The organism is Phenylobacterium sp. (assembly GCF_016793225.1).
In the GTDB taxonomy this organism is placed as follows: Bacteria; Pseudomonadota; Alphaproteobacteria; order Caulobacterales; family Caulobacteraceae; genus Phenylobacterium.
Map to the genome: position 1 here is coordinate 1 of NZ_JAEUMN010000103.1, position 53,887 is coordinate 53,887.

48 protein-coding genes are annotated in these 53,887 nt (G+C 71.8%); 27 read left to right on the forward strand and 21 right to left on the reverse strand.

Annotated features, from left to right (window positions below):
• Positions 1-102: 102 nt before the first annotated feature.
• Both JNK30_RS11970 and JNK30_RS11975 read right to left on the reverse strand, forming a co-directional pair.
• Complete coding sequence (locus JNK30_RS11970) at positions 103-909, reverse strand: 6-phosphogluconolactonase (RefSeq protein WP_293482467.1); 807 nt, start codon at positions 907-909, stop codon at positions 103-105.
• Positions 906-3,338 carry a GH116 family glycosyl hydrolase gene (locus tag JNK30_RS11975; protein WP_293482468.1) on the reverse strand — a complete coding sequence of 811 codons (2,433 nt, stop codon included), beginning with the start codon at positions 3,336-3,338 and terminating at the stop codon, positions 906-908. The genes JNK30_RS11970 and JNK30_RS11975 overlap by 4 nt, the downstream gene beginning before the upstream one ends.
• Positions 3,339-3,414: 76 nt before the next feature.
• Between JNK30_RS11975 and JNK30_RS11980 the strand changes: the two genes are divergently transcribed.
• The 3 genes from JNK30_RS11980 to JNK30_RS11990 are packed head-to-tail and all read left to right on the forward strand — an operon-like array spanning position 3,415 to position 6,408.
• Entirely contained in the window at positions 3,415-4,173 is a 759-nt protein-coding gene (locus tag JNK30_RS11980; RefSeq protein ID WP_293482469.1) for a phytanoyl-CoA dioxygenase family protein, read from the forward strand.
• Between the two features lie 4 nt (positions 4,174-4,177).
• The gene (locus tag JNK30_RS11985) at positions 4,178-4,951 is read left to right on the forward strand and encodes a PIG-L family deacetylase (protein WP_293482470.1); all 774 of its coding nucleotides are present in this window, start codon (positions 4,178-4,180) and stop codon (positions 4,949-4,951) included.
• On the forward strand, positions 4,948-6,408 hold the full coding sequence (locus JNK30_RS11990) for an MFS transporter (protein WP_293482471.1): 1,461 nt from the start codon (positions 4,948-4,950) through the stop codon (positions 6,406-6,408). The genes JNK30_RS11985 and JNK30_RS11990 overlap by 4 nt, the downstream gene beginning before the upstream one ends.
• Positions 6,409-6,423: 15 nt before the next feature.
• Here JNK30_RS11990 and JNK30_RS11995 read toward each other — a convergent pair whose 3' ends face one another.
• The 13 genes from JNK30_RS11995 to JNK30_RS12055 all read right to left on the reverse strand — a co-directional run bounded on the left by JNK30_RS11995 (position 6,424) and on the right by JNK30_RS12055 (position 20,944).
• A complete protein-coding gene (locus JNK30_RS11995) occupies positions 6,424-7,617 on the reverse strand; it encodes a beta-ketoacyl synthase N-terminal-like domain-containing protein (RefSeq protein WP_293482472.1) in 1,194 nt (397 codons plus the stop codon).
• Positions 7,614-9,035 carry an amidase gene (locus JNK30_RS12000; protein ID WP_293482473.1) on the reverse strand — a complete coding sequence of 474 codons (1,422 nt, stop codon included), beginning with the start codon at positions 9,033-9,035 and terminating at the stop codon, positions 7,614-7,616. The genes JNK30_RS11995 and JNK30_RS12000 overlap by 4 nt, the downstream gene beginning before the upstream one ends.
• Positions 9,032-10,423 carry an MFS transporter gene (locus JNK30_RS12005; protein ID WP_293482474.1) on the reverse strand — a complete coding sequence of 464 codons (1,392 nt, stop codon included), beginning with the start codon at positions 10,421-10,423 and terminating at the stop codon, positions 9,032-9,034. The genes JNK30_RS12000 and JNK30_RS12005 overlap by 4 nt, the downstream gene beginning before the upstream one ends.
• On the reverse strand, positions 10,413-11,231 hold the full coding sequence (locus JNK30_RS12010; RefSeq protein ID WP_293482475.1) for an enoyl-CoA hydratase-related protein: 819 nt from the start codon (positions 11,229-11,231) through the stop codon (positions 10,413-10,415). The genes JNK30_RS12005 and JNK30_RS12010 overlap by 11 nt, the downstream gene beginning before the upstream one ends.
• Complete coding sequence (locus JNK30_RS12015) at positions 11,228-12,388, reverse strand: acyl-CoA dehydrogenase family protein (RefSeq protein WP_293482476.1); 1,161 nt, start codon at positions 12,386-12,388, stop codon at positions 11,228-11,230. Before JNK30_RS12015 ends, JNK30_RS12010 begins: the two co-directional genes overlap by 4 nt.
• Positions 12,385-13,527 carry an acyl-CoA dehydrogenase family protein gene (locus tag JNK30_RS12020; protein WP_293482477.1) on the reverse strand — a complete coding sequence of 381 codons (1,143 nt, stop codon included), beginning with the start codon at positions 13,525-13,527 and terminating at the stop codon, positions 12,385-12,387. The genes JNK30_RS12015 and JNK30_RS12020 overlap by 4 nt, the downstream gene beginning before the upstream one ends.
• Before the next feature lie 62 nt (positions 13,528-13,589).
• Positions 13,590-15,842: a TonB-dependent receptor gene (locus JNK30_RS12025; protein WP_293482478.1), complete on the reverse strand. Its 2,253-nt coding sequence runs from the start codon at positions 15,840-15,842 to the stop codon at positions 13,590-13,592.
• A gap of 96 nt (positions 15,843-15,938) precedes the next feature.
• Positions 15,939-16,823 carry an enoyl-CoA hydratase gene (locus tag JNK30_RS12030; protein ID WP_293482479.1) on the reverse strand — a complete coding sequence of 295 codons (885 nt, stop codon included), beginning with the start codon at positions 16,821-16,823 and terminating at the stop codon, positions 15,939-15,941.
• Positions 16,824-16,840: 17 nt separating this feature from the next.
• A complete protein-coding gene (locus JNK30_RS12035) occupies positions 16,841-17,263 on the reverse strand; it encodes a hypothetical protein (protein ID WP_293482480.1) in 423 nt (140 codons plus the stop codon).
• 7 nt (positions 17,264-17,270) lie between these two features.
• Positions 17,271-18,170, reverse strand: a complete 900-nt coding sequence (locus JNK30_RS12040) for a phytanoyl-CoA dioxygenase family protein (protein ID WP_293482481.1) — start codon at positions 18,168-18,170, stop codon at positions 17,271-17,273.
• Positions 18,171-18,250: 80 nt separating this feature from the next.
• Entirely contained in the window at positions 18,251-18,694 is a 444-nt protein-coding gene (locus JNK30_RS12045; RefSeq protein ID WP_293482482.1) for a nuclear transport factor 2 family protein, read from the reverse strand.
• A 1-nt stretch (position 18,695) separates the two neighbouring features.
• A complete protein-coding gene (locus tag JNK30_RS12050) occupies positions 18,696-20,321 on the reverse strand; it encodes a fatty acid--CoA ligase (RefSeq protein WP_293482483.1) in 1,626 nt (541 codons plus the stop codon).
• Between the two features lie 20 nt (positions 20,322-20,341).
• Positions 20,342-20,944 carry a sigma-70 family RNA polymerase sigma factor gene (locus JNK30_RS12055; protein WP_293482484.1) on the reverse strand — a complete coding sequence of 201 codons (603 nt, stop codon included), beginning with the start codon at positions 20,942-20,944 and terminating at the stop codon, positions 20,342-20,344.
• Between the two features lie 152 nt (positions 20,945-21,096).
• Here JNK30_RS12055 and JNK30_RS12060 point away from each other — a divergent pair, with 152 nt between their 5' ends.
• From JNK30_RS12060 to JNK30_RS12075, 4 genes are all read left to right on the forward strand, one after another.
• Positions 21,097-21,732 carry a TetR/AcrR family transcriptional regulator gene (locus JNK30_RS12060; protein ID WP_293482485.1) on the forward strand — a complete coding sequence of 212 codons (636 nt, stop codon included), beginning with the start codon at positions 21,097-21,099 and terminating at the stop codon, positions 21,730-21,732.
• A complete protein-coding gene (locus JNK30_RS12065; RefSeq protein WP_293482486.1) occupies positions 21,729-22,763 on the forward strand; it encodes a phosphotransferase in 1,035 nt (344 codons plus the stop codon). The genes JNK30_RS12060 and JNK30_RS12065 overlap by 4 nt, the downstream gene beginning before the upstream one ends.
• Positions 22,760-24,058 (forward strand): aspartate aminotransferase family protein, encoded by a 1,299-nt coding sequence (locus JNK30_RS12070; protein ID WP_293482487.1) that lies wholly within the window; start codon positions 22,760-22,762, stop codon positions 24,056-24,058. Before JNK30_RS12065 ends, JNK30_RS12070 begins: the two co-directional genes overlap by 4 nt.
• A gap of 71 nt (positions 24,059-24,129) precedes the next feature.
• Positions 24,130-24,342 (forward strand): dodecin, encoded by a 213-nt coding sequence (locus tag JNK30_RS12075; RefSeq protein WP_293482488.1) that lies wholly within the window; start codon positions 24,130-24,132, stop codon positions 24,340-24,342.
• 9 nt (positions 24,343-24,351) lie between these two features.
• Here the strand turns inward: JNK30_RS12075 and JNK30_RS12080 are convergent, their stop codons facing one another.
• From JNK30_RS12080 to JNK30_RS12090, 3 genes are read right to left on the reverse strand one after another with little or no spacing between them, the layout of a single operon-like run.
• Positions 24,352-26,634: a penicillin acylase family protein gene (locus JNK30_RS12080; RefSeq protein WP_293482489.1), complete on the reverse strand. Its 2,283-nt coding sequence runs from the start codon at positions 26,632-26,634 to the stop codon at positions 24,352-24,354.
• Between the two features lie 56 nt (positions 26,635-26,690).
• Entirely contained in the window at positions 26,691-27,704 is a 1,014-nt protein-coding gene (locus JNK30_RS12085; protein WP_293482490.1) for an alpha/beta hydrolase, read from the reverse strand.
• Complete coding sequence (locus tag JNK30_RS12090) at positions 27,701-27,925, reverse strand: hypothetical protein (RefSeq protein WP_293482491.1); 225 nt, start codon at positions 27,923-27,925, stop codon at positions 27,701-27,703. Before JNK30_RS12090 ends, JNK30_RS12085 begins: the two co-directional genes overlap by 4 nt.
• Positions 27,926-27,983: 58 nt before the next feature.
• On the opposite strand from JNK30_RS12090, the gene JNK30_RS12095 reads away from it, so the two are divergent.
• The 5 genes from JNK30_RS12095 (at position 27,984) to JNK30_RS12115 (ending at position 32,543) form a co-directional block, all read left to right on the forward strand.
• Positions 27,984-29,510 carry a UbiD family decarboxylase gene (locus tag JNK30_RS12095; protein WP_293482492.1) on the forward strand — a complete coding sequence of 509 codons (1,527 nt, stop codon included), beginning with the start codon at positions 27,984-27,986 and terminating at the stop codon, positions 29,508-29,510.
• Positions 29,511-29,523: 13 nt separating this feature from the next.
• The gene (locus tag JNK30_RS12100) at positions 29,524-29,925 is read left to right on the forward strand and encodes an MAPEG family protein (protein ID WP_293482493.1); all 402 of its coding nucleotides are present in this window, start codon (positions 29,524-29,526) and stop codon (positions 29,923-29,925) included.
• Positions 29,926-30,162: 237 nt separating this feature from the next.
• Positions 30,163-31,494 carry a metallopeptidase TldD-related protein gene (locus tag JNK30_RS12105; protein ID WP_293482494.1) on the forward strand — a complete coding sequence of 444 codons (1,332 nt, stop codon included), beginning with the start codon at positions 30,163-30,165 and terminating at the stop codon, positions 31,492-31,494.
• Entirely contained in the window at positions 31,491-32,282 is a 792-nt protein-coding gene (locus JNK30_RS12110; RefSeq protein ID WP_293482495.1) for a 3'(2'),5'-bisphosphate nucleotidase CysQ, read from the forward strand. Before JNK30_RS12105 ends, JNK30_RS12110 begins: the two co-directional genes overlap by 4 nt.
• Positions 32,283-32,303: 21 nt before the next feature.
• The gene (locus JNK30_RS12115; protein ID WP_293482496.1) at positions 32,304-32,543 is read left to right on the forward strand and encodes a DUF4170 domain-containing protein; all 240 of its coding nucleotides are present in this window, start codon (positions 32,304-32,306) and stop codon (positions 32,541-32,543) included.
• A gap of 159 nt (positions 32,544-32,702) precedes the next feature.
• On the opposite strand, the gene JNK30_RS12120 is transcribed toward JNK30_RS12115, so the two are convergent.
• On the reverse strand, positions 32,703-33,380 hold the full coding sequence (locus tag JNK30_RS12120; protein ID WP_293482497.1) for a sulfur transferase domain-containing protein: 678 nt from the start codon (positions 33,378-33,380) through the stop codon (positions 32,703-32,705).
• An 89-nt stretch (positions 33,381-33,469) separates the two neighbouring features.
• Here JNK30_RS12120 and JNK30_RS12125 point away from each other — a divergent pair, with 89 nt between their 5' ends.
• The 6 genes from JNK30_RS12125 to lpxK all read left to right on the forward strand — a co-directional run bounded on the left by JNK30_RS12125 (position 33,470) and on the right by lpxK (position 40,098).
• Positions 33,470-34,072, forward strand: a complete 603-nt coding sequence (locus JNK30_RS12125; protein WP_293482498.1) for a hypothetical protein — start codon at positions 33,470-33,472, stop codon at positions 34,070-34,072.
• A gap of 242 nt (positions 34,073-34,314) precedes the next feature.
• On the forward strand, positions 34,315-36,090 hold the full coding sequence (locus JNK30_RS12130; protein WP_293482499.1) for an ABC transporter ATP-binding protein: 1,776 nt from the start codon (positions 34,315-34,317) through the stop codon (positions 36,088-36,090).
• Positions 36,087-36,788 carry a DUF374 domain-containing protein gene (locus tag JNK30_RS12135; RefSeq protein ID WP_293482500.1) on the forward strand — a complete coding sequence of 234 codons (702 nt, stop codon included), beginning with the start codon at positions 36,087-36,089 and terminating at the stop codon, positions 36,786-36,788. Before JNK30_RS12130 ends, JNK30_RS12135 begins: the two co-directional genes overlap by 4 nt.
• A 54-nt stretch (positions 36,789-36,842) precedes the next feature.
• Positions 36,843-37,856, forward strand: coding sequence for a cation diffusion facilitator family transporter (locus JNK30_RS12140; protein ID WP_293482501.1), 1,014 nt, complete (start codon positions 36,843-36,845; stop codon positions 37,854-37,856).
• Positions 37,853-39,106, forward strand: coding sequence for a glycosyltransferase N-terminal domain-containing protein (locus JNK30_RS12145; RefSeq protein WP_293482502.1), 1,254 nt, complete (start codon positions 37,853-37,855; stop codon positions 39,104-39,106). Before JNK30_RS12140 ends, JNK30_RS12145 begins: the two co-directional genes overlap by 4 nt.
• On the forward strand, positions 39,103-40,098 hold the full coding sequence (lpxK, locus tag JNK30_RS12150; protein ID WP_293482503.1) for a tetraacyldisaccharide 4'-kinase: 996 nt from the start codon (positions 39,103-39,105) through the stop codon (positions 40,096-40,098). The genes JNK30_RS12145 and lpxK overlap by 4 nt, the downstream gene beginning before the upstream one ends.
• A 31-nt stretch (positions 40,099-40,129) precedes the next feature.
• Here the strand turns inward: lpxK and JNK30_RS12155 are convergent, their stop codons facing one another.
• The gene (locus JNK30_RS12155; protein ID WP_293482504.1) at positions 40,130-41,206 is read right to left on the reverse strand and encodes a phosphotransferase family protein; all 1,077 of its coding nucleotides are present in this window, start codon (positions 41,204-41,206) and stop codon (positions 40,130-40,132) included.
• A 100-nt stretch (positions 41,207-41,306) separates the two neighbouring features.
• Between JNK30_RS12155 and JNK30_RS12160 the strand changes: the two genes are divergently transcribed.
• Positions 41,307-41,741, forward strand: a complete 435-nt coding sequence (locus tag JNK30_RS12160; RefSeq protein ID WP_293482513.1) for an SRPBCC domain-containing protein — start codon at positions 41,307-41,309, stop codon at positions 41,739-41,741.
• Positions 41,742-41,767: 26 nt separating this feature from the next.
• Here JNK30_RS12160 and purD read toward each other — a convergent pair whose 3' ends face one another.
• Entirely contained in the window at positions 41,768-43,036 is a 1,269-nt protein-coding gene (gene purD / locus JNK30_RS12165) for a phosphoribosylamine--glycine ligase (protein WP_293482505.1), read from the reverse strand.
• A 243-nt stretch (positions 43,037-43,279) separates the two neighbouring features.
• On the opposite strand from purD, the gene JNK30_RS12170 reads away from it, so the two are divergent.
• The 8 genes from JNK30_RS12170 to JNK30_RS12205 form a co-directional block, all read left to right on the forward strand.
• A complete protein-coding gene (locus tag JNK30_RS12170; RefSeq protein WP_293482506.1) occupies positions 43,280-46,714 on the forward strand; it encodes a response regulator in 3,435 nt (1,144 codons plus the stop codon).
• On the forward strand, positions 46,711-47,550 hold the full coding sequence (locus JNK30_RS12175; RefSeq protein ID WP_293482507.1) for a CheR family methyltransferase: 840 nt from the start codon (positions 46,711-46,713) through the stop codon (positions 47,548-47,550). The genes JNK30_RS12170 and JNK30_RS12175 overlap by 4 nt, the downstream gene beginning before the upstream one ends.
• The gene (locus JNK30_RS12180; RefSeq protein ID WP_293482508.1) at positions 47,547-48,122 is read left to right on the forward strand and encodes a chemotaxis protein CheB; all 576 of its coding nucleotides are present in this window, start codon (positions 47,547-47,549) and stop codon (positions 48,120-48,122) included. Before JNK30_RS12175 ends, JNK30_RS12180 begins: the two co-directional genes overlap by 4 nt.
• The gene (locus tag JNK30_RS12185; protein WP_293482509.1) at positions 48,119-49,261 is read left to right on the forward strand and encodes a hybrid sensor histidine kinase/response regulator; all 1,143 of its coding nucleotides are present in this window, start codon (positions 48,119-48,121) and stop codon (positions 49,259-49,261) included. The genes JNK30_RS12180 and JNK30_RS12185 overlap by 4 nt, the downstream gene beginning before the upstream one ends.
• A 260-nt stretch (positions 49,262-49,521) precedes the next feature.
• On the forward strand, positions 49,522-50,172 hold the full coding sequence (locus JNK30_RS12190) for a sensor histidine kinase (RefSeq protein ID WP_293482510.1): 651 nt from the start codon (positions 49,522-49,524) through the stop codon (positions 50,170-50,172).
• 7 nt (positions 50,173-50,179) lie between these two features.
• Positions 50,180-50,455: a SemiSWEET family sugar transporter gene (locus JNK30_RS12195; RefSeq protein ID WP_293482514.1), complete on the forward strand. Its 276-nt coding sequence runs from the start codon at positions 50,180-50,182 to the stop codon at positions 50,453-50,455.
• Positions 50,456-50,544: 89 nt separating this feature from the next.
• Positions 50,545-52,830 (forward strand): tetratricopeptide repeat protein, encoded by a 2,286-nt coding sequence (locus JNK30_RS12200; RefSeq protein WP_293482511.1) that lies wholly within the window; start codon positions 50,545-50,547, stop codon positions 52,828-52,830.
• Positions 52,831-52,834: 4 nt separating this feature from the next.
• Positions 52,835-53,887 (forward strand): tetratricopeptide repeat protein (locus JNK30_RS12205; RefSeq protein ID WP_293482512.1); only part of this gene is annotated, 1,053 nt, incomplete at its 3' end.

Genomic DNA, 53,887 nt, shown 5'->3' on the forward strand with positions numbered 1-53,887 from the left:
ATCCCGAGCCGCATGCCCAGGCCGATGACCGCGATCCGATGTCGTTTGCGTTGCTGCATGGGAACTCCAGAAGCGTCGGGCAGGCCCGGGTCCAACGGACACTTAGTGGTCACTAGGTGTTTTGACAACCGGCTTTGAGCCAGGGGCCGACGCCGCTTCCGCCGCCGCGGCGTCCGCCAGGATTCGGGGGTTTCGGCAGGCGTAGACGACGCTCGCGGGCCACGACGGGCTGAACCGGTCCAGGCTGCGCAGGCGCCGCAGCGCCGGCCCCTTGTGCGCGCCGTGCAGCATCATCGCCGCCGCCCGCGAGTGGCGCGCGATCGTGCCCAGGCCGATGCTCACGCCGTGGGTCGGGACCTGCTCGAGGGACCGGAAGTCCGGGAAGGTCGCGAGGTTGTCCTGCCGCGTCTCCTGCGCCAGGGCGACGATCCGCGTGGTGCTGTCCAGGGGCGTGCCCGGCGGATTGAACGCCACGTGCCCGTCCGTCGCGCCGGAGGCCAGCAGGAAGAGGTCGATCCCGCCCAGGTCCCCGATCAGCGCGTCGTAGGCGGCGGGCGCGTCGGGCTCCGGCACATGGAGGTTCTCCGGCGGCAGTCCCGGCAGCGACGCCACGAGGTGGCGCATGGCGAAGCCCGCGCAGCTGTGGTGGGCGGACGTCGGCGCGCGCCGCCAGGCCTCGCCGTCCCGGACGAGGAACTCGTCCATCAGGATCAGGTGCAGCCGGCCGAGGTCCAGGCCGCGCGCCCCGCGCGCCAGCGCCGCGTACACCGGCAGCGGCGTGCGGCCGGCCGGGCAGCCCAGGACGTAGGTCCGCCCCGCCGCCTCGGCGTCGCGCAGCCCGGCGAGGATCTCGCGCGCCAGGCTCTCGCCCATCGCGTCGGCGGTCGGAAAGGTCTCGATGGCGATCATGACGCGCGGGCGAAGGGCCGGTAGTCGAGGGTGTCGACCTCGATCCGGCCGCTCCGGACCTGGACGAAGGGCTCGCCGTCGCGCACGCCGACCAGCCCGTAGCCGGTCTCGGTGGCGAGCAGGGCCGAGACGTCGCCCGGGACGGCCGGCGCCAGGGTCAGCTGCCGGCGGCGCGCGTCGTAGTCCTGGCCGGTCATCGCCTGCAGCAGCGACCACGAAGACATGGCGCGCCCGTACCAGTGCCCCCACTCGAACTCGCTGAACGGGTTGCGGACCCGGCCGTCGTATCGGGAGCGGGCCGCCCGCACGATCTCGAGCCCCGCATCGACCTCCCCGCACAGGATCAGGTGGGCGGCGACCTGGTACTCGATGCCCGTCCACGCCTCGTCGCTGTAGACGAACGGGAAGTGCGGGGCCGCGCCGTGGGGCCAGCTGCAGAGCAGCAGGGCCGCCTCGTCGCCCAGCGCGTAGGCCGGCCGCTGCGGGTTGGCGTGATCGCGGAGCGAGGGGCGGAAGTTGTAGCGGTGCACGGCGCGAAGGTGCGAAGCGACCTTCCCGCCGTCGAGGCCGGTCGCCAGGCCCGACACCCGCGCCATCCACTCGCCCACGACCCCGTCCGAGAGGCAGCCCCCGGCGTACTGGTACTTCGGCCCCTCGCGCTCGATGCTGGCGCGGGTCTCGGCCGAGATCCGCCCCTCGAGGGCCCGCTCGTCCCACCGGACCTGCTGGATGAAGTACTCGCCGTTGAAGAGGTCGCCTTCCAGCCGCGCGGTCGCCTTTTCGGAGAGCGCCCGGTAGCGATCCGCCGGCGCGCCCACCGCTTCGGCAATCTCCGCCGCGGCCCGGAGGGCGGCGAGGTAGATGGTCCCGGCCATCCCGTCGGGGCCCCAGAACTCGATGTCGTAGGTGTTGTGGTGCGGCTCGGTGAGCCAGCCTTCCTCACCCGGGTCCCAGGTGCGGATCGCGTAGTCGAGGCTGGCCGCGACGCGCGGCCAGAGACGCGTCAGCCACGCGTCGTCGCCGCTGATGCGCCAGTCGCGATAGGCCTTCACGATCCCGCCCAGCTGCCCGTCGGCCGCCGGCCGCGCGCGCCGCGGGTTGGGCCGGATCGGAAGCTGCGCGCGGAAGTTCTGATGGCCCGTCTCGTCCTGGTTCACGAAGAACTCGGTCTCGCGCAGCGTCCGCTCCAACGCCGGAAACAGGTGCGCCATCGACTGGGCGTAGTTGAACACGTGGGTGCACGAACCCTCGAAGCTGCCCTCGTTGTCGGCGCAGCCCTCCCACATGAAGATCCGGCCATCGGCCTGGCGCTCCACGGTGGGCGACTTCAGGATTGTGAGGTTGGCGCTGACGGCCTCGAGCACCTCCGGCGGCAGGACCTGGTCGGTGAGGCACGTCGCGAACGCCTCGGACTCCCGTCGCAGCCGGTCGTAGTTGTCGGCCCAGAACGCCGCCAGCGCCTCGCGGCTCTGGAAGCGGCCGGCGTACCAGGGGACGTGCGTCTCGGTCCCGTCGTGACGGCCTTCCGGGTCGAACGGTCCGCCGCCGCGCCGCAGCGACGTCCTGGGGACGTACCACGAGAGCCGGACGCCGACGCGCCGGCGCTCGCCCGGCGCCAGCACGAACGGGACATAGAGGCTGCCGCCGTCGCTGGGCGCGCCCTCCTCGTGCGCCCCCGCGGGCGGAATCCGACCTTCGGCGACGCCGCGCCAGAGGTCGGTCACCGGGTCCCACCAGCCGCCGCGGAACCAGCGCGCGCTGGCCACGGTCCCGGGCGCGTCGCAGGCGATGGTGAAGGCGCCCTCGTCCTCGGGCCGATCGTCGCCGGCGGACTGCCAGAGCGTGACCGCTTGGCCCGAGGCGGCGACGCCGGCGGGCGCCGTCGCGCCGGCCACGCGCATGAAGTTGCGAGCATGGAACGAGAGGATCACCTCGGCCGGCTCCGGCGAGCGGTTCTCGATCTCGTACTCCAGCCCGGCCACCGGCAGGCTGGAGGCGTCGGCGTCGCCCGGCACGAACGGGCTCCAGCCGACGACCCGGCAGGCCAGCGGCCCCTCGCCGGGATCCAGGGTCAGCGTGGCGAACGGGAAGCGCGCCTGGAACGCGGCGCCCGGGAAGCGCGGGAGGCCGAACGTCTTGCCCTGCTGGCCCCGTCCGGTGCCCGTCGAGTCGGGCCAGGGGAAGGTGACCTTCCATCCCGGCGTCGGGCCCTCGAGCACGCGCGCGCCCTGCCCCGCGGCCGTCGACCACCGCACCGCCGCGAACACGAAGGGCTCGTTCAGGAGCGCGGGCGCGTTGCGGACGGACACCGCCGTCAGCGCCCCCGCGCCCGACAGGCAGACCATGCCCGCGCCGAGTCCCCCCAGCGGAAAGGCCACCCGCTCGGCCGTCGGTCCGGCGTAGGCCAGCGGGGCGCAGTCCTCTCTCACATCCGTGTCCTTGACCAATTACTTAGTGACCACTAACTTTCTGCCAGCCCTTCGGTCAAGCGTCGAGACCACCCCCATGCCGTTCCCCGCCCCGACCCAGAGAGATCTGGATTTCTTCGCCGAGCATGGCTGGCTGGTGGTGGAGGACGCCATCCCGAAGGCCGACCTCGACCTCCTCGAAACCAAGTGCGAGAGCCTGCTGACCGACAAGGAGCGCCTGGCCTTCGACTGGGCGTGGGACGAAAGCGAGGATCGCGAGAACCGCTCGTTCCGTATCGTGCAGTCCTGGCCGTCGCTGGTCTGGAAGGAGATCGCCGACCAGCCCTACCGCAAGTGGCTCGTCGAGTTCGGTTCGGCGCTGATGGGGAAGCCCATGGCCTTCTGGTACGACCAGTACCTGGCCAAGCCGGCCGGCAAGAGCGTGCCCACCGAGTGGCACCAGGACGAGGGCTACTGGGGCCGCGCCCTCGAGGACAAGGGGGTCACCTGCTGGATCCCGCTGCAGGACGTCGACGCCACCAACGGCTGCATGCACTTCATCGACCGCGGCCACCGGGACGGCATCCTCGAGCATCGGCGCGTGGAGGGCATGGCCAGCGACCTTCTGATGTGCTCGCCGGACGAAAGCCGCACGGTGGTCTGCCCGATCCGCCGTGGCTCCGTGACCTTCCACCACTCCAAGACACCGCACATGACCACGGCCAACGTCTCGCGCGGCTGGCGCAAGGCGGTCGCCAACCACCTGTCGGCGGTGGGCGTCGAGGGCGAAGGCGACCACTACCCCTGGCGCGTTCACGTCAATCAAGGTCTCGACCTTCCCAAGCGGGACGGGTGACCGGATGGCCCGCATCCTGGCGGTCCACGCCCACCCTGACGACATCGAGATGCTGGCGGCGGGCGCCCTGGCCCTGCTCGCCCGCAGCGGACATCACGTCACCCTCGTGACCGCCACCGCCGGCGACTGCGGGTCCGCCGAGCACGAGCCGCAGGAGACGGCCCGCATCCGCATGGCCGAGGCCGCCGAGGCGGCGGCCCTGATCGGCGCGGACTACCGCTGCCTCGGCCTCCCCGACCTGGGGGTCTTCAGCGACGATCCCACCCGGCGGCGCGTCACCGAACTGCTCCGCGAGGTCCGGCCCGACGTCGTGATCGCGTCCTCGCCGGTGGACTACCACCCGGATCACGAGGCCATCGGCCTGCTGGTCCGGGACGCCTGTTTCGCCGCCCCGGTCCCCAACTACCGCACCGGCGACGCCGCGCCGCTCGAGGGCATTCCGCACCTCTACCTCTGCGACCCGATCGGCGGCCACGACCGCACGGGCGGGCGGGTCGATCCCGAGTTCGGGGCCGATGTCGCCGCGGCGTTCGAGACCAAGCGCGCCATGCTGGCCTGCCACCGGAGCCAGGCGGCCTGGGTCGCCAAGCAGCACGGCATCGACGACCACGGGGCCTCCATGGAGGCCTGGACCCGCCGGCAGGGCCGGCTCTTCGGCGTCGAGCTGGCCGAAGGGTTCCGGCAGTACCGCCACCAGCCCTACCCGACCACGCCGCGCCTGCAGGAACTGCTCGGCGGCGCCCTCCTCGCGGCCCGGCCCGCGGGCGGCGCCGCGTGACGGCCCAGTCCCAGGCCGGGGGCGCGCCGCCGCTCAGCCTCGGCGTGCGGCTCGGGTACGGCTTCGGGTCGCTGGCGTACGGCGTCTCGGCGACGGTGCTGTCGGGCGGCGTGCTGCAGCTCTACTTCAACCAGGTGATCGGGCTCGAGGCGGCGTGGGTCGGCATGGCGCTCGCCCTGACCATCCTCGTCGACAGCGTCATCGACCCGATGATCGGCCGCTTCTCGGACAACCTGCGCACGCCGCTGGGCCGCCGGCACCTGCTCATGTACGCCTCGGCCCTCCCGGCGGCGGTGGGGATCATCGCCATGTGGCACGCCCCCGAGGGCCTGGGGACCGTCGGCCTCCTGGCCTTCATGGTCGGCATGCTGCTGTTCGTGCGGATCGCGGTGTCGTTCTACGAGATCCCCTCGCTGGCGCTGGCGCCGGAACTGGCCCCCGCCTACGACGAACGCACCGCCCTGATCGCGTGGCGCTATCTCTTCATCTACGGCGGCGCCGCCGCGATGAGCGCGATCCTCTACCAGGTCTTCCTGCGCGAGGACGCCGCCAATCCCCTGGGCGTGCTGAACCGCGAGCGGTACGCCGAATTCGGGCTCTTCGCGGCGGCCGTGATGTTCTTCGTGATCATCGTCGCCACCCTCAGCACGCACGGCCGCATCCGCCACCTGCACGTGCCCCCCGTGCGCAAGGTCACGATCCGCGAGACCGCCGGCGAGATGCTCTTCATCGTCCGGCAGCGCCCGATGCAGTTCCTGATGGGCACGACGCTGCTCAACGGCTTCGGCGGGGGCGTGCAGTTCGGCCTGCAGGCCTATTTCTCGCTGCACTTCTGGCTGCTGAAGCCGCAGCAGATGGCCTATGTGCTGTTCGTCTCCCCGTTCGCGGCCATCGCCATGCTGTGGGCCGCGCCGCGCATTTCCGCCCGCATCGGCAAGACGCCGTTCCTGATGTGCTGCTACGTCGGCTGGGCGATCAGCTTCAGCCTCCCCTTCGTGGCGCGGAGCCTGGGGATGACGCCGCCCAACGGTTCGACCGCCCTGGTGGTCATGCTGGTCGCCGCCGCGTTCTTCGCGACCGCCTTCTCGATCGGCTTTCTGGTGATGTTCAATTCGCTGCTGGCGGACGCCGCCGACGACGTGGCCGTGAAGTCGGGCCTGCGATCGGAGGGCGTGCTCTACGGCGCGTTCGGCCTGCTCGACAAATGGGGCGCGGCCCTGGGCGCGGTGGTCGCCGGCGCGCTCCTGAGCTGGGTCGCCTTCCCGGCGAAGGCGCTGCCGGGAACGGTGGACATGGGGATCATGAACCAGCTGGTCCTGATCGCCGTGCCGCTGATCGTGGGCGGCAACATCGTGGCGATGTTCATCGTCTCCCGCTTCCCCATCAACCGCGCCGCCCACGAGGCCAATCTCGCGGCCTTGCGCAGCCGCGAGCAGGTCTCCGCGGGCGGATCGTAGGGGGCGGCGGCCAGGCTAGGCCGGGACGCCGCCCTCGTAGAGGGTGACGACGCAGGCGCCGCCCAGGCCCAGGTTGTGCTGCAGCGCGAGCCGCGCGCCCTCCACCTGCCGCGCGCCGGCGCGACCGCGCAGCTGCTGGACCAGCTCGTAGCACTGCGCCAGGCCCGTCGCGCCGAGCGGGTGGCCCTTGGCGAGGAGCCCGCCCGACGGGTTGACCACGTGGCGACCGCCGTAGGTGTTGCCGCCGTCGGCGATCAGGCGCTCGGCGCCGCCGGCGGGCGCCAGCCCCAGGGCCTCGTAGCTGAGCACCTCGTTGACGGTGAAGCAGTCGTGCAGCTCCACCACCGGGATGTCGGCGGGCTCCACCCCGGCCGCGGCGTAGACGGCGTCCGCGGCCCGGCGGGTCAGCCCCATCCCCACCGCCGCCGTCATGTCGCCGGCGAAGCTGTCGGCCCGATCCGTGGTCATCGCCTGGGCCCGCAGGCGGACGGCGTCGGAAAGACCATGCCGCCGGACGAAGGCGTCCGACACCACGACGGCCGCCGCCGCCCCGCAAGTGGGCGGGCAGCACTGCAGCCGCGTGAGCACCGGCTCGAACATCATGGGGCTCGCCATCACCGCCTCGACGGTGAGCGGATCGCGGAACACCGCATTGGGGTTGTTCGCGGCGTGGGCGCGCGCCTTGACGGCGACGCGGGCGAAGGTCTCGGGGGCGACGCCGTACGCGTCGGCGTAGTCCCGCCCGGCGCCGCCGAAGAGCCGCAGCGCGAGCGGCGCGTCGCTGGCCCCGTGACGGCGGTCGGCCACCTCCAGGAACGGTTCGAGCGGGCTCGGGCGATCCGCGAAGGTCTCGGCGATGGCGCCGGCCGGCATCTGCTCGAAGCCGAGCGCCAGGGCGCAGTCGACCTCGCCGCTCTCCACCGCCTGGCGCGCCAGGAACAGCGCCGTGGACCCCGTGGAGCAGTTGTTGTTGACGTTGACCACCGGGACGCCCGTGAGGCCGACCTCGTAGGCGGCGCGCTGGCCGCTGGTGGAGTCGCCGTAGACGTAGCCGGCGAAGACCTGCTGCACGCGATCGTACGCCAGCCCGCAGTCGGCCAGGGCGCCGCGGGCCGCCTCGGCCGCCAGCTCCGTATAGGGCCGGGCCTGGCGCGGGGTGGCGAAGGGGGTCATGCCCACGCCGGCGATGCGGACGGAGGGACGCGTCATAGGGCGGGAACCTTGTGGAACCAGGGCTGGGCGCGCTCGAGCTGGCCGGCCAGGCGGAACAGCAGCGCCTCCGCGCCGCCGCGCGCCACGAACTGCACGCCGATCGGCAGGCCGTCGTCCGTCCAGGCGAGCGGCACGCTCATCGCCGGCTGGCCGCCGACGTTGAACGGCTGGGTGTTGGGGATGAAGCTGTAGAGCCGCTCGGCGTAGTCGGAGAGATCGGCCGCGTTCATGTCGATGCTGCCCTTCGGCTGCGGCGGCTTGCCGTTGGTGGCCAGGAGCAGGATGTCGTAGCGCTCGAAGAAGGCCGCGAGCCGGCGGCTGAGGGCGTGCAGGTGCTGGATGGCCTGGGCCACCTGGACGCCGCTGAAGCCCAGGCCGGTCTGGTAGATCTGCCAGGTCAGGGTCTCGACCTCGTCCTCGCGGATCGGCGCGCCGCGGCGGGCCGCCTCGTTCTCGAGATTGGCCGCGGTGGCCGAACTGACGGCGGTGTTGGCGTGCAGGGCCATCTGCTGGAAATCGACGTCGGGCCTGGCTTCCTCCACGTGGTGGCCCAGCGCCTCGCAGAGCCGGGCGGCGTCGCGCACGGCCTTCACGTTCTCCGGGAACAGCTCGCCCCAGATCAGGGCGTCGGTGGTGAAGCCGATCTGCAGGCGGCCGGGGTCGCGCCGCACCTCGGACGCGAACGGACGCGCCGGCGGCTCCAGCCAGTAGGGGTCCCCGGGCTGCGGCTGGCAGGCGATGTCCAGCAGGGTCGCGCTGTCGCGCACGGAGCGGGTCAGGGCGTGCTGTACCGACAGGCCGCCCCACCCCTCGCCCGCCGGCGAGAGCGAGACCCGGCCGCGCGACGGCTTGAGGCCGAACAGGCCGCAGCAGGAGGCGGGCGTGCGGATCGAGCCGCCGCCGTCGCTGCCGTGCGCGGCGGGCACGATGCCGGCGGCCACCGCCGCGGACGCCCCGCCCGAGGAGCCGCCGGGCGTGACGGCCTCGTTCCAGGGGTTCAGCGTGGCGCCGTTCGCCACCGGCTCGGTCACCGTGGCGATCCCGAATTCCGGCGTGTTGGTCTTGCCGAACAGGACCAGACCGGCCCTGCGGTACGCGGCCACGATCGCGCTGTCGTTCTCGACCACCAGGTCCCTGAAGAGGCGCGATCCGGCGCCCGTGGGCTTGCCGGCCATGTGCACCGAGATGTCCTTGATCGGATAGGGCACGCCCTTCAGCGGACCGTCCGGCAGGCCGGCCTTGATGGCCGCGCGCGCCTCGGCCTCGTAGGTGGCGATCACGGCGTTCAGGCGGCCGTTGACCGCGTCCATGCGCGCGAGGACCGCGTCCAGCAGCTCGTCCGGGCTCACGTCGCGGCGCGCGACCCGCTCGGCGAGCCCCACGGCGTCATGGCCGCGGAAGTCTTCGAAGTTCATGACGCCTCCAAGGGGGGTGCGGAAACGGTTTGCGCCGGCGGGGACGGGCGCGCGGCGCGCCGGTCCAGCCGGCGGCGCACGATGCCGTGGCGCCGCGCATCGAGCGGGAAGGTCAGGAACATCCAGGCCCCGAACAGGAAGAACGGGATGGGCGCCAGACAGTAGACGTACCGCAGGGCCTGCAGCGCCTCGGGCGCGTTCGGGCCGCGGGGATGGAAGCCGGCCGCCTCCAGCAGGGGCAGCGCCGCGCCGACCGCGATGGCGGGCGAGATCTGCGAGAAGAACGCCCAGAAGCCGAAGAACAGGCCGCCGCGCGACTCGCCGGTCTTCAGCGTGTCGTAGTCGATGACGTCGCCCATGATGCCCAGCGGCAGGGTGAGGAACGCGGCGCTGGTGATCCCCAGCACGGCCATCAGCGCCACGAACAGCCAGCCGTCGCCGGGCCTGAGCTGGGTGGCGAGCAGGCCGCTGAGCGAGATGGCGACCAGCAGCGACAGGCCCGCGGCGCGGTGCTTGCCGATGCGCCGGCTGACCGCCACCCAGAACGGCACGCCCGCCAGCACCGCGCCGAACGACGCCAGCAGGGTCGGCCCGATCACCTCGGGCTGCTTGAGGTAGTGCGAGATGAAGAAGACCAGGGTGGCGTTGGTGATGCCCGCGCCGATGTTGAGCACCACATAGCCCGCGCACAGCAGGCAGAAGGGCCGGTTACGCAGCAGGCTCCTCAGCGCCGGAAGCCACGGGGACGGCGTCTCGGGCGGCGCGAGCCGCTCGGGCACGAAGCGCAGCGCGGCCCAGGCGGTCAGGGGGGTCAGGATGACCACCGTCCAGCCCATCACCGCCATGGTGTAGCGGTCGATGCCGTGGCCCTGCAGCGCGGTGATGGCGGGGACGGACGAGGCGACGACGATGCCCAGCACATTGGCGCTCTCGCGGAAGCCGGCGACCTTCGAGCGGCCGTGGTAGCTCTGGACGATCTCGGCGCCCCAGGCGGCGTGGGACAGCCCCAGCATCGAGGCGCCGAAGTAGATCACCGCGGTGGCCATCAGCAGCCACCAGCCGCCGATCTGGGCGGGCGGCATGAACACCAGGACCGCGCCCACCATGCAGATCGGCGCGCCCAGGGCGATCCAGGGCTTGCGGCGGCCGTACCTCGACCGGGTCCCGTCCGAGAGCCGGCCGAGGAACGGGTCCACGACCATGTCGAACAGCCGCGAGACCAGCAGGAACCCGCCGACCACGCTCAGGCTGAGGCCCAGCTCCTGGGCGTAGAACGCCGGCAGCAGGGCGGTCAGCGGCACGAACAGGAACGACATCGGGACCGCCGGGAGGGCGTAGACGGCCAGCCGCCAGAACGGAAGGTCGCGGTCCGCGCCGTCAGCGGCCATGGAACACCGGCGCGCGGCGCTCCTGGAAGGCGCGGACGCCTTCGAGGCCGTCGCGGCTCGAGAAGGCCTCGACGATGCCGACCGCTTCCCGGCGCAGGTGGGCGGCGTACTCCGGCCGGATCGACTCGCGCAGCAGGCGGCGCGCCGCGGCGTAGGCGGCCGTCGGTCCCGCGGCGAGTTCGCGGGCCAGTTCGCCGGCGCGGGCGCCCACGGCGCTGTCGGGGACGACCTCGGTGACCAGTCCCTGGTCCCGCGCCTCCGCGGCGGTCAGCGTCGGGTTCAGGTAGGTCAGCTCCAGCGCCCGCCGCAGGCCCACCAGCCGCGGGAGCGCCCAGCTCGTGCCGCCGTCGGGCGTCAGGCCCGAACGCGTGTAGGCCATCACGAACCGCGCGTTCTCGCCGGCGATGACGAGGTCCGCGGCCATGGCGAGGCCCAGCCCGGCCCCGGCGGCCGCGCCGTGCACCGCGGCCACCACGGGCGCGTGGAAGGCGAAGAGCCGCTCCAGCCCGGCGTGCAGGTCGGCGATCAGGCCTTCCACATAGCGCGCGGCGCCCAGCCCCTGCTCGGCGAAGCTGGTCAGGTCGCCTCCGGCGCAGAACATCCGGCCTTCGCCCTGCAGCAAGAGGGCGCGCACGCTCTCGTCGCCGTCGAGCGCCTCCAGGGTCTCGCGGAACGCGGCGGCGAGCGGCGCGTCGATGGTGTTGGCCGCGTCCGGCCGGTTGAGCGTGAGGACGGCGACCGCCCCGTCGCGGGTCAGGCGGACGGGCGGCCCGCCCGGATCGGCCTGGGCGTCGAGACTGTGGGTCATAGGGCCCTGCCGATGATGTCCTTCATGATCTCGTTCGCGCCGCCGTAGATCTTGGCGACCCGGCTATCGAGCCACATGCGGGCGATGGGGTACTCGAGCATGTAGCCGTAGCCGCCGTGCAGCTGCACGCAGGCGTCGACGATCCGGTTCTGCTGCTCGGTGGACCACCACTTCAGCATCGCCGCTTCCGAGGCGTCGAGGCGGCCGGCCATGAACTTCGTCACGCACCGCTCCAGGAAGGTGCGGCAGACCACCGCCTCGGTGCGGGCCTCCGCCAGCCGGAAGCGGCTGTTCTGGAAATCGATGATCCGCTGGCCGAAGGCCTTGCGTTCGCGGGTGTAGGCGACCGTGTGGTCGATCGCGGTCTCCATGAAGGCCTGCGCGACCACGCCGGTCATCAGCCGCTCCTCGACCAGCCGCTCGCCCAGCTGGGCGAAGCCGCGTCCCTCCTCGCCGCCCAGCAGGGCCGAGGCGGGCAGGCGGACCTCGTCGAAGAAGATCTCGGCCGTGTCGGCGGAGAACTGGCCCATCTTGTCCAGCGGCGCGCCGCGGCTGAAGCCCGCCAGCCCGTCCGTCTCCACGAGGAACAGGCTGATCCCCGCCTCGGCCTGGGCGGCCAGCACGATGAGGTCCGCCGTGGCGCCGTGGCTGATGAAGGTCTTCTGGCCCGAGATCACGTAGTCGTCGCCGTCGCGCCGCGCGCGGGTCTTCATGCCGCGCAGGTCGCTGCCGGCGGAGGGCTCGGTCATGGCGATGGCGCCCAGCCACTCGCCGGTGGCCATCCTCGGCAGCGCGCGGGCCTTCTGCGCCTCCGAGCCGTACGCCACCAGGTAAGGCGCCACCACGTCGTTGTGCAGCGAGATCATGGGCGCCACGACGCCCGCCTTCACCTGTTCCTCGGTGAGCACGATGGCGTGCAGCAGGTCGCCGCCGGCGCCGCCGTACGCCGGGTCGATGCGCGGGCAAAGCAGCCCGAGCTCGCCCGCGCGCCGCCAGATCGCGCGCGGGACCATGCCGGCCTCGTCCCACGCCTCGCGGTGCGGCGCGCACTCGGTCTCGAAGAAGCGCCGCGCGGTCTGGCGCAGCATCTCGTGGTCGTCCCGGAAAGGCAGCGACGTCGCGGGCGACAGGCCTGGCGCGGAGGGGTGCGTGTTCATAGCGCCCGCCCGATCAGGTCCTTCATGATCTCGTTCGTGCCGCCCGCGATGCGGCCGAGGCGCACGTCGGCCCAGCGGCGCGCGATCGGCGTGTCGCGCATGTAGCCGTAGCCGCCGAACAGCTGCAGGCACTCGTCGATCACCTCGCAGCACCGCTCGGTCGTCCACCACTTGGCCATGGCGCCGGCCTGGGCGTCGAAGCGGTTCTCCACGAAGAGGTCGATGCAGCGCTCGAGGTAGGCCCGCGCCACGGTCGCCACCGTCTTGCACTCGGCCAGCTTGTGACGGACCGCCTGGTGGTCGGCCAGCTTCCGGCCGAACGTCTCGCGGCTGCGGGCGTAGGCGACCGTCTCGTCGACGGCGCATTCCATCTGCACCACCGCCGACATGGCCATGATCAGCCGTTCCTCGGGGAGCCGCTGCATGAGCTGGTAGAAGCCCCGCCCCTCGACGCCGCCCAGCAGGTTCTCGACCGGCACGCGCACGCCCTCGAAGAAGAGCTCGGAGGTGTCCTGCACCTTGTTGCCCACCTTCTTGAGGTTGCGGCCGAGGGTGAAGCCCTCCGCGCCGGGCGTGTCGAGCAGCAGCAGGCTCACGCCGCGCGCGCCGGCGTCGGGATCGGTCTTGGCGGCCACCACGATCAGCTCGGCGTTCTGGGCGTTGCTGATGAAGGTCTTCTGGCCGTCGAGGACGTAGTGGTCGCCCTCGCGCCGCGCCCGGGTGCGGATCCCCTGCAGGTCCGAGCCGGCCCCGGGCTCGGTCATGGCGATGGCCGAGACGATCTCGCCCGACGCCATCTTCGGCAGGTAGCGCCGCTTCTGGTCCTCGGTGCCGTAGAGCTCGATGTAGGGCGCGATGATGTCGGAGTGCAGGTAGAAGGCCAGCTCGTTGAAGGCGGCCCGCGTCTGCTCCTCCATGATGACGAAGCCGTGCCACAGGTCGCCGCCGGCGCCGCCGTACTCCGGCGAGACCTTCGGGCACAGGAGGCCTGCCTCGCCGGCCTTGGTCCAGAACTCGCGCGGCGGCTTGCAGGCCTTCTGCCAGGCGACCCGGTTGGGAACGCACTCGCGGTCCAGGAACCGGCGCACGTCGGCGCGGAAGATCTCGTGCTCGGGCGTGTAGTACGGGGACTCGATCATGCGGCCTTGGAACTCTCCGGTCCGGGGCCGCCGCGCTGCGGCCCCGGCGACAGGTTTCGCGCTCAGAACGTCTTGCGCAACTCGACGCCGTAGGTGCGGCCGAAGCCCGGCGCGCGGGTCGTGATCTGCGCCCGCGGGAAGGGGAACAGCGAGCCCGAGCCCAGCACCTTGTCGTTGTTGATGTTCTTGCCCCAGAGGTAGGCGCCCCAGCCGCCGTCCTGCGACTGCACGCCCAGGCGGCCGTTGATGGTGGTCAGCGCCTCGATGTTCAGCCGCGTGGTGGCGTTGGGCAGCAGGTAGCTGCTGCTGCGGTGGTTCAGGTCGCCGCGCACGAACAGCTCCAGACCGTCGGCGATCGGGTAGGTGTACTGCGCCCCCAGGCTGCCCGTGTACTTGGGCGTGAGCTGGAAGCGCTCGCCCTCCAGCGCCGGGCTGGTGGGGAAGCTGTCGTACTTGGCCTTCAGGTAGGCCGCGTTGGCGTCCAGCAGCAGGTTGCGCGTGGGGCGCGCGGTCAGCTCGATCTCGAGCCCGCGGCTGGAGGCGGTGGCGGCGTTGCGGATCAGGAACGACAGGCCCGTGAAGATCTGCTCCTGCTTGTCGTTCCACTTCAGATAGAAGGCGGCGAGGTTCAGGCTCAGGCGGCGGTCGAAGAAGTAGGCCTTGTACCCGGCCTCGTAGTTGTTGACCGTCTCGGGATCGAAGCCCAGCGGGTCGGCCGCGTTGAACGGCGGCGAGATGACGTCGGTCTGGAAGCCGCCCGCCTTGAAGCCGCGGCTGTACTTCAGATAGGCCGTCTGCTCGTCGGTGAAGTCGTACGAGACGCTGACGTCGCCGGTCCAGCGGCTGTCCTTGTAGGTGTCGCGCACGGCCGGGATGCGAACCGCGAAGTTCGAGATCAGCAGGCCGTTGGGCAGGTTGAGGAACGTCTGGGTCGGGACCTGGCTGTAGAAGAAGTCCTTCTTCTCGTGGGTCCAGCGGATGCCGCCGGCCAGGCGCACCTTCGGCGCGATCTGCCACGTGCCCGAGGCGAAGGCCGCGTAGCTCTTGGCGTCGATGGTCGAGAAGGTCTGCGCCCGCTCCCCGCCGAAGCCCGGGATCATGCCGCCGGTCAGCAGCACGGGCATCTGGGCGCCCAGGTGGATCTTGCGGATGTTGGTGGTGTTCTCGTCGTAGTAGTAGGCGCCCAGGATCCACGAGAACGGGCCCTCGCCGGTCGAGGTCAGCCGGAACTCCTGGCTGAAGTTCTCGCCCTTCTCGTCGCGGCCCACGTCGAAGGCGTCCAGGGGCAGGCCGTCGCTGTCGTCGACGAAGGTGGCGATGTAGCTGCGCCAGGCGGTGATCGAGGTGAACTCGGCGCCGCTGAAGCTGTAGTCCAGCCGGCCCATGTAGCCCCAGAGCTCGCGGTGCGCGTCCTCGGGGTTGTTCAGCTGGACGACATTGTCTTCCGCGTCCTGCCGCGGGATCGCCGCCAGGACCGCCGGGGTCGGCGCCGGGAAGTTGGCCGGGCCGGTCTCCAGCGCGCTGGTGCCGCTCTCCGTGAAGTAGTCGGCCGAGAACCGCAGGCGCAGCTGCTCGCTGGGCCGCGACGCCAGCACCAGGCGCAAGCCGTCCGAGTTGATGTCGTTCAGCTTCTCGCCCGTGACGGTGTTGCGCATGTAGCCGTCGCGCTGGCGGTGGGTGGCCGACAGGCGGACCATCAGCAGGTCCGGCACGATCGCCCCGGCCACGGTCGCGCGGCCCTGGATGAAGTCGTAGTTGCCGTAGCTGACGTCGCCGAAGGCGGTGAAGGTGTTGGACGGCTCGGCCGTGACGATGTTGATCGCCCCGCCGATGGTGTTCTTTCCGTAGAGCGTCCCCTGCGGCCCGCGCAGCACCTCGACCCGCTGGACGTCGTTGAGGATGGTGTTGAAGGTCGGATCGCGGCCCTGGTAGACCTCGTCCACGTAGACGCCCACGGCGGGCGGGAATCCGGCGTTGATGTTGCTCTGCGAGCTCACGCCGCGGATCTGGATCACCGGCGAGTTGGTGCCCGGCGTCATGGTGACGTTCGGCGCCTTGATGGCGATGTCCGTCACGAAGCCGGCGGTGATGTTCTGGATCTCGGCCGCGCCGACGGCGGTGACCGCCACCGGGACCTTGATGTTCTCCTCGACCCGCCTCTGGGCGGTCACCACCACGGTCTCGACCGTGGCGGCCTCGGTCTCACCCGCCGTCTGTGCGAGCGCAGGCCCGCCCATGACGAGCGCCAGCGCCGCGCCCGACAGCAGCGCCCCGCGCTGGGTTCCGCGCGCGAAACTCCCGTTCCGATCCGACATCTCCGTCGCCCCCTCGTTGGGACGGCCTTTGCGGCTCGTCCAACCTCAAGGACACGGCGTTCGGCGGAACCCGCCATTCCGCGTGGAGGGCGCGGTTCAGGCCTTGGCGGGGGTGGGCGCGCGGAAGGGCTCCTCGCCCTCGGCGTAGCTCTTCTTCACGCCCGCGTGGATGCCGCCGGGATAGACGGGCAGCCCGTAGACCTCCATGCAGTGGCTGTGCTGCAGCTGGTGCAGCGCGAAGGCGGTCTGCATCGCGGAGTGCCGGCCCTGGGCGTCCTGGGCCGAGTTCACGGCGAGCTTCGCCATGCGGGTCGCGAAGCTGGGCTGGCGGGCGATCTTGCGGGCGAGCTCCAGCGTCGCCTCGGGCAGGTCCGCGCGCGGCACGACCCGGTTCACCATCCCCAGCTGCCGGGCTTCCTCGGCGCCGATGGGATCGCCGGTGAGCAGCATTTCCTTGGCCTTGCGGGCGTTCATCTCCCACGGGTGGGCGAACCACTCCACGCCGGCGATGCCCATGGCGACGGTCACCTCGATGAACTGGGCGTCGTCGCTGGCCACGATCAGGTCGCAGGGCCAGCACAGCAGGAGGCCGCCCGACACGCACTTGCCCTGGACGGCGGCGATGGTGACCTTCGGGATGTTGCGCCACCGCTCGGACAGTCCGGTGTACAGCTCCTCCTCGCGCGACATGCGGCCCTCGGCGCCGGGGCGCCGGTGCTGCTGGTAGGGCGTGACGGGCGCGTAGCGCTCCTGGTTGTCGTGGTGGTTGGTCTCGCGGATGTCGTGGCCCGACGAGAAGTGCTTGCCGTTGGCGGCCAGGATGATCACCCGCACGTCGTCGTCGCGGGCGGCCTGGTCGAACGCGGCGTTCAGTTCGTAGAGGAACTGGCTGTCCTGGGCGTTGGCGGCCTCGGGCCGGTTCATGACGATGCGCGCGATACCCGGCTCGGGCGTCTCGTAGATCATGTAGTCCCAGCTCACGGGTTCCTCCTGCCGCCTCACGCGGTCATTTCGGCCAGTTCATTGTGCATGCCGTAGAAGGCCGGGGGAACCTTCGAGCGGTCGCCCTCGTGCTTCACCTTGCCGAGGCGCGCGCCCTCGGCCTGCTGGCGCTGGTACTCGTCGGTCGTGCCCGGCTCGAGCTTCATCCGCGCGAACGGCAGGATGAAGTGGTAGTCGGCCACCGTCTTGATGTCGGCGTCGTCGATCTCGCCGTCCGCGAAGACCGTGACCTTGCCGCCCTCGATCCGGCAGTGCCAGGCGATGCGCCCGTCGCCGCCGGCGTCCAGGTGCGGGGGCACGCCGGTGAACACCTCGCAGATGCTGAGCGTCGTGTCCGGCCCGGCGAGGGCCGTGTAGCGGTCCAGCATCGACCGCAGCGCGGCCAGCCACTCGCGGCTGGCGAATTCGACCTTGCTCATGGCGTCCTCAACCGTACTGGCTCTGATAGGCGGCCCGGACCAGGGCCATGTTCTCGAGCTTGGGGCCCTCGGCGCGGTAGCCCTGCCAGGCGTTGCGGCCGAGCAGGCGCGCGAGCTCGGGACCGTGCGGCGCGATCAGCGCGTCCGGCATGTCGTCGTAGCTCTCGGCCGGGTTCATGTAGTTGCGGCAGAAGGCCGTGGCGATGTGCGCGCGCACCCCGTCGCTCGTCTTGGGGTAGGTGCAGTGCCAGGTGTTGCCGGTGAAGACCGCGAGCGACCCGGGCTTGGCCATGACCGGCGTCACCATGGAGTCGTCCATGCCGCCGCCGATGAACTTCGGCTGCTCGAACTCGGTGGGATGGCGGCAGTTGCGATGGCTGCCCGGGACCATGCCCAGGGTGCCGTTCTCGGGGGTGTAGTCGGTGAGGATCCAGCTCACGTTGCAGACCGCGCCATAGGCCGGCAGCGGGGTCGGCACGCCCACGGAGTCGGTGTGCATGTGGGTCGAGCGCGCGGACCCCTCCTTCACGAACGCCACCATGCTGAACAGCCGGTAGCTCAGGCCCATCATGTAGCTGCCCATGGTGCGCACCGCGGGGTTCATCAGCGCCTCGACGAAGACCGGGTCGCGCTCCAGCAGGTGGAACAGCTGCCGCCCGTAGGCCGGCTTCTCGGCGTCCGAGTGCTTGTTGAGCTCGACCGCGAGGTCGTCCTCCTGCCGGGCGATCTCCATCACCTTGTCGAGCAGGCGCTGGGCGAAGCCGGCCGGGGCGCCCGTCTTCTCGGGCTCGATGACCGTGAAGCCGAAGGTCTCCAGCTCGGCGATGTTGGTCTCCAGCCCCAGCTCGCGGGCCTTGCGGTAGACACCGGCCATGCCGGCCATCGACTTCCAGTCCTGGATTTCCATCGCAGCTCACCTCCCGGAGGCGGGGTGCGCGCCTCCCTCATTGCAAGGACACGCCCGGCGGGCGGACCCGCCAGGCCGGCTCAGCTCGGCGGCGACGGCCGGAACACGCGGGTCAGGACGCGCGACTGGAAGCGCCAGCCCTCGTCCGTGCGCCGGAACACGTCGGCATACTCGCCCACCGTCGCCGGCAGCGCCACGGGACGGATCCCGGCCGCGTCGGGCTCGGCGGCGCTGTTGTAGACGGTGAGGTAGCAGGAGCCGGTGGCGCGGTCGGCGTCGACCACGTGCACCACCGGGTTGGTCATCACGTGGCGCATGGCGATCCCCTGGTCGGCCAGCGCCTGCATCGAGGCCCGGATGGCCGCGTGTCCCACGAAGGCGGGCGCCTCGGGGACCGCCACGGAACCGTCGGCCGCGAAGAGCTGGGTGAAGGCCTCCACCTCCCCGCGGTCGGCGTGGACGCCATAGAGCATCTGCAGCTTCTGGCAGGCGTGCTCGATCAGCATCCGTTCGAGCTCGGTCACCTCAGTTCACCCGCCGTTCGTGACCGGCCCAGTAGGGCTCGCGCAGGTCGCGCTTCAGCACCTTGCCCGAGGCGTTGCGCGGCAGGGCGTCGACGAAGTCGACCGACTTGGGGACCTTGTAGCCGGCGATCCGCTCGCGGGCCCAGCCCACGATGCTGTCGGGATCCGCGGCCTGCCCCGGCTTGAGCGCCACCACCGCCTTCACCGCCTCGCCCCACTTGGCGTCGGGCACGCCGATCACCGCCACCTCGGCCACGGCGGGATGGCCGTAGATCGCGTTCTCCACCTCGGCCGGATAGACGTTCTCCCCGCCGGACACGATCATGTCCTTCACGCGGTCCCGGATGAAGAGATAGCCGTCCTCGTCCAGGTAGCCGGCGTCGCCGCTGCGCACCCAGCCGCCCTCGCGGATCACCCGCGCCGTCTCGTCCGGCTGCTTCCAGTAGCCGCGCATGGTGGTGGGCGCGCGGATGCAGATCTCGCCCACCTCGCCGGTCGGGCGCTCGGCGTCGCTCTCGGGGTCCAGGATGCGGATCTCGGCGCCCGGGATCGGCTTGCCGGCCGAGCGCATGCGCGGGTTCCCGGCCACGTGGTCCGCGGCCGGCAGGTAGGTGACCGCGCCGCACGTCTCGGTCATGCCGTAGAGCTGGACGAACCCGCACCCGAAGGCGTCCACCGCCTTCTGGAGGAGGTCCAGCGGGATCGGCGAGGCCCCGTAGAGGAAGTCGGTCATCGAGGCGAAGTCCGCCCGGCTGACGCCCGGATAATCCAGCATCATCTGGATGGTGGTCGGCACCAGCACCGTCTTCGAGACCCGGAAGTTGCGGATCGCCTGGATCACGGCGGCGTTCTCGAACTCGCGCAGCACCACGGTGAAGGCCCCGGCGTAGACGCCCACGACGCCCCAGCCCGTGCCGCTGATGTGGAAGACCGGCATGGCCACCAGGCTCACGTCGTCGGAGTTCCACCTGTTCCACGACATGTCCGGCCCGAAGGCGCCGGGGTTCTCGCCGGCGTAGGCGTTGAACGCGAAGAAGACCCGGTGCGCCAGCTGCACGCCCTTCGGCCGCCCGGTGGTGCCGGAGGTGTAGAGCTGGATCGCCACGTCGTCGGGATCGACCTTCACCGCCTGGTCCCCGGCGCCCTGGTGGTCGCGCCATCCGGCATAGCTCTCGTGGCCCGGCGCCCCGCCGTCCATGGCGATGATCTTGCGGATGGCGGGGACCTCCGCCGCGGCGTGCCGCCCCAGCGCCAGGCAATGGTCGTCCACGAACAGCAGCTCGGCCTCGGCGTCGCGGACGATGTAGACCACCTCGGGCGCCGCGAGCCGCCAGTTCACCGGCGCCAGCACCGCGCCGATGCGGGCGGCGCCGAACAGGAGCTCGAAATAGGCCGCCGAGTTCTTGCCCAGGTAGGCGATGCGCGAGCCGTGCCGGACGCCCTCGGCGAGAAGGCCGTTGGCCACCTGGCTCGTCCGGCGGTCGAACTGGGCGTAGGTGAGGGTCTCCCCCTCGAAGTGGAAGGCCGGCGCGGCGCCGCGCGTGCGGCCATGGAAGCGCGGCGCGTCCGCAAGCGTGCGGATCTCGGGGAAATAGGCGATGGGCGGCGCGTCGAGAGCGTCAGACATGGCCATTCCTCCTGTGCGCGTCAGGCCGCGAGCGCCTGGCCGGCGCCCGATGTCCAACCCGCCAACGCCTCGGCGCAGATGCGCTTGCCGCGCACCAGGTGCTTCTCCAGCGTGCTCACCGAGATGCCGAGGCTATCCGACATCTGCTTGTACGACAGCTCCTGCAGCGTCCGGAGCTCGATGACCTCGCGGCAGCGGGGCGGCAGGCTCGCCAGGGCGCTCGCGTAGGCGCGGTCCCGCTCGCGCGAGATCAGGTCCTCCTCCGCCGACGGGGTCGGCGCCGGCGGCAGCGCGGCCTCGCGCGGGATCGGCAGGGCGCGGTCGATCACGCCCGAGCGGCGGCTGCGGACGCGGTTCAGCGCGAGCCGGTAGGCGGTCTTGAACAGCACCGCGCGCGGATGGTCGTAGGCCGAAAGGTCGCCACACCGATGCAGGCGCAGGAACGCCTCCTGCGCGACGTCCTCGGCGTCCGCCGGCGCCTTGAGCAGGCGCGTGAGGTATCGCCGCAGGCCCTCGGCCTCGCTTCGGTAGAGCTGGCTCAGCAACGCGTCCGGGCTCGCATCTCCGCGCGCTGCCGACGCCACGCCCACGCCCCCCGCCACGCAGCTCGCGACCGTCTCCACGAACGCCTCCCCGCCTCCGGCTGCGGCGTCGTTCGACTCGCGGGTCGAACTGACAACCGATCGGTCGATATGTCATCTCTCTAGTCGAATGACTGTCAATGGGTATTATCGGCTAGAGGGGCGTTCGGGTTTGCGCCGGAATGGGAGTTGGGATGCCGAAGGCGACGCCGAAGCGGCCATGGGGCGAGGCCATCCAGGACCGTGGCGAGCAGTTCGAACTGAAGCGACAGGTGGTGCTGCGCACCGCGGCGCGGATCTATACGCAGCGGGGATTCCACGAGACGACGCTGGCCGACATCGCCGACGAGCTGAACATCTCCAAGCCGACGCTCTACTACTACTTCCGCAGCAAGGACGAGATCCTCTTCGAGTGTCATCGCCTGGGGATCGAGGCGATCACCGACGGCGAGACGCCGATGCCGCCGCCGGGCTCCGGCACGGCCCGCGAGCGGCTGCACGAGTTCCTGCGCCGCTACGTGCGGATGGTCGTCGACGACTTCGGCACCTGCCTGGTGATGACGGGGACGAATGCGCTCGGGCCCGAGAACCGCGCCGAGGTGGTGGGCGGGCGACGCCAGATCGACGGCATGCTGCGCGAGATCCTGGAAGAGGGCGCGCGGGACGGGACGCTCGTCTGCGACGACGTCAAGCTGACCTCGATGTTCGTCTTCGGGGCCATGAACTGGATTCCCCACTGGTACCACCGGGACGGGCCGGTCAGCGTCGAGGCGCTGAGCGAGCGGCTGATCGCGTTCGTCGATCGTGCGGTGCCGCCGGCGCGTTCATGACCGCCAGCGCGCTCGAAAGCCCGCCCGCCAGCCTCTCGACCGCCGCCGCCGAAGCGCTGGCGCTCGACGTCTACGGACTGGCCGCGCAGGCGCGGCCGCTCGTCAGCGAGCGCGACCAGAACTTCCACCTGCGGGCCCGCGACGGCGCCGAGTACGTGCTGAAGATCACCAACGCCGCCGAGGACCCCGCCGTCTCCGAGATGCAGACCCTGGCGCTGCGGCACGTGGCGGCGGCCGACCCCGGCGCCGCCGTGCAGCGGGTGGTCCCGACCGCCTCGGGCGCGCTCAGCGCCGTGCTGCCCGGGCCGGCGGGCGACCAGATCGTCCGGCTGCTGACGTTCCTGCCGGGCGTCATGCTGCACCGCGCGGCGTCGACGCCGGCGCAGCGCCGCTCCCTGGGGGCGGCCCACGCGCGCCTGACGCTCGCCCTCCAGGGCTTTTCCCATCCGGCCCAGGACCACGTGCTCCTGTGGGACCTGAAGCAGGCCCCGTCGCTGCGGCGCCTGCTCCCGTTCGTGGGCGACGCGGGTCGGCGCGCCCTGGCCGAGGCGGCCCTGGATCGCTTCGAGGCTCGCGTCGCGCCCATTCTGCCCGGCCTGCCGGCGCAGGTCGTCCACAACGACCTGAACCCCCACAATGTCGTGGTCGATCCCGACGACACCGACCGCGTCTGCGGGATCCTCGACTTCGGCGACATGGTCGCCACGCCCCGGGTGTGCGACACGGCGATCGCCGCGAGCTACCAGCTGGCGCACGGCCTCGAGGCGCTGTGCGACTACGTGGCCGCCTACCACGCCGCCCTGCCGCTGGCGCCCGCCGAGCTCGAGACGCTGTACGATCTCGTGGCGATGCGGATGGCCACTTCCGTGCTGATCTCGGAGTGGCGCGCCGGACGCTACCCCGAGAACGCCGAGTACATCCTGCGCAACCATCCGGCCGCGGTGACCGGCCTCGAGCGGCTGGCGCACGCCGGCCGCGCCGCGTTCGACGCGGCGGTCCGCGCGGCCTGCGCAACGGAGCTCCGCCGATGACCATGATCAACGCCTACGCGGGCGCCGCCGAGAGCCTCTCGCCAGAGGCGCAGGCGCTGATCGCCCGGCGCGAACGGGTCCTGGGGCCCGCCTACCGCCTGTTCTACGAAGAGCCGCTGCACCTCGTGCGCGGCGAGGGCGTGTGGCTCTACGACGCCGAGGGCGCGGCCTATCTCGACGCCTACAACAACGTCGCCTCGGTGGGGCACTGCCACCTGCGGGTGGTGGACGCGATGGCGCGGCAGGCGGCCGTGCTGAACACCCACACGCGCTACCTGACCGACGGCGTCGTCGCCTATGCCGAACGGCTGGCGGCCCTGTTCCCCGCCCCGCTCAGCCAGGTGATGTTCACCTGCACGGGCAGCGAGGCGAACGACCTGGCGCTGCGCATCGCGCGGGCGCGGACGGGCGGGACCGGCGTGGTGGTGACCGAGCTCGCCTACCACGGCGTCACCCAGGCGGTGGCCGAGCTCTCCCCGTCGCTCGGCGCCTACGTGGCGCTGGGGCCGAACGTGCGCACCGTGCCCGCGCCGCGGGGCGGGGACGCCGGCGTGGCCGAGCGCTTCGCGCGTGACGTGCGCGCCGCCTTCGAGGACCTGCGGGCGGCCGGGCATGCGCCCTCGGCCCTGCTGGTCGACACCATCTTCTCCAGCGACGGCGTCTACGACGGCCCGGCCGGATTCCTGGCTGCGGCGGCCGCCGCCGCGCGCGAGGCCGGGGCGATCTTCATCGCCGACGAGGTGCAGCCCGGCTTCGGCCGCACGGGCGAGGCCTTCTGGGGCTTCCAGCGGCACGGCGTGGTGCCCGACCTGGTGACCATGGGCAAGCCCATGGGCAACGGCCATCCGGTCGCCGGCCTCGTCGCCCGCCCCGAGGTGCTGGCGCCGTTCGGGCAGAGCTGCCGCTACTTCAACACCTTCGGCGGCAACCCGGTCTCCTGCGCCGTGGGCATGGCGGTGCTGGACGTGATCGAGGACGAGGGCCTGATGGCCAATGCGGCCGCGGTGGGCGCCTACCTCAAGGCCGGGCTCGAGACGCTGTCCCGGCGCCAGCCGCTGATCGCCGAGGTCCGCGGCGCCGGCCTCTTCCTCGGCGTGGAGCTTGCGCACGAGGGGCGGCCCGCGAGCGCCGCCGCCGCCCAGGTCGTCAACGGCCTGCGCCGCCGCCGGGTGCTGGTGAGCGCCACCGGTCCGCACGCCAACATCCTGAAGGTGCGCCCGCCGCTGGTCTTCACCCGCGAGCACGCCGACCTGTTCCTGGACGCCCTCGACGACGCCTTGGGCGAGGTTGATTGAACCTTCCGGCCGCGCCGGGAACCACCTGCGCCGTCCGCGCCTTCCTCCCTCCGCACAAGGAAGGAGCAAGCATGACCGCGGACAACACCTACGGCGTCAGCGAGATCGTCGGCTCGTCGGAGACCTCGATCGACGACGCGATCCGGCAGGCGATCACCAAGGCGTCGGAGAACCGGCGTCACATCCGCTGGTTCGAGGTCAAGGAGGTGCGCGGGCATGTCGAGGGCAGCCAGGTCGCGCACTTCCAGGTCACCCTGAAGCTCGGCTACAGCCTCGAGGACTGACGGCGCGCCTCAGGGCCCCGTCAGAACCACCCGCGACACCGCGTCCCGGCGCGCCGCGGCCTCCGTGAACCGCAGGTCGTCCCAGCCCTTCCGCGAATAGAGCCGGGTCTGGTCGGCCGCGTGCGGCGAGTCCGGATTGGTGGACTGGGAGTAGCTCAGCACGCCCTGGCTGACGGGGCCCTTGTCGGTGAACTCCACCGTCATGATCCAGCTCGAGCCGTGGCGGATCTTGGTCCAGCCGAGGCCGGGCTTCAGGTCGACGGGCGTGATCACGTTGAACACGCCCTCCGGCCCCGGCCCGCCGTGGATCGGGATGCGCTCGCCCCCCGCCCGCGGCTCGGTCTGCACCTGCCGCAGCGGGGCGTCCATGGGGATGCCCAGCGTCCGAAGCTGCTTCACCGCCTCGACCAGGGCGGTCAGCACCTTGGGGTCGTCCACATCCAGGGTGTGCGGGGTGTTGACCGGATCGGCCGGATCGAACGGGACCTTGAAGACGAGGCCGCCCTTGTCGGCGAACAGCCGGAAGACGTGGGCGCCGCGGCTGTCCAGGTCGACCTTCAGGTCCCAGGCCTCGAGGGCCCGGCAGGCGTCGGCGAGGTCCGGGTGCGGCCCGGACGCGGCCTTGCGGCAGAGCCCGACCAGCCGGTCGCGGGTGATCTCGGCGCCCAGGTTCCGGTTGTTGAACAGCACGCCCTGGACGCTGGCCAGGTCGAACTTCGCAGCGCCCAGGCCGTCACGCCCGGCCAGCCGGTCCTCGATCAGCTTCAGGCTCAGCCGCGTGCGCAGGGATCGCGCGGTCGCCTCGTCGCCGAGGATGCGCGGATAGCCGGTCAGCGGCGCCTTGGGGTTGGTGAGCCAGTAGCTGTCGTTGGAGTTGCTCGTGTAGTCCGAGCGGAAGAGCTGCGGCAGGACCTGGGGCGGGAAGATGCCCGGGGCGACCGCGCGCGGGTCGGAGTCCCAGTCGCAGGCGGCGCGCGAGCCGTCGAGGATCGGCAGCCGCTGGGTCCGCCACAGCGTCCTGGCCATCTCGGAAACCGTGCAGGCCTCGGCCTTGGCGTCCGTGACATAGGGCAGAGCGCCGACGTCGCCGTAGTAGGCCTCTCCCGAGGCGTCCACGGCGGTCGTGTTGAACCCGGCGGCCTGGAACTTCGCCAGCGTCGCGGCGAGCTGGCGGACGCCGCGGGCCTGGTACATCTCGAGATACTGGTCGATCCCGCGCAGGTCGGGGCCGGCGTCGCGGACGGCATAGGCCCGCTGCGCCGTCCAGGGCGTCGCCGGGGGCCCGGCGTTCTCCACCACCTGGCCGAACCGGGTGCCGTAGAAGGTGCGCGTGACCGGCGTCAGGCCGCTGTCGGTCTTCACCTGCACGGTGACCGCCGTGCGCGTCATCGGCACGGACCGGCCCTCGTAGAGGTAGGCGGTGGGGTCCTTCGGATCGAGCGTCAGTTCGAACAGGCCGAAGCGGCGCGCGGTCGAGACGGTGTGCGTCCAGGCGATCCAGCGGTTGTGGCCGATGCCGATCGTCGGACTGTTCTGCAGGCCGGCGCCCACGATGTTGAGCCGGCCCGGGATGATCAGGTGCATCCGGACGAAGCGGTTGATGCCGTCCCACGGATAGTGCGGATTGCCCAGCAGGACGCCCCGGCCGCTCTTCGTCGCCTCGCGCCCGAGCGCATACGCATTGCTGCCCTGGCCCTCCGGAACCGGCGAGCGCTCGGCCGGCGCCTGCAGGCCGGGCAGGTCCGGCGCGCCCGGCGGCGCGGCGGCCACGACGCCGGCCATGAAGGTCGGCTGCTGGGTGGCCACGACCGAGCGCCAGTAGTCCATCTCGTCGTACGTCCGCACCCAGGCCGCGCCGCGGCAGCGGGCGTCCGGCAGGTTGGCCACGCCCACGTCGCGGACGTAGCGGTTGATCCCGGCGATGAAGCCGCGGGCCAGCGCGCGGGCCTGCGGCGAGGGCTGGCCGCGGCCCGCGAGCAGCGCCTCGAGCCGGCCCGTCTGGATCAGGTGCTGGTGGTAGAGGTCGCTGACGACGTTGGCGTTCTTCTCGCCCGGGCCCAGGTAGCGGGCGCGCTGGGCGTTCACGGTCATCTGCCGCTCGGCGAAGTCGCAGAAGTTGTCCTGCGCCGAGGCGTAGCCGCCGCCGTAGCCCAGGCCGCCGTAGTCGCGGGCGATCACGTGCGGCGCCCCGTAGGCGGTGCGGATCACCTCGGCCCGGTACCTGGTCTCGGCCGCCCCGGCCGGCAGCGCGACCAGCGCCGCCAGCATCCCCGCCACGATCGTCCGGCCCATCACGTTCCCCCCGTTGTTTTCGGCAGGGTAGAGCCTCGCCCGCCCGGACGGAACCGTCACCAGAGGTGCGGCAGCTTCGCCGCCAGCCACTTCGCCAGGGCGGCGTTGACCTCCCGCGGCTTCTCCTGGGCCATCCAGTGGCCCGACTCCACCACCGCCTCCGTCAGATCGGCGCAGTGGGCGCGCATCGGCTCGGGCAGCCGCGAATCCATCGTCTCGCAGATGTAGTCGTAGGCCGCGTGCAGGAAGAGCGCCGGCATCTCCAGCCGCGGATTGGCGCGGGCGGCGAAGGCCATGTTGGCCGGGCCGTTCATGTACCAGCTGTCGGGTCCGAAGAAGCCGTTGCGGCCCAGGGACTCGGCGTAGGCGTCCTCGTCGGCCTGGGTCAGCACCGTCTCGTCGCGCGGCACGTCGGGCGGCGCCGCCCCGCCGAACCAGCCGTTGTTGGCGCGGGTGAACGCCGTGCCCGCGGGCTGGCCCTTGCCGGCCGGGCTCCCCGCCCGGAACGCCAGCTTCACGAACGCCCGCGGGTTCGCCTCGAACCCCGCGCAGGCCGCCGCGAAGTTCTCGCGGTAGTAGAGCATGTAGTCCCACTGGCCCGCCGGCAGCTCGGCCTCGGGATAGATGTCGCGGTTCACCAGCGGGATGATCGTCTCGGGCGCGAAGCCGTCGGGCATGTAGGGCACGCACAGCGTCGCCACGCCGTGGGTCCGCTCGGGGTGATGCTGGGCGAGGCTCCAGGCGACGGGCGCGCCCCAGTCGTGGCCGACCCAGACGGCCTTCTCGGCCCCCAGGTGGTCCAGGAGTTCGATCATGTCGGCGGTGGCGTGCTCGACCGCGTAGTCCTCGTGCCGCGGATAGACCGAGGAGCGTCCGTAGCCGCGCATGTCGGGCGCCACGGCGTGGAAGCCCAGGCCGCCGAACACCGGCAGCTGATGCCGCCACGAGATCGAGAGCTCGGGCCAGCCGTGGATGAAGACGATCGGCGTCGCCCCCTCCGGGCCGGCGGCCAGGTAGGCGCTCTGGTGGCGGGCGCTCTTCGCGACGCCCTCGCGCACGGCGGCGCTCAAAACTCGTCCTCGATCGCCGAGCGGAAGTTCTCGAACACCTCGCGCATCTTCTGGTCGGGCTCCATCTCGGGGTGGGTCTCCTCGGCTTGCGGCGGCGCGCCCGCGGTCAGCCGGCCCACCACGGCGCCGTGCTGCACCAGCATGACCTCCTCGCCCTCCGGCAGGTCTGTGAGCAGCGCCGCGATGCGCGGCGGCAGGTCGTCGAGGTCGAGGCGGGCCATCTCTGCTCCTTGGGCCCCATCCTAGACCCGGTTCGGCCGCGCGGGTAAACGGGCGCGCATGGCCTACCGCTCGCTGCGCGACTTCATCGCCAAACTGGAAGCCGCCGGCGAGCTGGTGCGCGTGACCGAGCCGGTCTCCACCGTCCTGGAGATGACCGAGATCCAGCGCCGCCTTCTGGCCACGGGCGGCCCGGCGGTCCTGTTCGAGAACCCCGTGCGCGCCGACGGCCAGCCGTCGGGGATGCCCTGCCTCGTCAACCTGTTCGGTACGGTCAGGCGCGTGGCCATGGGCGTGACCCTCGAGGGCAAGGAACGGACGACCGCCGGCGAACTGCGCGAGGTGGGCGAACTCCTGGCCTTCCTGCGCCAGCCCGAGCCGCCGCGCGGCCTCAAGGACGCCTGGGACATGCTGCCCCTGGCCCGCACCGTGATGGGCATGCGCCCCAATGTGCGCAAGACCGCGCCGGTGCAGGAGGTGGTCTGGAGGGGCGACCAGATCGACCTGTCGAAGCTGCCGATCCAGACCTGCTGGCCCGGCGAGCCCGCGCCGCTCATCACCTGGCCGCTGGTGGTCACCAAGGGGCCGTCCGACTCCCGGGAGGACGACTACAACCTCGGCATCTACCGCATGCAGGTGATCGGCAAGGACCGCACCATCATGCGCTGGCTGGCCCACCGCGGCGGCGCCCAGCACCACCGCCGCTGGAAGGCGGAAGGACGGCGCGAGCCGCTGCCCGCCTGCGCCGTCATCGGGGCCGATCCGGGCACGATCCTGGCCGCCGTCACGCCGGTGCCCGACACGCTCTCCGAGTACCAGTTCGCCGGCCTGCTCCGCGGGGCCAAGCTCGACCTCGTGCCGGCGAAGACCGTGCCCCTGATGGTTCCCGCCCAGGCCGAGATCGTGCTGGAAGGCCTCGTCCACCTCGACGAGTACGCCGACGAGGGCCCCTACGGCGACCACACCGGCTACTACAACTCGGTGGAGCGCTTCCCGGTGTTCGAGGTGACCTGCGTCACCCTGCGCAGGGACCCCATCTACCTGACCACCTTCACCGGCCGCCCGCCGGACGAGCCCTCGGTGCTGGGCGAGGCGCTGAACGAGGTGTTCATCCCGCTGATCCGCCAGCAGTTTCCCGAGATCGTCGACTTCTGGCTGCCGCCCGAGGGCTGCAGCTACCGCATCGCCGTGGTGTCGATGAAGAAGGGCTACCCGGGCCACGCCAAGCGCGTGATGATGGGCGTCTGGAGCTACCTTCGGCAGTTCATGTACACCAAGTGGGTGATCGTCGTGGACGACGACATCGACGCCCGCGACTGGAAGGACGTGATGTGGGCCATCTCCACCCGGATGGACCCCGCCCGCGACATCACCGTCGTCGAGAACACCCCCATCGACTACCTGGACTTCGCCTCGCCCGAGAGCGGCCTGGGCTCGAAGATCGGCCTCGACGCCACCAACAAATGGCCGCCCGAGACCCACCGCGAGTGGGGCGAGAAGCTGGGCATGGATCCGGACACGATCGCCGCCGTCACAGAAAAGTGGGCGAAGCTTGGCCTGCCCGGCGATGGCGCGCCGGTGGACTGAGGTAAGGTCGCGCATGGACCCTCTGGCCTCCGCCCACGCCGCCGCCCTCTGGGCCGGCCTGAACGTCGTGCTCCTGCTCGTGCTGTCGGTGCTGGTCACCCGCCAGCGGCGCAGGCACCGGGTCGAGATCGGCGACGGCGGGGTGCCCGCCCTGCAGCAGGCCATCCGCGCCTTCGGCAACGCGGCGGAGTACGTGCCCGCGGCGCTGGCCGGCCTTGCGATCCTGGCGCTCGTGGGCGCGCCCAGCCTGCTGATCCACCTGATCGGCCTGGTCTTCTTCGTGGGCCGCGTGGTGCACGCCGTGGGCCTGTCGCGCTCGACGCAGGCCACCTGGCTCCGCGCCGCCGGCGCCCTGGCCACCTGGGTCAGCTACGTCGCCATCGCCGCCGCCCTGCTGTTCTACGCCATCCCCTGAGGCGCCCTGAAAAGCCCTCCTCCTCGATGGAGGAGGGTTGGGTGGTGGTGTGGCCCCACCATTGCCGAATGTGCGTATGAGGCGACGTCGCCGCACGCGCACGAACCTCTGACGCTCTGCGCACACCACCATCCCCGGCCGTTCCTCCGTCGAAGAGGACGGGAGGGAAAGGCGACGGCGCCCGGCGACGCGCACCCCAGCCTTGTTCGTCCGCCCTGCGTCCGCCATATCCCGGCGATGGACGAAAACCTGCTGAACGACGTCGTGGCCGCCGCGCTGAGGGCGGGGGCCGACGCCGCCGAGGCCGTGGGCGCGGAACGCCGCAGCCTGTCGATCACCGTGCGCATGGGCGACCTCGAGGAGGTCGAGCGCAACGAGTCGCGCGACCTGGGCCTGCGCGTCTTCGTCGGCAGGCGGCATGCCACCGTGTCGGGCTCGGACATCTCGGCGGACGCCCGCGGCAAGCTGGTGGAGCGCGCGGTCGCCATGGCCCGCCTCGCGCCCGAGGATCCCTACGCGGGCCTCGCCGACCGCGAACACCTGGCGCTGGGCGACATGCCGGACCTGGACCTGTTCGACCCGTCCGAGCCGTCGGCCGAGGCGCTGGAGGAACGCGCCCGCGCCGCCGAGGCCGCTGCGCGGGCCACCCCCAGGGTGATCAACACCGACGGCGCCTCCGGCTCGTGGTCGGCCGCCCGGTGGACCATGGTGACCAGCGGCGGATTCACCGGCGTGCACCGCGCGTCGGGCTTCTCAATCGGCGCCTCGGCCATCGCGGGCGACGAGGCCGGCATGGAGACCGGCTACGACGGCCGCTCGGTCCGCTGGCAGGCCGACCTGCCCGAGCCCGAGAGCCTGGGCGCCGAGGCCGGCCGCCGCGCCGCCGCCCGCCTGGGCGCGCGCAAGATCGCCTCCACCACCGCCCCGGTGATCTTCGAGAACCGCCTCGCCGGATCGCTGATGAGCCCGCTGATCGGCGCGATCTCGGGCCCGGCCATCGCCCGCGGGGCGTCGTTCCTGAAGGACAAGCTGGGCCAGCAGATCTTCGCCAAGGGGATCGTGATCCGCGACGATCCGCACCGCCTCCGCGGCCTCGGCTCGTCGCCCTTCGACGACGAGGGCGTCCGCAACGGGCCGCGCAACCTGATCGACGACGGCGTGCTGACCACGTGGCTCCTCAACTCGTCCTCGGCCCGCCAGCTCGGCCTGCAGACCACGGGCCACGCCTCCCGCGGCCTGGCCGGCCCGCCCGGCGTCTCGACCTCGAACCTGACCTTCCTGCCCGGCGAGAAGAGCCGCGAGGCGCTGATGAAGGACGCGGGCGCGGGCCTGCTCGTCACGTCGATGTTCGGCCCCTCGCTGAACCCCAACACCGGCGACTGGTCGGTGGGCTGTTCCGGCTTCTGGTTCGAGGACGGCGAGCTCGCCTACCCGGTCACGGAGATCACGGTGGCGGGCAACCTCATCGACATTTTCCGGCGCGTCACGCCCGCCTCGGACCTCGAGATCCGCGGCGCGTCCAACGCCCCCTCGCTCATGGTGGACGGCCTCGCCATCGCGGGTCGATGAGCGACGACCTGCGCCTGATCCTGGACGCGGCCCGCGAGGCCGGCGAGCTGGCCCGCGACATCCGCCGCAAGGGCCTGGAGGTCGAATACAAGGCCGACGACCACAGCCCGGTCACCAATGCGGACCTGGCGGCCGACGACCTGCTGACCCGCCGTCTCCGCGCGGCCCGGCCCGACTACGGCTGGCTCTCGGAGGAGACCGCCGACGATCCGCAGCGGATGGCCCACCGGCGCATCTTCGTGGTCGACCCGATCGACGGCACCCGCGCCTTCCTGAAGGGCCGGCCCTGGTGGTCCGTGGCCATCGCCGTGGTGGACGACGGGGTCCCGACGGCCGCCGCGGTCTACGCGCCCGAGCTGGAGGAGATCTACGCCGCCGCCGCGGGCCAGGGCGCCACCCGCAACGGCGCGCCGATCGCCCCGACCGCGGCCGCGCGGCTCGAGGAGGCCCGCATGGCCGGCGACCCGGTGGTGTTCGCCCACTGGTCGTGGCCGACCCCCTGGCCGGCCACCATGTCCGTCGAGCAGCGCAGCTCCACCGCCTACCGCATGTGCGCGGTGGCCGCCGGCGAGTTCGACGCGGCGGTCGCGCCCGTGCGCAAGTCCGACTGGGACGTGGCGGCCGGCGACCTCATCGCCCGCGAAGCCGGCTGTTTCGTCGGCGACCACACCGGCGAGGCCTTCCGCTTCAACCGGGCGCGGCCGTCACAGGCCAGCCTGATCTGCTCGACTCGGGCGCTCGCCCCATTGATCCTGGAGCGGCTCCAGCATATGGGCCCGCGAAACTGATTTCATCTGAAACGAACCCCCATGCCCCACAGACAGCTCCTCCACCTCGTCATCGGCGGCGAACTCAAGGACCTCGACGGTCCGCCCGAGTTCAAGGACCCCGGCCAGATCGACTTCGTCGGCGGCTTCGCCAGCTACGACGAGGCCGTGAGGGCCTGGCGCGCCAAGGCCCAGCAGACCGTCGACAACGCCCTGATGCGCTACTTCGTGCTGCACGCCCACAAGCTCCTGACCCCGGGCTCGGACGACGACGAGCACTAACCCCCCTTCCCTTCCCGCGTCGCGGGAAGGGGGGACCGCCCGCCGAGCCCAGCGCCGCCGAGCGCAGCGCCGCCGGGCGTAGAGCGGACGGTGGGAAGGGCAAGCGGCCAACAGGGCCGCCGATCCCGCTCAAGGCGGCCGGCGCGACCCCCATCCGTCCTACTCCCGGCGCAGCACGCTCTCGGTCAGCACATTGCCCCACATGTTCGTGCGGAACTCGGCCTTCATGCCGGCGGGGTCGTACATCGGGCTCTGCACCCACTCCAGGAAGCTCATGCCCGCCGGCTCGCCCTCGGTGAGATAGCGGGCGAAGGTGTAGTCCAGCACGCCGGTCTTGCCGTGCCGGATGTGCAGGTAGCGGATGTGCAGCTGGTCCAGCGCCTCCCGGATCGTCCGGCCCTTCCGGAAGTGCATGTAGAGCACGCTCATGATCCCGGCCCGGTCCGCGCCCGACTTGCAGTGCATCAGCGCCGGGTACTCCAGCGTCTCGAACAGCCGCTTGGCGCCCAGCACGCGCTCCCGCGAGGGGACTTCGCGGGACGTGATCGTGAAATCCACCAGGTTCAGCCCCAGCCGCGCGCAGGCGTCCTTCTCCAGCGCATGGAAGCTGGCGTCGAACCCGCCGCGCAGGTTCACGATCGTGCGGATGCCGCGGTCCCGCCAGGCGGCGATCTGGTGCGGCCAGGGCTGGTTCGCCCGCACCAGCTCCTCGCTGATCCAGTGCGCGTTCGAGAACCCCAGCCGCAGGTAGGCGTGGTCGTTCCAGAGGTAGTCCGCATACGCCTTCGCCCGCCCGAGCGGCGTGGTGAGGTCGAAGCGGGGCTCTGCGGCGCTCATCGCCGCTAGGTAGGCGAGAATCCGGTCCGCAGCCAGCCGGGCCCCCGAGGGGTTGACGGCGCCGCTTGAGATGTTCTACTTTTGTTCCGATGTCGCAGGACGCCGCCCGCACCGATCGTGAGCTCCGCATGGTGGAGGCGATGGTCGACTGCGCCTTCGAGCTGGGGCGGCGGGTCGGCGAGGCGGCGAAGACCGAGGCCAACCGAAGCCGAAGCCTGCAGCTCTACGATGTCTTCCACCGCAGCTTCCAGGCCGTGCGCCTGGGCATCCGCCTGTGCCTGGCCCTGCGCGCCGGCCGCATGGCCCCTCTCCGCCCTGCCCCCGTCCAGGCGATCGACGCCGGCCGCGAGCGCGAGGACGAGATCCAGGTCGAGCGGCCCGAGCGCGGCGACCCCGTCGAGCGCGAGCGCGAACGGGACTACGAGGCGGTGAGCCTGCCGAAGTTCCTCTCGACGCTCGGCCTGGTGGCCCGCGAGACCGCCCGCGCCGACGGCGTTCCGGCCGATGTCCGCACGCGGAACCTGCCGGCCCTCGAAGCCCTCCTCGCGAAGGCCGGCGCGGCGCAGCCGCAGCCGGCGGCCCCGGCCGCGACGGTCCTGGACCGCGCCCCGCCCGCGGCGCCGCGCGCGCGATCCGCGCTCCTCGGCTCCACGGCGCCCGGCCTGCGCCTCAAACCCCCCTGGCCCAGCTGACCCCTTCCCTTCCCGCCCTGCGGGAAGGGGGGACCGCTCGCCGCAGAGCGAGCGGCGGGGCGGGCCAACCGCCGCACCGCGAAGACGTCGCCGCAGACCGCCTGACCGTGGCCGCCCACGGGTCGCGGGCGCACGCCCGTGCGTGTGCGCGCGTGTTCGTTCGTGATCGAGACCGATCCCGGCTCAAGGGCCGTCGCGCGGCCCGGCTTGACACTGTGGGCGCAACGTCCGACCCCAGGCCCATGAGCGTCCCCGCCCCGCCGGAGCTTGGCGCCCGCGCCCTCGTGGCGCGGGTGGCGCGAAGCTATATGGCGCCGCGCTGGCGCGGCTGGACCGTGGCCATGCTGGCCGCCGTGGTGGTGGCCTACTGCTCGGCCGAGCTGGTGCGGATCATCGAGCCCGCCACCAACGACCTCCTGGTGTTCCACAAGCCGGGGGCGCTGCTTTGGATCCCGCTCACCATCGCGGCCCTCGCCTTCGCCCGGACGGTCGCCCAGATCGTCCAGGCCACCCTGGTGAACCACATCGGCAACGCCGTGGTGGGCGACGTCCAGGTGCAGCTCTTCGGCCGCCTTGTCCGTGCCGACCTCGCCCACCTGCGCAGCCGCCACACCGGCAGCTTCGTCGCCTCGGTGCTCTATGACGCCGGCCTGATCCGCGAGGCCGCCACCGCCGGAGTGGTGAACTACACCCAGAACCTGCTGATCTTCGTGGGCGCCGTGGTGGTGATGGTCGCCAACGACTGGTTCCTGTCGCTGCTCCTGATCGGGGTCGCGCCCCTGGCCGGGGCGATCATGCGGCGGTTCTCCCGGCGCACGACCAAGGCCGCGAAGGGCGCCATGGCCGAGACCTCCAACCTCTCCTCGGCGATCATGGAGAGCCTCGACGGCGTCCGGGTCGTGAAGATCGAGAACCGCGAGGCGCACGAGGAGGCCCGCGTGGCCGAGGTGGTCGCGCGGCGCCAGCGCCACCTCACCAAGGGCGCCAACGCCCGCGCCCGGGCCGCGCCGGCCACCGAGCTCCTGATGACGCTGGTGGTGGCCGCCGTGTTCGCCTACGCCGGCTGGCGCTCCACCGTGGGCGAGATGAACGCCGGCGCCTTCTTCTCGTTCGTGGCCGCCCTCACCATGGCCAGCCAGGCGCTGCGTCAGCTCGCCAACCTGCAGACGGTCTTCGCCGAAGGGATGGCCGCGGCGCGCCGGCTCTTCGCAGCTCTGGACGTGGAGCCCGAGGTGCGCGAGCGGCCGGGCGCCCAGCCGGTCACCCGCGCGGACGGCCACCTGCGCCTCGAGAACGTGGCCTTCTCGTACGGCGGCGACGGCCCGCCGGCGCTGGACGGCGTCGACCTGGAGGCCCGCCGGGGCGAGACGGTGGCGCTGGTGGGCCCCTCGGGCGGCGGCAAGAGCACCATCCTGAACCTGATCCCTCGCTTCTACGACGTGAGCGCGGGGCGCGTGACCCTGGACGGCGTCGACGTCCGCGACGTGGCGCTGGCCTCGCTGCGCGACCAGATCGCCCTCGTGACCCAGGAGCCGTTCCTGTTCGACGACACCGTCCGCGCCAACATCGCCTATGCGCGCCCGCAGGCCGCGGCGGCCGAGATCGAGGCGGCGGCGCGGGCCGCGGCGGCGCACGAGTTCATCTGCGACCTGCCGGACGGCTACGACACGCTCGTGGGCGAGGCGGGGGCCCGGCTCTCGGGCGGCCAGCGGCAACGGATCGCCATCGCCCGGGCGTTCCTCAAGGACGCGCCGATCCTGCTGCTCGACGAGGCCACCAGCGCCCTGGACACCGAGAGCGAGGCCCAGGTGCAGGCGGCGCTGAAGCGGCTCATGGCCGGCCGGACCACGATCCTGATCGCCCACCGCCTCTCCACCGTGCGCGGCGCCGACCGCATCTACGTGGTCGACCGTGGGCGCGTGGTCGAAACCGGCGATCACGCGACGCTCGTGAAGAAGCGCGGACTCTACGCCCGGCTCGCCAGAAGCCAGGACCTGGAGGCGGAGCCCGCCGCGTGAAGGCGCTGCTGCGAAACGGTTCGGTCCAGGCCTTCCTGGGCTGGGTGCTGGGCAGCTACCTGCGGCTGGTGCTGCGCACCGTCCGCTGGCGGCACGAGAACCTGGCCTGCGTCGAGCCGGTGCTCGCCGACGACACGCGCGGCGCCATCGCCCTCTTCTGGCACGGCCGCATCCCGCTGTGCCTCGCCACCGCGCCGCAGTGGTGGCGCAAGCGCACCAAGTGCCTGATCTCGCCCAGCGCGGACGGCGAGTTCGTGGCCCGCGCGCTGGACATGTCCGGCTTCCCCGCCATCCGGGTCTCGTCGGCCAAGCCCGGCGACACCGCCAAGATGCGCCAGGCCGTCGCCGCCATCCGCGAGGCGACGAACTGGGTGGCGGGCGGGGGCGCGCTGGTCGTCACGCCGGACGGTCCACGCGGGCCGAACGAGGTGATCGCGCCCGGCGCCCTGCAGATCGCCCGGCGGTCCGGGCAGCCGGTGTTCCTGATGGGAATCGCCGCCGCGCCGTCGGCCCAGATGCAGGGCACGTGGGACAAGGTGATGTGGGCGGCGCCCTTCGGGCGGGGCGCCGTGGTCTGGGACGGCCCGCTGCACGTGCCCGCCGATGCGGACGAGGCCGCCATCGCCGCCCTGATCACGGAATGGTCAGGCCGCCTCTCGGAAGCCACCCGCCGCGCCGAAGCGCTGGTCGGGCGCTGAGCGTTACTTGGTAGCGGATTGATCGCTTCGGCGGGCGGTGAGACATAGGCCCCGATGGCGCACGCCCACCCGCATCCCGCGCGCGACGGCCACGAGCATGGGCATGAGCACGCTCACGACCATGGCCACGCCCACGGTCACGACCACGGCCACGGCGGCGGACATGCCCACGGCCACCACCACCACCATCACGCCCCGAAGGACATGGGCTGGGCCTTCGGGATCGGCGTCGTGCTCAACACCGCGTTCGTGGCGGTCGAGGCGGGCCTGGGGTTCTGGACAGGCTCCATGTCGCTGCTCGCCGACGCGGGCCACAACCTGTCCGACGTCCTCGCCCTGATCCTGGCCTGGGGCGCCGCCGTCCTGGCCCGCCGGGCGCCCGCCGGACGGCGCACCTACGGCCTGCGCAAGGCCACCATCCTGGCCTCCCTGACCAACGCGGTGCTGCTGCTCATGGCCGTGGGCGCCATCGCCTCGGAGTCCATCCACCGCCTGCTGCAGCCGGCGCCGGTCGAGACGGGGCTGGTCATGCTGGCCGCGAGCTTCGGGGTCCTGGTCAACGGCGCCACCGCCCTCCTCTTCATGCGCGGCAGTCACAGCGACCTGAACGTCCGCGGCGCCTTCCTGCACATGGCGGCCGACGCGGGCGTCTCGCTGACGGTCGTCGTCGGCGCCTTCGTGATGAGCCGCACGGGGCTGGCGTGGATCGATCCGGCCCTGGGCCTCGTGATCGCCGGCGTCATCATGCTCGGGACCTGGAGCCTGCTTCGCGACTCCGCCGACCTCGCCCTGGACGCGGCGCCGCGGGCGATCGACGTGGACGAGGTGCGCGCCTGGCTCAGCCGCCAGCCGGGCGTCGAGGGGGTCCATGACCTGCACGTCTGGGCGCTCTCCACCACCGAGACGGCGATGACCGCGCACATCCTCCGTCCCCGCAGCGTGGACGACGGCGACAGCTTCCTGCGTTCGACCCGCGAGGGTCTCTCGCACCGCTTCGCGATCGGCCACGTGACCCTGCAGGTGGAGACCGAGGGCGGCTGCGGCCTCGGCTGCGCGAAGGTGGCGTGACCCCGACCCTCCCCCTGGCGCTGTACGGCGCGGCCACCCGCCTGCTGGAGCCCCTGGCGCCCGGGGTCCTGCGCGGTCGCGCCCGCCGCGGCAAGGAGGACGCCGCGCGGCTGGGCGAGCGCCTCGGCCGCCCCACGGTCCCGCGCCCAGACGGTCCCCTCGTCTGGCTGCACGGCGTGAGCGTCGGCGAGACCACGTCACTGCTGCCCCTGATCGCGGCGCTCCGCGCCCGCCGGCCGGAGCTGGCCCTGCTCGTGACGTCCGGAACCGCGACGGCCGCCGCGCTGCTGGCCCGCCGGCTGCCCGCGGAGGTGATCCACCAGTTCGCGCCGGTGGACGCGCCGGGCGCCGTCCGCCGGTTCCTCGGCCACTGGCGTCCCGACGCCGGGGTCCTGGTGGAGAGCGAGCTCTGGCCCAACCTGATCCTCGGCGCGCGCGCCCGCGGCGTGCGCCTGGCGCTGGTGTCCGCGCGGATGACCGAGGCCAGCGCCCGGCGCTGGGCCCAGTGGCCGGCGTCGGCGCGGACCGTCGTGCGGGCCTTCGACCTCGTGCTGCCGCAGGACGAGGCGACCGGCGCGCGGCTGTCGGCGCTGGGCGCCAGCCCCGGTCCGCGGCTGAACCTGAAGCTGGTCGGCGACCCGCTGCCCGCCGACGCCGCCGAGCTGGAGCGGCTGCGCAAGGCCGTGGGCGGCCATCGCGTGGTCCTCGCCGCCAGCACCCACCCCGGCGAGGAGGACCTCATCGCCCGCGCCTTCCACCAGGCGGCGCCCGATCTCGGCGAGGCGCTGCTGGTCGTGGCCCCCCGGCATCCCGAGCGTGGTCCCGCGCTCGCCGAGCAGCTCGCCGCCACCCGCCGCGGCGCCGGCGAGCTGCCGACGGGGGGCGTCCACGTGGCCGACACCCTTGGCGAGCTCGGGCTCTTCTTCCGGCTGGCCGACATCGTGGTGATGGGCGGCGGCTTCGCCCCGGGCGTCGGCGGCCACAACCCCCTGGAGCCCGCCCGCATCGGACGCCCTATCCTGACCGGGCCTCACGTGTTCAACGCGGCCGAAGCCTATGCCGGCCTCTTCGCCGAGGGCGCGGCGATCGCGGCGGCCGACGCCGACGCCCTGGCGCGCCACCTGCGCGGCCTGCTGGATCATCCCCGCATCGCGCGGCGGATGGGAGAGGCCGCCTTCGCCTACGCCGATCGCCAGGGCGCGGCCCTGGACGAAGCCTACCGCCTCCTCCAGCCGCTCCTGCCCGCATGAAGCTCACCACGCCCCGCTGGTGGTACGAGCGACGCCCGCGGACGGCGCCGCTGCTGCGAGCGCTGCTCACGCCCGTCTCGTGGATCTGGGCCTGGGCGACGGCGCGGCGCATCGCGCGCGGCCGTCCCGTCGATCCCGGCGTCCCGGTGGTCTGCGTGGGCAACCTCACGGTGGGCGGCGCCGGCAAAACCCCGATCGCGCGCGAGATCGCCCGCCGCCTCGGCGCCGCCGTCCTGACGCGCGGCTACGGCGGATCGCTGGCCGGACCCGTGCGCGTGGACCCGGAACGCCACGGCGCCGCCGAGGTGGGGGACGAGCCGCTGATGCTCGCGAACGACCTCCCGGTCTGGGTCGCCCGCGACCGCGCGGCCGGAGCGGTCGCGGCGGCTCAGGCGGGCGCTGCGGTCCTGGTCATGGACGACGGCCATCAGAACCCCGCGGTCCTGAAGTCACTCAGCCTCGTCGTCGTCGACGCCGAGACGCGCGGCGAGGAGTGGCCCTTCGGCGATGGCCGGGTCTTCCCCGCGGGCCCCATGCGCGAGCCGCTCGCCGCCGGGCTCGCCCGCGCAGACGCCGTCATCGTCCTGCTGCCGGTCGGCCTGGATGCGCCCGACCCCGCGCTCCTGGCCCAGCTCGGCGACCAAACCGTCCTGACGGCGCGGCTGGCGCCGGCCGCGCCGCCGCCCCCGGGCCCGCAACTGGGCTTCGCCGGCGTGGCCAAACCCTGGAAGGTCGAGCGCGCCTTGGCCGACGCGGGCTGCCGCCTGGCCGACTTCGCGCCGTTCCCCGACCACCACGTCTTCCGCGAGTCCGAGCTGGCCTGGCTGGCGCGCCGGGCCGAGCGGCTGGGCGCGGGGCTCGTCACCACCGAGAAGGACTGGGCGCGCCTGCCGCCCGCCTGGCGGACGCGCGTCGCCGCCTGGCCCGTCAAGGCGGTGTTCGACGACGAGGCGGCGCTGGCCGCCCTCCTCGACCGCGTACGCGCCCGCTAGCGCCGCACCCGTTCGGCCGGAAGCGTCTCGCTCAGCGCGCGCCGGCCAGTTCGGCGAACTTCCAGCTCGTCTCGGCGAGGCCCAGCACCCGGTCGGCCTGCTGCGCGGCATGCGGGCTGTTGGCCGTGCCGTCGCGCACCCGGCCCACGATCCCCTGCAGGATGCCGGCGAGGCGGAAGGCGTTGTAGCTGAAGTACCAGTTGAGGTCCGGCAGGCCGCTGCGCCCGGTGAGGCCGCAGTAGTACTCCACGGCCTCCTCGCGCGTCGGGATGCCGTGCGCCTTCAGGTCCGGGATCTGCGAGATCCCGCCGTTGACCCAGTTCATCAGCAGGTAGGTGAAGTCCGCGAGCGGCTCGCCGAGGGTCCCCAGTTCCCAATCCAGCACCGCGGCCACGCGGTTCTCGGTCGGGTGGAAGATCATGTTGTCGAGGCGGTAGTCGCCATGGACGATGGACGTGCGCTCCTGCTCGGGCGCCGTCTTCGGCAGCCATTCGATCAGGCGCTCCATCGCCGGGATATGGACCGTCTCGGACGCCTTGTACTGCTTGGTCCAGCGGTCGACCTGGCGGGCCATGTAGTTGCCGGGTCGGCCGTAGTCCTCCAGGCCCACCTTCACGTAGTCGGTGTTGTGCAGGTCGGCGAGGGTCTTGATCTTGGCCAGCACGATCTCGCGGCGCTCGGCCGGCGAGTAGGCGGGCAGCGACTGGTCCCAGAGGATCCGACCCTCCACCATGTCCATCACGTAGAACATGGTCCCCACGACGCTCTCGTCGGTGCAGAGGCCGAACGGGCGTGCGACCGGGAAGCCGGTGGGATAGAGCGCCGAGATCACCTTGAACTCGCGGTCCACCGCGTGCGCCGACGGCAGCAGCTTGCCCGGCGGCTTGCGCCGCATGACGTACTTCCGGTTCGGCGTGACCAGCTGGTAGGTCGGGTTCGACTGGCCGCCCTTGAACTGGCGCACCTCGAGCGGGCCCTGGTAGCCCTCGACGTTGGCTTCCATCCAGCGCGCCAGCGAGGCTTCGTCGAACCGGTGGGTCTCGGCGACCTCTTTCGTGCCGGTGTTGAGCTGCTCGCGCTCCTGCTCGGCGGTCAGGGCTTCGGCCATGGTCTCTCCCCAGCTCGTACGCTTGTTTGGACGTCTTTTAGCCGGGTGCGCCGAGGGGGCAAGGCTTGACGCCCCGGCACGGCGGCCGCACGTGCCCGGCATGGTCGAGGACGTCACGTCGATGATCGAGGTCGCCGCCCCGCGGGAACGCGTGTGGCAGGCCCTGAGCGACCCTGACCAGGTGAGCCGCTGGATGGGCTGCCTCGGATTTCGCGGCGAGGCCGGGCACGTGTTCTACCTGCAGCCCGACCGCGCGCGGCGCGCGGCCGGCGACGTCGCGGGCGCGATCGCCTGCCGCATCGAGGTGCTGGACCGCCCCCGGCGGCTTTCGTTCAGCTGGGGTTTCCCCGACGTGCCGGACACCTTCGTCGACATCCGCCTGCGGGAGATTCCGGGAGGCACGCACGTGCGCCTCGTCCATTCCGGCTGGGACCAGTTCGACGACCGCGAGACCGAGGACGTCCGCGGCGGGCTGGGTCACGCCTGGCACGCCGTGGCGCTGCCGGCGCTCAAGGCGGTGGCGGAGGGGGGCTGAGGCCCCGCCCCCAGGATCACCCAGGATCAGCGCAGGGCGCGCCAGCCGATGTCGCGGCGGCAGAAGCCGTCGGGGAAGTCGATGGCGTCCACGGCCGCATAGGCCTTGTCGCGGGCCTCGCGAAGCGTGGGGCCGACGGCGCAGACGTTCAGGACGCGGCCGCCCGCCGCGCGCAGGACGCCCCCGGCGTCGCGCTTCGTGCCGGCATGCAGCACCACCACGTCGGGCCCGAAGTCGGCGTCCGCGCCGCGGATCTCGCCGCCGGCCGAGGGCTTGTCGGGATAGCCCTTGGCCGCCACGACGACGCAGACGGCGCTCTCGTCCCGCCACTTCGGCGGCGCCATCTCGGCCAGCCGCCCCTGCGCGCAGGCGACGAGGTACGGCACGAGGTCGCTCTCAAGCCGCAGCATGAGCACCTGGCACTCCGGATCCCCGAAGCGGACATTGAACTCCACCAGCTTCGGCCCCGCGGCCGTCGCCATCAGCTCCACGAAGAGCGCGCCCCGGTACGGCGCCCCGTCCGCCGCGATGCCCGCGAACGCCGGCTCCACGAGCCGCGTGCGCACCTGCTCGACCAGCTCAGGCGTGAAGACCGGCGCGGGCGAATAGGTCCCCATGCCGCCGGTGTTCGGGCCCTGCTCGCCGTCGAAGGCGCGCTTGTGGTCCTGTGCCCAGCCGAAGACCATGGAGTCCTTGCCGTCGCACAGGGCGAAGAGGGAGCCGATCTCGCCCTCCAGGAACTCCTCCAGCACCACGCGCGCCCCGGCCGCGCCGAAGCGGCCGCCGAACGCGTCGTCGATGGCGGCCTCCGCCTCCGCCCGGGTCGGCGCGATGACCACGCCCTTGCCGGCGGCCAGGCCGTCGGCCTTCACCACATAGGGCGGCTCGAACCGATCGAGGGCGCGCCGCGCCGCCTCCGCGCTCTCGCACACGGCATAGGCCGAGGTGGGCAGGCCGTAGCGGTCGCAGAAGGCCTTGGTGAAGGCCTTGGAGCTCTCCAGCTGGCCCGCCTGCGCCGTCGGGCCGAAGCAGGGGAATCCCGCTGCGGTCACCGCGTCGGCAAGCCCGGCGGCGACCGCCGACTCCGGCCCGATCACCACGAGATCGGCGGCGATCTCGCGGGCGAGCTCCACGAGCGCGGGCACGTCGGTGGCGGGCACGTCCCGCAACTCCGCCTGGGCGGCCATGCCGGGGTTCCCGGGCGCCGCCACCAGGCGTGTCACCAGGGGAGAGGCGGCGATCTTCCAGGCCAGCGCATGCTCGCGCCCACCGGAGCCCACGAGGAGGATGTTCATGGCAGGCGGCTTTGGCGTGGGAGGACCGGGCGGTCAAGGCGTCTGCGGCGTGCGGCGGGATGCGGAACCAAACGCCAAGCTGCGCCGTTACGGCGCTTGGGGGGAGTGCTGGTCGGCGATCGACGGGTCCATCTCCTCAGACGGGCTGCTGCGGACCGAACCCGCCGCCGGCAGTCCGGGCCCGAACTCAGTACCTGCGGCCGCTGACCGCCAGCGGTCGCGCGCCGCCGTTCCAGGATGTCCATGTCCGCTTCCCGCGTCCGCATCACTTCGTCGTTCGAATCACGGGTGGACGTCTGGACGACCCTTGGCCTTGTCGCCGTGCTGCTGTTCTTCCTGATCAGCGGCTCGGTCTCGTACCTGAACGTCGCGGAACTCCAGGCGAACAATGCGCGCATCCGGCAGTCGCATCGCGTCATCGTGGCGGTGGACAACCTGCGGTCCCTGATCCAGGACGCCGAGACCGGTCAGCGCGGATATCTGCTGACCGGCGATCCCCGGTACCTCGAGCCCTACCGGCTCGCCGTCACGAACGCGGCGGCCGCGCAGGATGAAGTGGCGGCGCTGACGCGCATCAGCCCGGTGCAGCAGCTCAACGCGATCCAGTTGCGGCGAAGCATCGACGCCAAGCTCGCGGAGCTGAAATCGACCATCCTGCTCCGGGAGACCGAAGGTCCGGAGGCCGCCCTGGCCGTCGTGCGCGGAGACCAGGGTCGCGCGGAGATGGACGCCATCCGCGCCCGCCTCGCCGCCATGCGGCAGGAGGAGCAACGGGTCCGCGAACTGCTCATCGCGGAGATGCACCAGGCGCAGCAGGCGGCCGTCCTCAGCATCGCGCTCTCCGGTCTTCTGGGCGCGGCGCTGACCGTCCTGGTGTTCACCCTCATCCGCCGCGACGCCCGCGCCCGCGCCCGCCAGGCCTGGCTGCAGTCGGGGCAGGTCGAGCTGGCGGACGCCATGATGGGCGACAAATCGATCGAGCAGCTCTCCGACGCCGTGCTGGCCTTCCTTGCCCGCTACGCCGGCTGCCAGGCGGGCGCCTTGTTCAAGGGGCATGGCGGGGACTTCCGGCTCGTGGCGACGTTCGGCGTGCCCGACGGCGCGCCCATTCCCGAGCGTTTCGCGTCCGGCGAGGGCCTGCTCGGCCAGGTGGTCGTCGAGCGCCGGCCGATCGTCGTCCGCGACGTGCCGGACGGCTATCTCACGATCGGTTCGGCGTTCGGCCGCGGCGCCCCGCGCCATCTCCTGATCGCGCCCGCCATGGCCGACGGGGTGGTCAACGCCGTGGTCGAGCTCGGCTTCCTCGAGCCGATCGAGGACCGCGTGCTGGACCTCCTGGCGCAGAGCGCCGCCGCCCTGGGCGTGGCCCTGCGCTCCGCCCGCTACCGGACACAGCTGCAGGAGGCGCTGGAGGAGACGCAGCGGCAGTCCGAGGAGCTGCAGGTTCAGAGCGAGGAGCTCCGCGTCTCCAACGAGGAGCTGGAGGAGCAGGGCCGCGCGCTCAAGGAATCGCAGGTGCGGCTCGAACAGCAGCAGGTGGAGCTGGAGCAGACCAACAGCCAGCTCGAGGAGCAGGCCCAGACGCTCGCCGGCCAGCGCGACGAGCTGGAGCGGACGGCCGCGGCGGTCGAGCAGAAGGCGCGCGAGCTGGAGCAGGCAAGCCAGTACAAGTCGGACTTCCTCGCCAACATGTCGCACGAGCTGCGGACGCCGCTGAACTCGCTGCTCATCCTCTCCAAGCTGCTGGGCGACAATCCGGATGGGAACCTGTCGGAGGACCAGGTCCGCTACGCCCGCACGATCCAGTCTTCCGGCAACGACCTGCTGACCCTCATCAACGACATCCTGGACCTGTCGAAGATCGAAGCCGGACAGCTCCAGATCCAGGCCGAGGATGTTCCGCTGCGGCGTCTGGTGACCGACCTGCGCGGGCTCTTCCAGCCGGTGGCGGACCAGCGTGGCCTGACGTTCGACATCGATCTCGCGGACGACCTTCCCGAGACCGTCGAGACCGATCGCCAGCGCCTGGAGCAGGTCCTGAAGAACCTGCTGTCGAACGCCTTCAAGTTCACCGAGAAGGGGGGCGTGCGGCTCGCCTTCGCGCGCGCCGGCGCGGACCGCCTCGCCGTGGCCGTCAAGGACACCGGCATCGGGATCTCGGCGGAGCAGCAGCAGGCGATCTTTGACGCCTTCCGGCAGGCCGACGGGACGATCAGCCGGAAGTACGGCGGCACGGGCCTGGGGCTATCCATCTCGCGCGAGCTGGCGCGGCTGCTCGGCGGCGCCATCGACCTGAAGAGCGCCCCGGGCAAGGGCAGCACGTTCATGCTGTCGATCCCGTTGGCGTTCGATCCTGCGCGGGTGGCCGCCTGGGAGCCCCCGACGAGCGCGCCGGCGACGCAGACGGCCCCCGCCACCGAGCCGCTGCCGCAGCGCAGACGCCCGGCGCCGGCCCGACGGGTGAAGGACGATCGCGAGGCCCCGATGGACGGCCGCAGGGTGCTGCTGGTCATCGAGGACGATCCGAGCTTCGCCGACATCGTCTGCGACCTCTCCCGTGAACTGGGATTCCGCTGCCTCGTGGCCGACACCGCGGAGGAAGCCCTGGAACTCGCCGCGGAGTTCAAGCCGCACGCCATCGTCCTGGACGTGGGTCTTCCCGACCAGTCCGGCCTCACGGTGCTGGACCAGCTCAAGCGTGACGACGCGACCCGCCACATCCCGATCCACGTCGTCTCGGGCGCCGACCACAGCCAGACCGCGCTGTCCCTGGGCGCTGTGGGCTACCTGATCAAGCCGGTGCAGCGCGAGCAGCTGGCCGAGGTGCTCCAGAACCTCCAGTCGAAGCTGACGCGCACGATGCGGCGGGTCCTCATCGTGGAGGACGACGACGTGCAGCGCGACGCCGTCAGCCGCCTGCTGGCGTCGGGAGACGTGGAGACGGTCGGGGTCGGCACGGCGGCCGAGTGCCTGGAAATGCTCAGGTCCCAGACGTTCGACTGCATGGTGCTCGACCTGTCGCTCCCGGACGCATCGGGCTTCTCCCTGCTCGAGACGCTCAGCCAGGGCGACCACGCCTTCCCGCCCGTGATCGTCTACACGGGCCACGAGCTTTCCGCGGACGACGAGCAGCGGCTGCGGCGCTACTCGAACTCGATCATTATCAAGGGCGCGAAGTCGCCCGAGCGGCTGCTCGACGAGGTCTCCCTGTTCCTGCACCAGGTGGTGGCCGAACTGCCGCCCGAGCAGCAGCGGATGATCCGGAAGGCGCGCAACCGGGACGCCGTGCTCGAGGGCCGGCGCATCCTCATCGTCGAGGACGACGTCCGGAACGTGTACTCGCTCACCAGCGTTCTGGAACCTCGCGGCGCCTCGGTGCAGATCGCCCGCAACGGGCAGGAAGCCATCGATGCGCTCGCGCAGTCCGCCGGGGGCTCCGCGCCGGCGATCGATCTCGTGCTCATGGACGTCATGATGCCGGTGGTGGACGGGCTCGAGGCGACCCGCCGGATCCGCAGCGATCCGAAGTGGGCCGACCTGCCGATCCTCATGCTGACCGCCAAGGCGATGCCGGACGACCAGGAGCGCTGCCTGCAGGCCGGCGCGAACGACTACATGGCCAAGCCGATCGACGTGGACAAGCTGCTGTCGCTCGTGCGCGTCTGGATGCCCCGATGAGCGCGGCGCTGCGGGAGCCGGGCGTCGAGGACCTGGAAATCGACCTGCTCCTGGAGGCGCTGTTCCAGCGCTACCACTATGATTTCCGCAGCTACGCCCGCGCCTCGATCAAGCGCCGCCTGGTCCAGGCCCGCGACCAGCTGGGCTTCACCAGCATCTCGGCGATGCAGGCGGGCCTCCTGCACGACCCCGCCACCCTGGGACGGCTCCTGGGCTACCTTACCGTCCAGGTGAGCGAGATGTTCCGCGACCCGAGCTACTTCCGGGCGCTGCGCGAGAAGGTGCTGCCGCACCTCAGGACCTATCCCTCGCTCAAGGTCTGGGTCGCCGGCTGCAGCCATGGCGAGGAGGTCTACTCGCTGGCCATCCTGTTCCGCGAGGAGGGGCTGGAGGACCGCACCATCTTCTACGCCACCGACATCAATCCCGCCGCTCTGCGCGCCGCCGAGGCCGGCGTCTACCCGCTCGAGCTGGTGAAGAAGTTCACCGCCAACCACCAGAAGTCCGGCGGGCGGTCCTCGCTCTCGGACTACTACACCGCCGACTACGGCCGCGCGATCCTCGACAAGTCGCTGCGCAGCCGGATCGTCTTCTCGGACCACAGCCTGGTGACCGACGCGGTCTTCGGCGAGATGCACCTCATCTCCTGCCGCAACGTGCTGATCTACTTCGACCGGGCCCTGCAGGACCGGGCCATCGGGCTCTTCCACGACTCGCTCGCGCGCAAGGGCTTCCTGGGGCTGGGACTGAAGGAGAGCCTGCGGTTCTCGAGTCACGCCGGCGCCTTCGCGGAGTTCGTGCGCGAGGAGAAGATCTACCAGAGGCGCGACCCATGACGCGCCCCACCCCCGGAGTGGTCGCCATCGGCGGATCGGCCGGCGCCGTCCAGGCGCTTCTGCGCATCCTCCCGACCCTGCCGGCCGACTTCCCGGCGCCGATCCTGATCGTGGTGCACGTGCCGCCGGACCGGGAGAACGCCCTCGTCCCGCTGTTCCAGAACAAGTGCAGGGTGGGCGTGAAGGAAGCCGAGGACAAGGAGGTCGCCCAGCCGGGCGTCGCCTACTTCGCGCCCTCCGACTACCATCTCCTCGTCGAGGCCGACGGCAGCCTGTCGCTGTCGGCGGACGAGCTCGTGAACCTGTCGCGCCCTGCGATCGACGTCCTCTTCGACAGCGTGGCCGACGCCTTCGGGTCCGCGGCCACGGCGATCGTGCTCACGGGCGCGAACCACGACGGCGCGGCCGGGCTGAGCGCCGTCGTCGCCGCCGGCGGACACGCCGTCGTGGAGGATCCGGCGGAGGCCTATGTGGCCGCCATGCCCGAGGCCGCGCTCCGGGCCTGCCCCGGCGCCACGGTGCTGCGGCTGGACGCCATCGCATCGCATCTGTCCAACCTGAGGGCGCCATGACCACCGCGAGCGCGCCCATCCACTTCCTGCTGGTCGACGACCTCCAGGAGAACCTCCTGGCCCTGGAGGGGCTGCTGCAGCGCGACGGCCTGGTCTGCCTGAAGGCGCGCTCGGGCGACGAGGCGCTGGAACTGCTGCTGAGGCACGACGTGGCGCTGGCGCTTCTCGACGTCCAGATGCCGGGCATGGACGGCTTCCAGCTGGCCGAGTTCATGCGCGGCGCCGAGGTCTCGCGTCACGTCCCCATCATCTTCCTGACGGCCGGCACGGCGGATCGTCAGCGCCGGTTCCGCGGCTATGAGGCCGGGGCGGTCGACTTCCTGCAGAAGCCCATCGAGGCGGACGTGCTGCGCAGCAAGGCCAACGTCTTCTTCGACCTGCACCAGCAGCGTCGGCAGATCATCGCGCAGCGCGATGAGCTCGAAGCCCTCGCCGCGGCGCTCCAGACCGCCGACCGGCACAAGAACGAGTTCCTGGCGGTCCTCGGTCACGAGATACGCAATCCCGTGATGGCGCTCAGCGCCGGGCTCCACTTCCTCCGGCGCCGGAAGGACCCTCAGAAGACGGACGAGATCCATGCCCAGATGGAGCGGCAGGTCGCGCACCTGACGCGCCTCGTGGACGACATGCTGGACATCTCGCGGATCGACCAGGGCAAGATCGCGCTCTGCAAGGACACCGTGGCGCTTCAGACGGTCCTGGAGTTCGCGGTCGAGGCCAGCCGGCCGCAAATCGACGCGGCAGGCCACACCTTCACCACGCACATGCCCGCGGCCCCTGTGAACCTGCACGCCGATCCCACGCGGCTTGCCCAGGTGGTCAGCAACCTCCTAAACAACGCGGCGAGATACACCCCGGCCGGTGGGCGGATCGCCCTGAGCGCGCGGGTGGTGGACGGCTTCGCGGAGATCGACGTCTCGGACACCGGCATCGGCATCCCGCCCGAGATGCAGTCGAAGATCTTCGAGCTCTTCGCGCAGGTGAAGAGCCCGACGGAACGGGCCCAGGAGGGGCTCGGCATCGGGCTCGCACTCGGCAAGCAGCTCATGGAGCTGCATGACGGAACCATCTCGCTCACGTCCAGCACGCCGGGGGCGGGCAGCACCTTCCGGATCCGTCTGCCGGTGCTCGGCGCCTGAGCGGAACGACCCGCGGGGACGTGCGTTCAGGTGGGGCGAGTGAGCTCCCCCCCGCTAACCGCAATCGCCGCATCCCCGCCGACCGGCGTGGGACGCGCGCAGAGAGGCCTTCGGCGGCGACGCCGGAGGCCTTTTTCGCATCCCCGCGGGCCTCTCCAAGGCGATATCGCGTTCGGCGACCGGCGGCCTTGAGTCGCAACCCCACGGCGCCGAGGTTGCGATAGTCTGGCGACCACAGCGGCCGAACGACGGGAGACGGGATGGCCAGTCCGAAGATCGACGGGCCCGAGGCTGCGCTCGAGCGACAGGTCGAACGCGCGCGCGAGATCGAGCACCGGGTCAAGAACACGCTGCAGCTCATCTCCTCCATCGTGCTGCTGCAGGGCCGCCGATCGGCCGACGAAGGCGCGAAGGCGGCGCTTCGGGCCGTCCAGCAGCGGGTCGCCGCCGTCAGCGTCGCGCACCGTCATGTGGCCTGGGCCGACGAGCGCGAGGAGGTGGAGCTGGCCGCCCTGGTGCGCGAGATCGTCAGCGACCTGGCGGGCTCGGCCGGCCGCGAAGGCGTGGACATCGATCTCGACCTCGACGCCGTGACCATTCCGGGCCCCCAGGGCGCGTCCGTCGCCCTGCTTGTCAGCGAGACGGTGGGCAACGCCCTGCGCCACGCCTATCCCGACGGCCGCACCGGCCGCGTGCGGGTAGCCCTGCGGCGCACTGCGACCGGGTTCGAGCTATCCGTGGCCGACGATGGCGTCGGCGTCCCGCCGGGCGCGCCGCCGACCGGCTTCGGCCTGACCGTCGCCCAGCTGATGGCGCAGCAGCTCCGCGGACGACTGGTGACCGACGTGGCGCAACCCGGCGTCCGGATTTCCGTTAGCGTTCCCATGGACAGCGACGCCGCACGGGGCTGACGCCGTGATTTCGATCGCCGACGTCGTGGGCACAGGCGCCGCCTTGTGCTCGATGACCAGCTTCGTGCCGCAGATCCTGAAGATCTGGCGCGAGCGCGACGCGACCTCGGTGTCGCTGCGCATGTACGCCGTGACCGTCACGGGATTCGCGCTCTGGATCGCCTACGGGGTCATGACCAACGCCTGGCCGGTCGTGGGCGCGAACACCGTCTGCCTCGGCCTCTCGGCGACGATCCTGGTGCTGAAGTGGCGCTTCTCCCAGCGGGCCGCGCCGGCAGCGTGATCACGGAGAGCCGGCCAGCCGCCACGGCGCGCTAGCCATGGGCGGCGGGTGGCCTTAAGCAGCCGTTTCCTGCGGTTGAAAGGCTCCGGATGACTGATCGGTTGCAAGCGGCGCAGGCGGCCCTGAATGCGGGACGCCGGGACGAGGCGATCGAGCAACTGATCGCAGCCGTGACCGAGGACCCGGCCCGCACGGTTCAGGTCTACCGCGTTCTGGCGGTCCAGCTGTACAACGCCAACCGGTTCGAGGAGGGGGTGCAGTTCGCCGGCCAGGGCGCGCAGCGCCACCCCAAGGACTATGACCTCCTCAACACCTACGGCGTCCTCCTGCGCAAGGCGCGGCGGCAGGCCGAAGCCGTGCCGGTGCTGGACGCCGCGATCCGCCTGCGGCCCAAGGACCCGGCGGCTCAGCAGAACCTCGGGAACGTGCTCCTGGATCTGAAGGAGGGCGCGAGGGCCGAGGCGCTCTTCACGAAGATGGTGCGCGCCGATCCGCGCAATGCCGAGTACCATCGCCAGCTGGGCCGCGCGCTGCTGCAGCAGGGCAAGATCGATCCCGCCGCGACGCGCTTCCGGACCGCGATCAGCCTGAAGAAGGACCTGATCGACGCCTGGCTCGACCTGGTCGGCACCCTGAACGAGGAGTTCCGCACGGCGGAAGCCGAGGAGGTCCTCGACCGCGCGATCGCCGCCAACCCCGGCAACCAGCGGCTCCTGGAAGGCAAGGCCATGGTCCTGCGCCGGTCGGGCCAGATGCGCCGCGCCGAGCAGTTCCTCACCGACCTCCTGCCGGCGAACCCCGACGCAGCGTGGCTGCATTTCCAGATCGGCTCCCTCGTCGCCGACATCGACCGAGCTCGCGCGACCGCGGCGCTGCGGCGCGCCGTCGAACTCGACCCCGACCGGCTCGACTACTCCACGTCGCTCGTCGAGAGCCTCGAACGGACGCGTCACGGGGACGAGGGTGGACACATCGAGGAGGCCTACCAGCTCGCCCTGAAGCTCCTGCATCGCAGGGCCGAGTTCGGAGACGCGGCCAAGAAGATCATGACCGAGGTCTTCGTGCGGGTCGCCGACTTCGACTCCCAGGACCAGGTGGGCGACTTCAAGTCCCTGGGCCGCGGCTGGGCCTCCAGTGGACGCCATACGGCGCTTCTGAAGCAGCTGTCCCGCACCCACACGCACGAGGACCGGCTGGAGCTCGTCGAGCAGCACCGGATCTGGGGCCGCGATGTGGAGAAGGCGGCCGCGCGCCGGCCGATCAAGCGTCCGCCGCCGAGGCCGAAGGGCGGCAAGATCCGCCTTGGCTTCATGTCGTCAGACCTGCGGCAGCACCCGGTCGGATACTTCGCGATGCCGCTGTTCGACCACGTCGACAACGAGCGCTTCGAGGTGTTCGTCTACTCCTACTACCTGGGCCAGGAGGACGCGGCGCAGCGGCATATCGCCGAGCGAATCTCCGCCTATCGCTGGTGGCCCGACATCGGGGTCGGGCAGGCGGCCGAAAAGATCGCCGAGGACCAGCTGGACATCCTGATCGAGCTGGGCGGCTCGACGCACATGAACAAGCTGGAGGTCATGGCCTACCGGCCGGCGCCCATCCAGGCGTCCTGGCTGGGCTATCCGCATTCGGCGGGGCTGGAGAGCATCGACTACTTCATCTGCGACCCGTTCAGCCTTCCCACGGACCCCGCCTACCTCATCGAGAAGCCGCTGGTGATGCCGAAGACATGGCTCGCCCTGGGCGACGCCTTCTTCTCGGACCGCAACGAGATCACCCCCGGCCTGCCCTGCGAGCGGAATGGCTTCGTCACCTTCGGCACCGCCAACAATCCGCACAAGTACAGCCGAGAGGTCGTCCAGGCCTGGGCCCGAGTGGTCGCCGCCGTGCCCGGCTCCAGGTTCGCCTTCGTGAGGCCTGAGGGATCGGGCGCCAGCTTCCGCCGCAACCTGGCCGCCCTGTTCGCGCGGGAGGGGGTCAGCGAGGATCGCCTGGTGTTCCACGCGGTCCGCGGGCGGCACATGCCCTACTACAACGAGATCGACATCACGCTGGACCCCTTCCCGCTGACCGGCGGCACCACCACGACCGAGAGCCTGTGGATGGGCGTGCCGCTGGTGAGCCGCGTGGGCGAGGCCTTCCACGAGCGCCTGAGCTATTCGATCCTGTCCAATGCGGGGCTCGGGGACCTCTGCGTGAAGACGCCCGAGGAATACCAGACGCAGGCGGTGGCGCTGGCGGCGGACCTCGACCGTCGTCGCGAGATCCGGGCCAACATGCGCGAGGCGTTGCGCAAGAGCCCGCTCGGCCAGACCCAGCAGTTCGCCCGCGACTTCTACGACCTGATCCATCGCGCCGTGAGCGAGCACCGGTAGGGGCATGACGGACCGTCTGTCGGCGGCGAGAGCCCTGCTCGCGGCGGGCCGGCGCGACGCGGCGATCGCCGAGCTGGAAGCCGCCGTCGCCGAAGGGCCGCAGGGCATTGCGGTCTGGCGGATGCTGACGGTCCAGCTCTACAACGCCGGCCGCTTCGAAGCGGTCGAAAAGCGCGCGGCCGAGGGGCTCGCCCAGCATCCCGGCGACTACGAGATCAGCAACACGCGCGGCGTCGCGCTGCGGCGGCTGAAGCGCCTGCCCGAGGCCGCCGCCGTGCTCGAAGCCGCCACGGCCATCCAGCCCCGGACCACGGCCGCCTGGCTCAACCTGGGCAACGTGCTGATGGACATGGGCGAGGCCCGGCGCGCCGAGGCGGTCTACGCCGAGCTTGCGCGCCTCGAACCTCAAGCGCCCGCCCACCCCTGGCGCCGCGGGCGGACCCTGTGGCGGCAGCAGCGGTTCGCCGCGGCCGCGGACGCCCTGCGCGAGGCGCTGGCGCTCGACGCGGACCACGTGGACGCCTGGTCGGACCTCGCCGCGGTGCTGCTTGCGGACCAGAAGCCCGCCGAGGCGCTGGCGGCGCTCGAGGACGCCATCCGCCGGCGACCCGCCGAGCGCCGGCTGCTGGAAGAGAAGGCGGTGCTCCTGCGGCGGACCGGCCGGGCCGTCCAGGCGGCGGGCTTCCTCGAGGCGGTCGAGACGATCGACCCCAATGCGGCGTGGATCCGCTACCAGAGGGGCCTGCTGTACGGCGATCGGAACCGCGCGGCCGCCAATGCCGAGCTGGAGGCGGCCCACGCGGGGGCCCCCGGCAACGTCGACTACGCCATGGCGCTGTGCGAGGGGCTGGCGCGCGACCGCTCCGAGACCGAGGGCCAGAGCCTGGACCGCGCCTACCGCCTGGCGCTGGACCTCGCCGCGCAGAAGCCCGAGCCGGGCAACAAGATCCTGAGCGAGGTGCTGGGCCGCGCCTGTGACTTCGAAGCGGTGGAACGCCTGGGCAGTTTCGCAGAGATGGGGCGCAGCTTCGCCGGGAGCGGACGGCACGCGGGTCTC

What these genes read in the sequence shown, in the direction of transcription:
- JNK30_RS12180 (WP_293482508.1), top strand. Translation starts at nt 47,547, where the DNA reads ATGACGCGCCCCACCCCCGGAGTGGTCGCCATCGGCGGATCGGCCGGC.
- purD (WP_293482505.1), bottom strand. Translation starts at nt 43,036, where the DNA reads ATGAACATCCTCCTCGTGGGCTCCGGTGGGCGCGAGCATGCGCTGGCC.
- lpxK (WP_293482503.1), top strand. Translation starts at nt 39,103, where the DNA reads ATGAAGCTCACCACGCCCCGCTGGTGGTACGAGCGACGCCCGCGGACG.
- JNK30_RS11995 (WP_293482472.1), bottom strand. Translation starts at nt 7,617, where the DNA reads ATGACGCGTCCCTCCGTCCGCATCGCCGGCGTGGGCATGACCCCCTTC.
- JNK30_RS12050 (WP_293482483.1), bottom strand. Translation starts at nt 20,321, where the DNA reads ATGTCTGACGCTCTCGACGCGCCGCCCATCGCCTATTTCCCCGAGATC.
- JNK30_RS12140 (WP_293482501.1), top strand. Translation starts at nt 36,843, where the DNA reads ATGGCGCACGCCCACCCGCATCCCGCGCGCGACGGCCACGAGCATGGG.
- JNK30_RS12200 (WP_293482511.1), top strand. Translation starts at nt 50,545, where the DNA reads ATGACTGATCGGTTGCAAGCGGCGCAGGCGGCCCTGAATGCGGGACGC.
- JNK30_RS12010 (WP_293482475.1), bottom strand. Translation starts at nt 11,231, where the DNA reads ATGACCCACAGTCTCGACGCCCAGGCCGATCCGGGCGGGCCGCCCGTC.
- JNK30_RS12015 (WP_293482476.1), bottom strand. Translation starts at nt 12,388, where the DNA reads ATGAACACGCACCCCTCCGCGCCAGGCCTGTCGCCCGCGACGTCGCTG.
- JNK30_RS12070 (WP_293482487.1), top strand. Translation starts at nt 22,760, where the DNA reads ATGACCATGATCAACGCCTACGCGGGCGCCGCCGAGAGCCTCTCGCCA.
- JNK30_RS12105 (WP_293482494.1), top strand. Translation starts at nt 30,163, where the DNA reads ATGGACGAAAACCTGCTGAACGACGTCGTGGCCGCCGCGCTGAGGGCG.
- JNK30_RS12115 (WP_293482496.1), top strand. Translation starts at nt 32,304, where the DNA reads ATGCCCCACAGACAGCTCCTCCACCTCGTCATCGGCGGCGAACTCAAG.
- JNK30_RS12005 (WP_293482474.1), bottom strand. Translation starts at nt 10,423, where the DNA reads ATGGCCGCTGACGGCGCGGACCGCGACCTTCCGTTCTGGCGGCTGGCC.
- JNK30_RS12000 (WP_293482473.1), bottom strand. Translation starts at nt 9,035, where the DNA reads ATGAACTTCGAAGACTTCCGCGGCCATGACGCCGTGGGGCTCGCCGAG.
- JNK30_RS12025 (WP_293482478.1), bottom strand. Translation starts at nt 15,842, where the DNA reads ATGTCGGATCGGAACGGGAGTTTCGCGCGCGGAACCCAGCGCGGGGCG.
- JNK30_RS12160 (WP_293482513.1), top strand. Translation starts at nt 41,307, where the DNA reads ATGGTCGAGGACGTCACGTCGATGATCGAGGTCGCCGCCCCGCGGGAA.
- JNK30_RS12080 (WP_293482489.1), bottom strand. Translation starts at nt 26,634, where the DNA reads ATGGGCCGGACGATCGTGGCGGGGATGCTGGCGGCGCTGGTCGCGCTG.
- JNK30_RS12035 (WP_293482480.1), bottom strand. Translation starts at nt 17,263, where the DNA reads ATGAGCAAGGTCGAATTCGCCAGCCGCGAGTGGCTGGCCGCGCTGCGG.
- JNK30_RS12175 (WP_293482507.1), top strand. Translation starts at nt 46,711, where the DNA reads ATGAGCGCGGCGCTGCGGGAGCCGGGCGTCGAGGACCTGGAAATCGAC.
- JNK30_RS12120 (WP_293482497.1), bottom strand. Translation starts at nt 33,380, where the DNA reads ATGAGCGCCGCAGAGCCCCGCTTCGACCTCACCACGCCGCTCGGGCGG.
- JNK30_RS12040 (WP_293482481.1), bottom strand. Translation starts at nt 18,170, where the DNA reads ATGGAAATCCAGGACTGGAAGTCGATGGCCGGCATGGCCGGTGTCTAC.
- JNK30_RS12185 (WP_293482509.1), top strand. Translation starts at nt 48,119, where the DNA reads ATGACCACCGCGAGCGCGCCCATCCACTTCCTGCTGGTCGACGACCTC.
- JNK30_RS12170 (WP_293482506.1), top strand. Translation starts at nt 43,280, where the DNA reads ATGTCCGCTTCCCGCGTCCGCATCACTTCGTCGTTCGAATCACGGGTG.
- JNK30_RS12100 (WP_293482493.1), top strand. Translation starts at nt 29,524, where the DNA reads ATGGACCCTCTGGCCTCCGCCCACGCCGCCGCCCTCTGGGCCGGCCTG.
- JNK30_RS12020 (WP_293482477.1), bottom strand. Translation starts at nt 13,527, where the DNA reads ATGATCGAGTCCCCGTACTACACGCCCGAGCACGAGATCTTCCGCGCC.
- JNK30_RS12095 (WP_293482492.1), top strand. Translation starts at nt 27,984, where the DNA reads ATGGCCTACCGCTCGCTGCGCGACTTCATCGCCAAACTGGAAGCCGCC.
- JNK30_RS12065 (WP_293482486.1), top strand. Translation starts at nt 21,729, where the DNA reads ATGACCGCCAGCGCGCTCGAAAGCCCGCCCGCCAGCCTCTCGACCGCC.
- JNK30_RS12060 (WP_293482485.1), top strand. Translation starts at nt 21,097, where the DNA reads ATGCCGAAGGCGACGCCGAAGCGGCCATGGGGCGAGGCCATCCAGGAC.
- JNK30_RS11980 (WP_293482469.1), top strand. Translation starts at nt 3,415, where the DNA reads ATGCCGTTCCCCGCCCCGACCCAGAGAGATCTGGATTTCTTCGCCGAG.
- JNK30_RS12155 (WP_293482504.1), bottom strand. Translation starts at nt 41,206, where the DNA reads ATGGCCGAAGCCCTGACCGCCGAGCAGGAGCGCGAGCAGCTCAACACC.
- JNK30_RS12075 (WP_293482488.1), top strand. Translation starts at nt 24,130, where the DNA reads ATGACCGCGGACAACACCTACGGCGTCAGCGAGATCGTCGGCTCGTCG.
- JNK30_RS12190 (WP_293482510.1), top strand. Translation starts at nt 49,522, where the DNA reads ATGGCCAGTCCGAAGATCGACGGGCCCGAGGCTGCGCTCGAGCGACAG.
- JNK30_RS11985 (WP_293482470.1), top strand. Translation starts at nt 4,178, where the DNA reads ATGGCCCGCATCCTGGCGGTCCACGCCCACCCTGACGACATCGAGATG.
- JNK30_RS11970 (WP_293482467.1), bottom strand. Translation starts at nt 909, where the DNA reads ATGATCGCCATCGAGACCTTTCCGACCGCCGACGCGATGGGCGAGAGC.
- JNK30_RS12110 (WP_293482495.1), top strand. Translation starts at nt 31,491, where the DNA reads ATGAGCGACGACCTGCGCCTGATCCTGGACGCGGCCCGCGAGGCCGGC.
- JNK30_RS12090 (WP_293482491.1), bottom strand. Translation starts at nt 27,925, where the DNA reads ATGGCCCGCCTCGACCTCGACGACCTGCCGCCGCGCATCGCGGCGCTG.
- JNK30_RS12125 (WP_293482498.1), top strand. Translation starts at nt 33,470, where the DNA reads ATGTCGCAGGACGCCGCCCGCACCGATCGTGAGCTCCGCATGGTGGAG.
- JNK30_RS12130 (WP_293482499.1), top strand. Translation starts at nt 34,315, where the DNA reads ATGAGCGTCCCCGCCCCGCCGGAGCTTGGCGCCCGCGCCCTCGTGGCG.